Below are 57,671 nucleotides of genomic sequence, written 5' to 3'. Positions count from 1 at the left end.
ATTCAACAATTACACTACTCAAAAAATCTGGTTTAGCCAGATTGATAATGAAACTAAGTGCTGATCCATATGCTGCACTACCCGTTGATGAGGAAACGAAAGAACAAATGAGAATTCTTTCTTTCAAAAACTTTAGAAATCCCACCATTGTGAATGAAATAGAAAATAGGGCTCCTAATTTTAAAGCGGCTGAAAATTTAACATTCCCAAAAAACCTTCCTGTTATTTTCTTTTTACAACCGGATAGTGCAGCACTTAAAGGTTGGTCAACTCTACATGAAGAGCAAGTAAAAGATTCTGTGCATGGAAAAGTGATGACATTTGAAGGAACACATTATTTACACCATACCCAATCAAAAGAAATCGCTGAAAACTTCAGGGCATTTATGGAAGGAATTAAATAAGAATATAATTCCGATTGTCTAAACGTTATTTTAGAATTCTTCATGATGAGGACAGGAGAAGATGAAAGTGACACAACAAGAGGATAAGAAAACGAGGAGTGGAACGAGAACAAGTAAAGTGCTAAAAATTTTGCTTAAAATCATAGGAGCAATCCTTGCGGCAATCGTCCTTTTTCTAGCTATTGTTTATTCAACGGATAAAATCAGCAGCCATTCGGAGCAAAAAAGATTAGAGCCCTATGGTCAGACTGTAGCCGTCGACGGCAAAAGTATGAATGTGTTTATTCAAGGAAAAGGTGAAGAAACCGTCGTGCTCCTGCCCGGTTTTGGAACGGCAGCACCGGCTCTTGATTTTAAGCCGCTGATAGAAGAGCTGTCACCCTTTTATAAAGTCGTCGCGGTCGAGCCATTTGGTTACGGTTTAAGTGATGGAACCGGGAAGGAACGAACTACAGAAAATATAGTGAGTGAAATTCATGAAGCGCTTCAGAGTCTTCAGATTGACAAATATATTCTAATGGCCCACTCCATTTCAGGCATTTACGGACTTCATTATGTAAACAAGTACCCAAACGAGGTGAGTGCATTTGTCGGGCTCGACAGTAGTGTTCCAGCGCTAAGCGAGAAGAGGTTTTCATCTTCGGAAATAGAAACGGTTAAACTACTTAAAAAATCAGGCTTCACCAGATTGCTAACCAAACCTGATATGGGCGTATATGTTGATCTGCCCTATGATAATCAAACCATAGAACAAATCAAAATTCTTATGTACAAAAACATGTATAACCCCAATCAATTGAACGAAATTGAAAATATGCATGCTAATTTTACGAGGGCTGAGAATTCAACGTTTCCCACAAACCTTCCGGTTATTTTCTTTATCCAAGCGAATCATCCGGCAGCGGACCGATGGATACCGGAGCATGAAAAGCAAATAAAAGATTCTGTACATGGGAAAGTGGTACTGCTGGAAGCAGAACATTATTTATATCGTTCCCATTCCAAAGAAATTACGGAGAACTTTAGAAAATTTATGAAAGAAATAAAAGAAGTCAAATTACCATAAGCTTGTTCATACTCCGTTCATATTGTCGTCATAGGGAGTACATCTTTGTCGTGTAAGCTATCCATAGCGGCCCGTTTAAGACAGCCCCACAAACAGAGGCGGACAGGAGAAGATGAGTATGGAACTACAAGAAGAGGCAACAAAAAAGAGAATGAGTAAGCCGCTTCGAATTATACTTCAATCATTAGGAGCTATCGCGATATTAATCGTCCTTTTTCTAGCCATAGTTTTTATCATTAATCTGGTTAGCAATAAATCGGAGCAAGGAAAAATCGAACACTATGGTCAGAGTGTAGCCGTCGACGGCAAAAATATGAATGTGTTTATTCAAGGAAAAGGCAAGGACACCGTCGTACTCTTACCCGGTTATGGCACGGCGGCGCCAGCACTTGATTTTAAGCCGCTCATAGACGAGCTGTCCCCTTATTATAAAGTCGTTGCGGTCGAGCCTTTCGGCTATGGATTAAGCGATGAAACCGAAAAAGAGCGAAGCACGGACAATATTGTCAGTGAAATTCATGAAGCCTTGCAGGGTCTGAATATTGACCGGTACGTTCTAATGGGCCATTCCATCGCAGGTATTTACGGACTGGATTATGTGCACAAGTATCCAAACGAAGTGACGGCATTTGTTGGGATCGACAGCAGTGTTCCGACACAGCCTGGTATGGATGTTAATTTTCCATTAAAAACGTTTAAATTTCTCAAACAATCGGGTTTGGCCAGACTGTTCATGAATTTGGGTACGGACCCTTATGCTGCACTGCCGTTCGATGATAAAACAAAAGAACAAATGAGAATGATTACTCTCAAAAACGTGTATAACTCCAGCACTTTGAACGAAATGGAAGCCATATCTCCCAATTTCGCGGCAGCTCAGCAATTAACATTCCCTTCCAATCTCCCTCTACTTTTATTTGTACAAGCGAATAATGCGGAACGGAAAGATTGGGTATCTTTACATGAAGAGCAGGTTAAAGAGTCAGCCAACGGAAAAATGATGACGTTTGAAGGAGGGCATTATTTACATCATACCCGTTCTAAAGAAATCGCTGAAAACTTTAGAGAATTTATGAAAGAAGTAAAATGAGGCCCTCAAAAGAGGCACTTAAACCCTAACAAACCGCCCTAAGGGACGGGAAATTAGGGTTTATTTACTTAGCACAGCAACAGCTTCTCCGTGAGGAAAATAGCTGGTGCGACAAGATTCCTTTATTGATAATCATTATCAATAAAGGTATAATGAATAAAATTCCATGTACGTATAAGGGTAGAATGAGGGGTGAGCAACGACGATGAACGAAGCCATGCTGGAGAAGCTTGAAAGTACGTTTAAATTGACGGCTAATAAACAGGAAAATCCCGTGTATAGCTGCCCGGCTGCCGACTTGACCGACGAGAATAAAATAAAGCGGCTGCTGGATTTTTACACGCCTCTAATAAAAGGACTCGATCCGTCAGTTGGTGAAGTCTATATGGCGGCTTGGTTCCAAGGTCCGCTTCTTGGCCTCCTATATATGTTGTCCGCCTGGAACAAAACGCCTGATCTCACGTTGGATAATCTGACCGTTCAAATGTATACCGCTTTATATAATGGCCGCGAATATTATGCGGTTAACTTTTTGGTGAACAATCTTGAGCTCCATGACGGTCCCGACGAACACAGCAAGCGCGCAAGCTGGTCGGAAGAGAAGCTGAGCCGCTTTCTATCAAAGACCGTGCGGCCGGTTTTGGAGACGATTGCAAAAGCAGGCACCTTAAAGACGGGCATGCTGTGGAGCCAGCTGCCGACGATGCTTGAGTATGGATACGAAAGACTGATGGAATCGGAAGAAAGCGAGACTGTCAAGCACCGGATGATGAGTAACTACGGAATTGTGAAATCATTGGACGGGACAGTTTTTGGAAGAAGCAAAAACCCGCTCCTTGTCAAATTCCATAGGACCGAATCCTTGGCCTCTCCCGATAAGGAAGTGCGGTTGAAAGCGGCTTGCTGCCTGTATTATCTGGTTGATGGCGGATATTATTGTTTTACTTGCCCTCGGCTGAAAGAAGCCGAGCGTGTCAAACGGCGTGAAGAATACAGAGCGGAGCAGAAAGCTAAATAAGCAGCTAATAAGAACTGTCTTCTTTCGATTTGGCGAGAGACAGCCGGATCATTTAATGATCCGGCTGTTCACCTTGTCTATATACGAATCTCCACACGTTACCGCCGAATGCTGCGGGTATTTCCGCCGCATTCAAATCCATGTGCGTAATGCCGCCGCCGGTCTAGTTTTTCTTCAGATCGATTTTGAATACATCGCCCGCATGACCACCGAAAACAATCAGCCCGCCCTCAGGCAGTACGGCCGAATAACGTTTGCTGATCCTGGAGAAGTTCACAAGCTTTCCTTTCGCGTCATAAACCGCGAATTCTCCGCCTACCGGTGCCTTAACGGTTAATGTCCGTCCCGCTGATTGTTTATCAATCTTGTACCATGCGGCCTGACCATTGTATGGAATGCTGCGAATTTCGGAGTTTCCATGGGAGAAGGGCTGAATATCGTCTCCTTTGATATACGTTTGTCCGGCGATCGTTAAATACTCTTTATGATTCTTGTTATAAAAATTCAAGTCAAAAGAGTCTCGGCCGTTCATGACCGGAATAGCGACTGCGTTGACGGCTTTATTTTTGTTAAAAATTTTAGTGCCGGAGGCGTATCCGTAATCGGAATCAACCGTAATTTCCTTGGTCAAAAGCGCTTGTTTCCCGTACCCGATGGAAGTGATTTTTTCATCCAAAGCGTAATAAAGCTTCCCGTTTCTTTGTTCCCAGACGTTTTTGGTTGCAGGGTCCAGAGGATTGCGGTCCAGCTTTTGATATTCATACGCAACCATAACCGTTTGTCCTAATCCCGGAAAGCTCAGAAGCGCGTTTAATTTCAAATAGGTTTTTCCATTCTTTAGCCGGTCGAAGCTTACGGTAAGGTTTCCCTCTTTATTTTTAAATTTCCCGTTGCCTGTGTAGACGAATTTTTGAGCAGGCGTTCCTAAAGCGGGCATATCAATCTCTCCGTCTTTGATTTCCAGATTGATCATCTTACCCGTAGCACCGTATAATCCCGAATAAGCACGCAGTTCCGAAGGCATATCCGCTTTGACGGCAGGCAATGGCGTTTTTTCAGGCAAAATCTCTTGAATAATGCCTTTCTTCTTCACGTATTCGAGTAGAACATTGGATGCCATGATGCTGTTGTGGAGGGAAGATCCTCCGGACGAAAGCACAGCTATGGAGATATCATGCTCCGGCAGGGCCGTCAAAGTGGCGTGATACATTTGTGTGTCCCCGCCCTTGGATACCGCGGTGATTCCGTATTCATCGAACGGGGTTAACTTGACGGCATCCCAGCCAAGTCCGTAATTAATAATGTTGGTCTCTTCCGGTACCCACAATCCTTTGCGGTACTCATGACTTTGCATAGCTGTGGTGGACTTCACGGATAAAATATCCGTCCGGTTGCCGATTAGAACATCGCCGAATTTGCTTAATTCTTCAGCCGTGGAGTATACGCCTCCGGTCCCGATGAGATTGACATTTTCAACCGGCAAAACCTGATCGCTCCCGGGAGCATACGTTTTTGCAAGCCTGTTTCTGTCAAACGTATCGAGCGGTGTTTTGGTAGAGCTTAAATCGAGTGGTTTGCTAAAATGAGTCTGAAGGAACTCGCTGTAGCTTAAGCCGCTTATGCGTTCAACCAGGATTTCAAGCAGTTGAAAACCATCGTTGCAGTAGACCGAAAATTCACCCGGATTTGCCTTTAAATGTTCGGATCGCAGTTTGGTCAATAGTTCATCATGAGTCTTCGTGTCATTGTCATCGAACAAAAATCCGTTTTCATAATGACTGCCGTAAAGTCCCGAAGAATGATTCATCAGCATGCGCGGTGTAATCTTTTTGTATCGTTCATCGGCCATTTTAAAGTCCTTCAAATACGTGGTCAGCGGTTTATCGAGTTCAATTTGCTTGCTATCCGCGAGCTTCATCGCTGCGGCCGTTGCGTACACTTTGCTTACAGAGCCTATTCCGAACATCGTGTCTTTCGTTACCGGAGTGCCGGCAGCTTTGTCTTTCAAACCTGCGCCGCCGGATAAAACAACGGATCCGTGATCCCTGATCGCATACTGGATCCCGCTTGCCCCATAGTCGGACACGATCTTCGAGGCCAGCACCTTCGCCTTCTCATTAACGGGATCATCCATCGATTGAGCCAAAGCGGGGGTGAGCGGTACGGCTAAAAACACGGCAGTCATGAGTACGGAAACTATCTTTTTCATGAATCATTCCTCCTCGTATTATGGATTCTGCTTACTGAACTAATCATATATGGAAAAACCAACCTGTCTAAAAAATGACCCTGAAACGAAAAAAACAATCCCCAAACAACATGCCGGGCTTTATCCGGAGTCTACTTGCGGATGATAGGGATGATAAGGATCGTAAGGAGCAAGAAAGAAAAGCCCGGTCATTTGACCGGGCCTTCCGATTGTTCCGCCAGACAACGGCTATGCGTGCAATTACTTCTACAATTGCGCCGAATCCACGCGCCGCCAGCTCATGAATACCAAAGATAATGCAATGACGGTGAGGATAATTCCAAGCAAGCGAAAGCCCCCGAAGCTGAACTCGCCTCCCATTACGATACCTATTAGCAAGGAAGAGAGAATCGTTCCCAAGTATCTGGATGTGTTAAACAATCCGGATGCTACGCCGATTATTTCCTTTGGTGAACTTTTGAACAAGGCCGTCTGCATACCGACACTGTTCAATCCGTTGCTAATCCCGAATGCCGCTAACGCCAGACACACGCCGATAACGGGAGACGCCCGACTTAAGGTCACGAGCCACACCGATCCGAATGTCATCAGGAGTGCGGATACGATCAAGGCCGGTCTTGGTCCCGATTTATCGATCCACCGTCCTGCCAGCGGGGAAGCGGCCAGTGAGCATAAGCCTAAGCTGAGCATGAGGATTCCCGTATGAAACTCGCTGATACCCCGAACCAGCTGCAAGTAAGACGGAAGCCCGAAGAAGAGCGAGTAAAAAAGTACGTTGACAAGCATGAATTGGACATTGACCCAAGTCATCTCACGATGGCTGGCGAATGTGCGCAAAGGAATGAAGGGTGACGCCGTTTTTAATTCATGCCGTACGAATACCCCGAGCGCAGCGAGCCCTGCCAGGCCGAGAAGAACATGCCGATACGAGATATGCCCGGTAGATTTTGCAGAGAGCACTCCGACGAGCAGAGCAACCAGACCCGCTGTGAAGAGCAGGATTCCTGGCGCATCGATCAAATGGAACCATTGACGAAAAGATACGCCCCGTGCAGCGGATGCTGGCGATTCATCCCGGGGGATAGTTTTCCAAGACAATAGAAAGCTCGCAGCCGCAAACGGGATATTCACGATAAAGATAGCACGCCAATCCCACCAATGAATCAGGACTCCGCCGATAAAGGGGCCGATTGCCGCCGCTCCTGACAGGAAAATGGACAAAACAGAAAGCGCAGTCGCCTGTTTCTCGGTAATATGAACTCGCACTAGGGCCATTCCAACCGCAACCATCATGCTAGTTCCGATGGATTGGACAATGCGGAACACGATAAGCCACCCGAAGCCAGGCGACAGCGGAGCCAACAATGACGCGGCAAAGGCTATAACCAGTCCGGCAAGAAATATCTTTCTCCGGCCGAATAAATCGCTGACCTTTCCCATAACAGGCTGAGCGACGGCACTCGCAATGTAGAAAGAAAAAATAATCCAGGAAACACCTGTAAAATCCAGGTGGAACACTTTTTGCAGACTCGGAATAGCCACAGAAACCATGGATGAATTTAACGGGTTGAGCAGAATCCCAAGACCGACTGAAGTCATCAGCCACCAGCTGCGAACGTTCATTTTTCGTTCCTCCCAACGTGTATTGATGACATCGTACAAGAGATTCGTTATTTATTCCAACGCATTTCATGTTATGATTTAATAGATTTGAAGGAATAAAGGGAGGCACGCATGGAACTTCTTCAACTGCAATATTTTCTCACGGTCGCCCGTTTGGAACATATGACCGAAGCCGCCCGGAGTCTGCACGTTACCCAGTCGTCCCTAAGCAAAACGATTCAGCGCTTGGAAGAGGATCTGGGAGTTCCTCTGTTCGACCGGATAGGGAGGAAGCTGAGATTGAATGAATTCGGCAGCAGATTCCTACGCCGTGCGGAGAGGGCTCTATTCGAGCTGGAGCAGGGGAAGCAGGAGCTTGGCGATTTGTCCAGCCCGGAACAGGGCACACTCGAATTGGCGGTGACTACCGCAAGCACCTTACCCCATATTCTTCGGGAGTTCCGCAAAAAGCGGCCCTCTATCCATTTTCATGTACAAATGCTGACTACACGGGAAATGGTTACGCTTCTTCATCGGGGTGAGGTCGATTTCTGCTTGTCATCTCCTCCCATACAAGGGGATGAGATCGAATGTCAGATCGTATTCATCGATCCGATTCTTGTTGCTGTTCCCGAGGGGCACCGGCTGGCGGACCGGAGCAGCGTATCTCTGGCAGAACTAAGGAATGAGTGGTTTGTAGGGGTAAAAAGAGGTTACGGCACTCGCGATCAGGTGGACACGCTGTGCGAAACGGCCGGATTTGCTCCTAAATATGTGTATGAGGGAGATGAGCCCGCAAGGCTGAGCGCTCTGGTGGAAGCGGGAATCGGCATCGCCTTCATACCGGGTACGGCAAGGAATTCACGAGAACATATCCGCTATCTTCATGTAGAGGACCGTGAATTGATTCGGGAAATCGCTCTAATTTGGCACAAAAGCCGGTATATTTCACGGGCTGCTATGGAATTCCGCGAGGTCGTTGCCGAATATTTCAGTGAATTGTCCAAACAGCCCGAACATACTATGTAGCCGGAGAGGTAAGATTGGACAAGGTATCCATCGAAGAGATTAAAGCGGAAACCGACTATAGATATAAAAGAAAAGGGCACTCCTTTAGGGAGTGCCCTTCGCTTTAATAACGTCTCTAGTAATGATTCACCGCTTTAACCGGCAGAGAATAATAGGCGTTTCCTTTTTGTTTGCCGTAGCTGTGCACCGCGACGCCGCCAAAGCCGGCATGTCCGTCGTAGTGAGCTTTTAATGCGGCCAGTGCGCGATCCAGATCGTCCAAACCTTCTTCGTAAAAGGTCACGCTGTCTCCGCCCGCCGTTACGGGATCAATCGTTTCAAGTCCTACGGTAACTTTTTTGCCAACCTGTGCCGCATAGTCGATTTCGTTCTGGGCGTCCCGGACGGCTTGCCATTGACCGTCGGAATACCGGTCCGTATAGTCCATCAATCCAACCCAATCCAGCCGGTCGATCAAATGCTTATAAAACCCTTTATCGACGCCGTTGTACGTAACCGTGTATTCCGCACCGTCATACCATCTCGGGATATCTTGAGCGTATGTCATACCGGTCCCGTTCATAAGTGCCTTGGCTTTATCGATATAGGCAAGAGCTTGCTGCATGACAAGGGCTTTATTAGCTTCCCATAGTGTTGTATTCCGGTAAACTTCGATATCTTGATGCACACCGTCGAATTTTTCGTTCGCTGTCGCACTTCCGTTGAAGGTAATGACATCGGTTATTCTTTCCAGCCCTATCGAATGTTTATCTGTCAATCCCCAATCTATCTCTCCGCTTACCGCTTCCACCCGTATTCCTTGTGCATGTGCTTGAGAGATAAATTGCTTAAGCTGCGAGTTATTGGTGGTCAAATGGGTCTTGTTTATGTAAAGAAGAAGAACGTTAACCCCTTTGTCCTGAGCGAATTGAAACAATGTCGAACGTTCCGCTGAATCCTGCAGCACAGAAGTCGTTTCCTGCCAAACCCACATGGCTTTGACGTCCTTGTTTATCGCTTGGACACCGCTTCTGGCTTTAAGACTAAGATCGTCCAAATAAGCGTTTGCCCCGCTATCGGCATTTTTATATATGTATACCTGGAGTTTGGCGGTGCCTGGAACGGTCGTAAAAGCAGTCGATTTAAATTCATACAGCGTTTGATTAAATCTTAAAGTGTTCTTGGCCAGTACATTGTTATTTACGTCTAAACAATCTACACCGACAATGGCCGTATCCGAAGAGGCGCTTACGCTGCCGTGACCGGACAAAACATAGGTCGTTCCCGGTGAAATGCCCGAAATGATTTGCCCCGCGCCTCCTTCACCGGAAGAGACACGAGCCGCTTTTACTCCCGCAAAGGACGGAGAGGTGACGACCGCGGTATTTCCCCAATTGGTCCAGCTTGCCAAGTTGTCTTCAAATCCCGGATTCGCAATCAGATTATCACCGGAATTCAAAACAGATGCGGTCCGATCGGTCTCTTCAGCCAATCCGCTAGTGGACCCAGGACCCTGAAGTAACTTGTTGTCCGCCGCATGTCCAATGGATGCCATTCCCGATAAGCTTATTAGGAGCGAAGAAGCCATAACAACCGACAAGCCTGCTTTCATAACCTTTTTCATCAACACAACTCCTTTTCACATTGAATGGTGTAAATACATATTTATGGTACCATGTCTGCATTTATTAGTATATATAAGTCGGTTTATAGACTGTTAATAGACATGAAACCTGTAAAATGAACACTTAAAACGATATGTATCCTTTTTATGGTAATTAAATTACTTTACATGGTAATCTGATGACGATCGATTATACAGTTATTGTTAATATCATACATAAATGTTAATTTGAATTCGAGAGCAGAGTACTCATTCTCAATCCAGAAGCAGAGGAGGATGCCAAAAAAATTTTAACATGGCGGGCACTGCTGTAAAAGCAATAAAACAATTCGGTTGTGAAAGGATGTTAAATGATGATGAAGAAAATTTTAATCAACTCGGCACTTTCGTTATCTCTGTTATTCTCGGCGGCACCGGTTTTTGCCGCAGCAGACACTTCGACTCCCGCTGCTTGCAATGATACGATTCAGAACAGATATCTAAAAAATCGGACGGGAATTTTTTCGGATCATTTTACCGAGAACGGGACTACATGGTACCTCAAGGGAATCACTTCCCAGCATGTTTCAAATGATGGCGGATACGTTGAGTATACGGCCCATTATCAGGCACATGTTTGCGGTTAAGAGGTTAAAGTAGGGGTCATTTCGTAACGCTGGAAGCCGGCTGGGACAAACGTTAATGAAATAGGGAGCACCAGACAGCCCGGTCAGTGATGACCGGGTTGTTTTGAATTTTGAGGCTGTACCAGGTGGTAAAACTGCGGTCCGGTGTTATAATGATAGCCAAGCCGTAAAGTAATTTACGGTGCGTGTTTTACCTTTTTAACGAAAAATTGCTTGTCCATCTAAAAACGAACGGAAATGATGTGGATGATGAAAATTGAACTCGGCCAACGGCAAATAGACATTCATGTGGAGTACGGTCCGCGCAAAAAACTCTCCATCCACATCGACCCTTCGGGACTCGTCACGGTGAAGGCGCCAAATCATACGGCTGACGATGTGGTGACGAACGCGGTAAGGCAGCATGAGAATATAATTTTAAAGCAATTGCAGGCGATTGAGACCGCTCGCCAACCTCAGAAGCTTCGGGAGTATGAAGAAGAAGGCAAGTTTCTTCATCTTGGCCGGTATTATCCGCTTCATGAGTTAATCGAAACAAACGGGCGTACAGAGCAAGAGCTTCAAGATGATCTGAAGAAGTTTTACTTCGCGAGCTGCAAGAAGGTGATCGGGGAGCGCATCAAAATTTATCAGAAGCAGCTGAAGGTCACGCCCAAATCCTTTATCATCGAGGAGTCCCGAACGAAGTGGGGCAGCTGCAGCTCAGCTAAGCATCTTACTTTCAATTACCGTTTGGCAATGGCACCCCTGGACGTTATTGATTACGTCGTCATACACGAGCTTTGCCATCTCTTGCATATGAATCACGATCGGTCCTTCTGGCGGCGCGTCGGCAGCGTGATGAAGGATTACAAATCGAAGGAAGCGTTCCTTGCGAGATATGGGCACGCCATGACCTTGTAATGGAAAGAACAGGCACTCTTTAACAGAGTGCCTGTATCAATTGAATGAGCTATAGCTGTAGCTGCTGCGCGCCTTTGAACCACACGGCTTCGATCGACAAGGTATCCGAAATATCGGTTGTCGGATCGCCGTTTACCAGTATGAGGTCAGCACGTGCGCCTTCGGAAATTCGGCCGCGATCGTTAAGACCAAAGCGGCGGGCCGGTTTTGAGGTAGCGGACTGAAGCGCTTCTATGGGAGTGAACCCGGCCTTGACCAGCAGCTGCATTTCATGATGTACGCTGGCGCCGTGGGCGAGACCGCCGAGATTCGGAACGGGAACAGGGGAGACATCCGTTCCTACCAGAATATCGACTCCGGCATGGTGAAGATCCATCACGTTTTTATAGCTATTCTCCATACTGCCTTGAGGAAAAGTATTGAAGCTGGAGTTCAAAATATCGATCCATTCGGGACTTAATTTGGAAGACACACGGTGATCATTCGCCAATTCCGATGCCGGATTCCCAAGAATGGACGAGTTCAATACCAGGCACGGTGTCACAAACGCGCCCGATTCGGCTATGGATTTTACTAATTCGGCAGTGTTTTCGGGTCTGTCGATGAACAAGTGGCCCAATCCGTCCACTCCAATATCGATGGCGGTCTGCGAAGAATGAGCGGTCAAAACGTGGGCAATGACGATTTTATCGAGCTTATGGGCTTCTTCCACGGCTGTTTTCAAAATCTCGTCGCTTAAAACAGGCAGGCCGGGCGCGCCCATAACCGTTCCTTCTTCGATCATGATTTTAATATAGTCGGCCCCGTTTTCCGCTTGGGTATGCACATGTTTGACCGCTTCTTCCACAGTCGTCACTTGGGGGATTTCTTCGTGATCGTGAGCGTAAGCGGCCAGCATAGCTTCCCGGTCTTCTTTCGATAACTTTTCCAGTTCTTTTAATACGAACTCAGGAATTTCATCCCCGTCGGGCAGCAGTTCATCCGGATGACCGCCTGGCGCGGTAATCGCTGTGCCGGCAGAACGGACATCGGCAGCGTCGGCCACATTTTTCAATTGAATCGCACGTCCTCTTTCCGTAAAATCACCGTTCATTTCGAGCTCTGTCGTAACGCCGAATTTCAAAGCATCCCGCAGTCCGCCGATGGAAGTGTGAACATGCGCATCGATCAGGCCCGGCATTAATGTCGCATTTTTTGCATCAATGACGGTTGCATGTGCCGGAACATCTCCACCAACCGCAACAATAGTTTCCCCTTTGATAACTACATGGCTCGAATCGATAAGTTTTTCCCCATCGAAAATACGTGCGTTTGTAATCACCGTAATTTTTTCTGACGAAGAGTTTTGAGCGTTATTTTTCATAATGTTATTCCTCCTTGTGTAGTTGATGAGACAATTCGGAGTATAACAGTTAGAATTCTAACAGTCAACAATTTAAGTTTTATTTGACAACAAGAAATAATTTTCGTATAGTTTAACTGTTAAAAGTTAGCCTTCTAACATTTAGGGGAGGTACAAGCATGAAATCTCACAAGGATACGCCTTATCTGGAATTATTTCAGGTTATTGGCCTCAAGTTAAAGAAAAAAGCGGATGAAAGCATAAAAGAATTGGGATTAAGCGCGCAGCAAGGAAAAATAATCGACTATATTTACCGGAACCAGGAAAACAATTTAATCCAAAAGGATCTAGCCGACCGATTTCATCTGCGCGGAGCGAGCATTACAAGCCTGCTTCAAGGTCTTGAGAAGAAAGGATACATCGAACGAAAAATCCCCGCCAATAATGAACGGCAAAAAAATATATATGCTCTGCCAAAAGCCGTTGAGTTGATTGAAGCCTTTAATGACTCCTTTCAGAAAGTGGAGGACGAGATCGTGCAAGCCCTTAGCGAAGAGGAGAAGCGGATTTTAAAGGAATTGTTGGTCAAAATTAATGACCGCTTTTAAGGGCGCTGTTCATGGAGTCAAAGCGGGTTAAACGGATGGGGTCATGATCGAATCGTGCTAAGTTAAGAAGCATTTCTCTGCCAAGAGAGATGCTTTTTATTTTGCGTGAAATAAACAGGTATGAATAAAACAATCAAAACATATCCTAAAGCAATTAAAATATATTGTTTTACGATAAATTTTGTGTTAAATTCAATACGAACAATAACTAAGCGAGGTGCGTTATGAAACGAGGAACAACTCTCTTTTTAAAGGTGGCTCTTATTCTTATCGGAGTTCCGGTTCTTGCCATGTGTATTTTTTTGGTGCCCCGAATCGGGAATTTTGCAGCGGAATTGTATCCGGAACATACTTACTTGAAATATCTCCTATGGATTGATTTGTACGCAACGGCGCTGCCCTTTTACTTTGCCCTGTATCAGGCTTTCAAACTTTTAAGCTACATTGACAAGAATAAAGCTTTCTCGGAGCTATCCGTACAGACATTGAAGACCATAAAAATCTGTGCCGTCATTTTCGGCGGTTTGTATGTCGCAGGCATGCCGCTTTTCTATCTTTTGGCGGAGAAAGACGACGCTCCCGGGATCATAGTGATCGGTTTGGTCCTTATTTTTGCCTCCATGGTCATTGCCGTTTTTGCGGCTGTTCTCCAAAAGCTGTTAAAAGAAGCGATAGATATAAAATCTGAAAATGATTTGACGGTCTGAGGTGAATAACATGGCGATTATCATTAATATTGACGTGATGCTGGCTAAAAGAAAAATGAGTGTTACCGAACTTTCGGAGAGAATCGGAATTACGATGGCCAATCTTTCCATATTGAAAAACGGGAAGGCAAAAGCGGTTAGGTTATCGACTTTAGAGGCGATCTGCAAGGCTCTCGATTGTCAGCCTGGAGATCTTTTAGAATATAAAGAGGACGATAACACCCAAGGATAGAAGAACCAACGGAACGCATGAAGGATTAAAACCTGTCGAAAACGGCAGGTTTTTTTGTGCGCTATTATCCGGTGCCTGCTCTGCTCATAACCGGAAGAACGGCTTAGGAGAGCTGCTTGTAATCGGGGTACGCTCCAATTCTTCTGCGATAATACGGATACCTTCTTCAATATCCCGCTCATCGGTCCTGATAATGCTAATACGCAGCAAGTGAGGCTTGGGAAAAGTACTAAGGAAATGCCTGTCGGCCGACAGGACATCCACGCCGCGATTCTCCAAACGGCTGACCAGATCTTCCGCATAAACGGAATCCGGAAGCCGGATGGAAGCGAAGAGTCCTCCGGATGATGGAACGGTATATAAGCAATCTTTGGGCAAGAATCGGTTTGACACTTCCTTGAGATGTTGGATGCGCTTGTTGTACAAGGATTTCATTTCCTGTGCATGATGAGCATACATGCCGGATTTCATATAAATCTCAAGCACACCTTGAGAAAGCACCGAGGTGCTCAGATCCGCCGAATGTTTATGCCACTGGAGGACAGGAACAAACGAATCGGGTACTGCGGCAGCGGCAAGTCTTAATCCGGGCAGCATCACTTTGGAAAAACTTCTGAGATAGATGACATGACCTGCCCCATTATAAGCGTGAATCGGATCTGCTTTACGATCTGTTTCCAAATCGCCAAGATAATCATCCTCCACAATGTAAACGTCATGGGCTTTGGCGAGTTCTGCCAGCTTCCTTTTGTCTTCCGCCGTGTAAGAAGTGCCTAACGGATTTTGGAAACGCGGGATCGTATAAAAAAACTTGATCTGGTTGCTTTGAAAATGGCGTTCCAAAGCGGCCCAGTCAATTCCGTCGGGAGTTCTTTCGACCCCGATTACGGTTTGTCTTTGTGACTTAAGTGCGGCAAGCATCCCCCAATACGTCGGCTGCTCGACCAGAATGTTCGTTTTTCCGTTGGGAAACGGCATTCCGGCCAGAAGATGAAGAGCCTGCTGGGCGCCGGAAAATATAAAAACTTGCCGTGCCGAAGGAAAAACCTGCTGCTGCTGAAAAAGCTTCGCGATCTCCTCTCGAAGAGAAAGCAGCCCCTGGGGATCGGGATAAGTGAATATCGACGTCTCGAATAATTCCATCGCTTTGTTCAAGCATTGGCGAAAATCCGTTTGCGGGATTGACGCGGGGTCGGGAGCCGCAGACGCGAAATCGATTCGTTTTGTTTGCAGCAGGGGAAGGAGCGCTTCTTTGGCTACGACGAAATAACCGCTCTTCGGACGCGAATAAATAAGATATTGTTTTTCGAGTTCCTGATAAACACTAATAACGGTATTAAGACTACAGCCGAATCTTCGGCTCTGCATACGAATAGAGGGCAGCTTCTGGCCCGGTTTAACGAGACCGTTCACGATATCCGCTCGGATAATTTGCAGAATATTTTCTTTTTTATTTGTCATTAAAATCCCCCCAGATCCAGAGATTAGTTCGATATCTGTACCCATACAGATAGATAAATAATCAATATACAGGTTATTTTGTGACTATTATAATACAACTATTCATACAAAAGTGTAATATACGATTATTTATTTCTTTATTTACTCAAAGTATCGGGCATTTTTGTATAGGACAATTATTTGAGGTGATTGTAATGAACAAAACGACAAGCGGCTGGATCAACGGATTCGCTGGCGTGCTTATCTTCAGCGGATCGCTGCCCGCAACCCGGCTGGCCGTGGCGGATTTCGATCCGTTATTCCTCACCGTAATCCGGGCGGCGATTGCAGGGGTGTTGGCGGGAGCCCTTCTTCTCATCTTCCGGCAGCAGCGTCCTCACCGCAGCGACATCGTTCCGCTCGTGTTAGTGGCACTTTGCGTAGTGGTAGGCTTCCCGCTGCTGACGGCCTTGGCCCTTCAGTACGTCACATCCGCGCATGCCATTATCTACATAGGGCTCCTGCCGCTTTCGACGGCGATCTTCGGCGTACTCCGGGGAGGTGAACGTCCTCAACCGGCCTTCTGGATCTTATCGGCTCTGGGCAGCTTCCTCGTGGCGGGATTCGCCTTATCGCAAGGGGCTGATTCTTCACCGGCCGGAGATTCGTTAATGCTGGCTTCTATCCTCGTATGCGGGTACGGTTATGCGGAAGGGGGACGGCTTTCACGGAGGCTGGGGGGCTGGCAGGTGATCTCCTGGGCGCTCGTTCTTTCACTTCCCGTTATGTCGCTGCTCTCGTTTTATTCCATGCCGGATTCATGGACGGGTATAAGTACTTCTGCCATTTTAAGTCTAGCTTACGTGTCCCTGTTCAGCATGCTCATCGGTTTCGTATTCTGGTATCGCGGCCTTGCCCAGGGAGGCATAGCCGCAGTCGGACAGCTGCAGCTTCTTCAGCCTTTCTTCGGCCTGCTGCTGACGGCCGTCGTTCTGCACGAATATATCGGCTGGCCGATTTTTATCGTGAATATCGGTGTCGTACTATGTGTGGCGTTCGCCCGGCGTTTCGCCTCCAATTAGGTTTATGGAAATCTTATTTGTAGAAAAACATAACCCTAACCATACCTATTACGCTAACGGAAAACACTAGTTGAATAAACGACCAGGACGAAGCTGCCGGCGCTGATCGGCAGCTTCATTAAGCTAACGAACAGGATGGTTTTATAAACATGTAAATTAATTTCGATTCAAGAGTCTTGACTATGACGTTAGGTCATAGTGCATAATTCTCTCTAAGAATACTAACCTAACTAGGAGTTGAGAGAGATGAACATAAAATCACTGCGTTCAGATCATATTTATAAAAAAGTTATCCAAGCTTCACCCGAGGAAAAGCTTGAATTATTCAGAAACGAAATGATGGCTCCCTTTACGAAACAATGGCAAATTCAACAAATCCCTTTTAAAGCGGAAGAAGCGAATGGTTTTGACGTTATTACGTTTAATAGTATGATGCATCGATCTCCTGATCAGATTACCCAGCAGATTTCATCTGAGGTAGAGTTGATTTCCTCAGATTCTTTTTGGTTAGAGTGTGAGCACGCTGTAAGGAAAGGCCTCCGTCTATTTATAGAACACGAAATAAGTCTCCCCGTATCTGAATATTTGTTTACCGTTCAACTAGGGAATCCGGAAAACCGTGCCTTAACAATAAACGAAGGATATAGCGGCTTTGGGGGGATCCCCGGGTTTATCTGGGGTACACTCTTGCCAAATGAGTACACGATTCCTCGAATGAAGGCTGCGCTGGCGCACGAATGCAACCATAATGTGCGATATCAATTTATTCAGTGGGATCACACCGTAAATTTGGGCGAGCTAATTGTAAGTGAAGGATTAGCTGAAAACTTTGCTGCGTTTATGTTTGGAGAAGAATTGCTCGGCCCTTGGGTAACGAAAACAAATGCAGAAACACTTAACAGGCGCATTAAGCCCATACTCCGAGAGCAATTGCAATTAACGGGGTTTGATCAATTTGCCCCGTATCTTTACGGTGATGAGATCGCAGAACTTCAGAACTTTAAACCGGTCAATATGCCTTACAGCGCCGGCTACGCTTGCGGATATTATTTAATCCAGTATTATTTAAGAAAAACAGGGAAAACGATCTTTGAGGCCACGATAACGCCTGCTGCTCAAATACTAGACGAAGTAAAAGGATTTTGGGATGAAGAAACCATTATTGGCGGTTAAAGATATTGTTCAGATAACAGGCATTACAGCTCGTACCTTGCATTATTACGATAGAATCGATTTATTTAAACCGACACATCTGACGGAAAAAGGGTATCGCCTATATCATCTAAGCTGTTTGGAAAAACTTCAAACCATTTTATTCTTAAAAGAATTGGATTTTTCCTTGAAAGAAATTGCGGACATTTTAAAGCTGACCAGGCAAGAACAGAGACAAATAGTAAAGAAGCAGGGACAAACTTTATGAAAACAAAGACTGGAAAACATCATAACTGCTCTCGATGAATACGTTTCGGGGAATGATATTAGTAATTTGCACATTTTTAACCATTCTTCCGTTTTGCCATTGAAAGAACAGTATGCCAATGAAGCAAGACTCATTTATGGCGAAACAGATGCGTACAAAGTGTATAATGAAACGATGGAAAATTTATCAGCAGATGAAAAAGAGAAACGTTTTTCCGATATTGAAGAAATATATAAACAAATTGCGTCCTGTATCGATCAGGATCCTTCCTCCGATGAAGTGCAGCGATTAATCGAAGAGTGGAAAGAAAATCTAATGCATTTCATGACATGCGATGAAGAGTTACTGGCTTGCATAGCCCATACCTACAAATTCGATGCACGATTCAAAAGCTACTTTAATCAATATGGCAATGAGGGTTTAGCAGATTTTCTTTACAGTGCAATTATGCAAAATATAAATCGGTAATCATCTCAATGAATGGTAAATGCTCTACAATCACTCCCAAAGGTAGCTTGGACCATGACAATCGTATGTGGCCTACAAATGCATGACGCCGATAGTTATTGTAAGCTCGTAGATCAGTGGGGGCGTGCTGCATTGAAAGAAATGAGCCCAGGGACAGGAACAAGGTCCCATTGAAAGTCGCTATTTGTCGGAGGACAAGAACATCGTTTTCCGATTAAAGACATGAATATATATCGTTTCGCGTTTGAAAGGCGTGGATAAATCCCCGGATGGCTCCTGATTGAGTTCAGACCTATAACGATGCAATAGGGAGGAAGAGTATGATTTCAATCGTTCGGATGAAGCTCGAAGATTCGTATAAAATACGCGATATAGACCGTTCCGAAACCATAGAGCGGATCTACACATGTAAGGATGAAGTTCTGGAGGAAACTAAAACCGCTCATGAATGCCCCAACTGGAAAGAAGACGATTATACTTCGATCATTTCACGGTATGAGCGTGAACTCGAAAACGGCGGTACGGCAGTGGGAGCGTACGACGGGGATACCTTGGTCGGGTTCGGTGTCCTGGCTAATACGTTTAGAGGCCGGGAGAAGGACCGGCTTCAGATAGACCTGATGTATGTTACCCGGGATTACCGCAGACAAGGAATCGGGAGCCGGATCATGAAAGAGTTAAGCGAAGCGGCAGTCGAAAAAGGCGCGAAATACTTGTACATCTCCTCTACGGAAACGGAATCCGCTGTAAATTTTTATAGGAGCTGCGGTTCGGCCATTACGCCGGAGGTCGATGAGGAGCTATTTGAAAAAGAGCCCTGCGACATTCATATGGTCAAACGATTGTAAGGCCAGCAACAGGATGAATGATTAAGACGAACGAACCAAGGAATATGAACGGAGAAGCTTTATATGATTACTCTCAGAAAAATCACGCTGGAAAACCGACGTGCCATATTTAACTTAGAAGTTTCAGAAGAACAACGCCGCTTCGTAGCTTCTAATCTGTCAAGCATGGCCTCTTGTTATGTGCTTGCTACCAATGGAGGTCATCCATTTCCATTTGCCATTTATGCAGATGAGCAACCCGTCGGTTTTGTTATGTTGACTTATGGAATCACCGGGTACGAGCTCCCATCAATTGCAGACGAAAGCTATTGTATCTTACGACTAATGATTGACAAGCAATACCAGAACCGGGGCTACGGCCGGGGAGCCATGAACAAAATCTTGGAATTTATCCGCACCTTTCCGGCAGGGCCGGCACGGTACTGCTGGATTCCATATGGAGCTGCTAACTTCGCTGCCAAAAAGCTTTATGAAAGCTTTGGTTTTCGTGACAACGGTGAAATCTGTGATAACGAACCAATTACCGTACTGCAACTTTGATTTGGTACCCTCTACATGAATGAGGTGCCCTTTGTCACCCCCTTGTCAATGCAAGGTGGTCGTGTCCAATAAAAGGGGCTGAAGTCGAACAACTGCCGATGAATGAGATTTTTATGAGCGCTAAATGTACCAATTGCAACCTGTTCGTTAAACTATCGTCTTCGTTAGCTGAACTTTCTCCGCAATTCTTTCGGTCTTGATTACCTTTTGACGGAATCAGCTCTCCTTGTGAGTGCAGGGTGTTGCCATTCAAGGAGTCATGGTAACATTTGACGTGCATTGGACATGCTCCATATAATAAAGAGACGAACAGTGACCGGAGGACATCGAATGGGAGCATGGGGAATCAAAGCATTGGAAAGTGATGAAGGGCTGGATCTAGTGGCAGCGATAGAGGTCTTGCTTCCTCGTGACACGTTGGATTTGGGTGAATTGATGGCGAAGTTTGGTGAGGATGATTTCCTTTATGACGGAACAGTGCTCGCCCTCGCGGAGCTGTATATCGAGTTTCTGGAGAGTGGCAGTTTGGATTACGATCATGAGGAGGAAGAACGCGCCTTGACGCAAGTACGGGCGTTCACGGCCGATCGTGCCGCGCTTGGGGCTTTGCTGGAGCATCTGAACGTGATTTGGACTGACATTGAGGGGGACTGCGAGGGGGATTTGGCGGAGCTGTGGCGGGAATCGTCGAGCTGGGACGAATGGCGGGCACATGTGCAGCAGTTGATTGCCAAGTTGGAAGCACGGCTTGCTAAAGAACGGTAGAAGGATGATTGAACGAAAACAAAAGCGTCGCAATCCGAATGATAGGGTTGCGGCGTTTTGTTTAGCGGATTTTCCAATATTTTCTACTTTCGCAGCTATACCGCTCAATCGTAGGTGAGCGTCATGCTAATCTTTCAATTTCATCTTGTAGTTCCTGATCCCAAATGAATTCCATATCAAATGCTCCGTCAGGTTGTACAGAAAAAACAGCTCTGTTCCATTTATTATTCCCGCCTTCAGTCGTTATTTTATGAAGTTCAAGAACATCAAATGTTAGTTGAAAATCAAATTCATCTACATCTATTTGTTTTGTTTCATTTTTATTGCTCAAATAATTTCCTGTGAAACTAACCATTTCACCAATCACTTCAATATCTAATTTTGCTTTCACCCACTCTCCATTAATTACAGTACTAATATTGGTTACAATAGATTCATAAATTTTGTCGACTGTTTTCATATTTACCACCTTTCTCTATTTTGTGCCTTTGTTGATATGTGTAAAGCATTGCGCCACAGCTTCATCAGTAGCTAAATTGCTCGCCTTTTATTTTAAGATACTGACATAATGCCTTGTTCCACTTGTTATTACCTCCTTCTGTAGTTATTTCATGTAATTCCATGATAGCAAAGAAGATATCGTGGCCGGGATAAAACATGTCTACATTCAAGAGCTGAAAAAATAAGCGAGGTTCTTTCGAAAAACAGCAAGAAGGGAAAGGAACTGCTCTGCGGGGTTTAAGTGAATCCTTCAACCTATAAAGAAAAGACCATCCGGCGGAGGATGGCCCCGAAAAGAATACGGCTCATTTTCTTGAAGGAACTTAGACGGGTAAATCGGTGATTTTTGTAGCTATTAAGGAGGACCTGGAGAAATTGGGCGGCAGGAGTCCCCGAATGGGCGTTATCGTCCGCTGGCGGAAGAAATGCGGGAAGCCGAGCGGACAATCGCGTCCCGGTCAAAATATTCGATCAGGTAGAACCAGCACGAATCTCCACCCATGATTTTATATTTTTTCATGAGGTAAGCGGAAGCCGACAGGGAATAGGAGGCGAATGCTTCCATGCCGCTTCTATGTTCGATTCCTGTCTCCGTGATTTCCCGGCGGGTCGGATATTCAGCCAGCAGTTTGCCGAGCGGAAACTGCCGGTTATCAAGCTGCCTGGCCAAATCCGCGGGGAGTGTCAGCAGGTTCGCGTACACAATATTGTAAGATAGCACACGGCCGGGCAATGTCAGGCTCGACAGGCGTCTGATGAACTGCCCGTTGGCCGGAAAAGCTTGCCGGATGTCTTCCGGAACGGATTCCGGAGCTGCCCGTTCATGTTCATACACATGAATATTTACTTGATTACCGACGATAATCTCAATCGTGCGTGTTGTCGTTCCGTCCGTTTGCAGCAGAAGATCGGATATGAGGCGCTTATCCTGGTCATGGTCCGTGTAAATGGTCATACTACCTCCCTTAATCTCTGTTTCTTACTCTTGATTATATATAAAATGGTTAAATTTTCAATTTATTAGTTTAAATCTAACAGTATTAGGAATAAAGTGTCTGTTTTTATAGGGATAAATTTTCACTGTAAAAGCGGTGAGACATAATTTGTGATTTAACGGAATCTTTTCGACAGCATAGAGCATTATACTCCATTTTTACAAATTTATTGACCCCTGTAAGGTTATGAAAGATGAATTATATACTTAAAAAATATCATATTTGCTTGAAAATAACATTTTTTTCACTATACTTGTAGGTAATAAGGAAGGAGGAGGTATAAAGACTCAGTCATCCGTTGTACTGTGTAAACTCAAAGATTTCATTTATTGCTGTGATGGGAGATGAAAATGACATATAAAGTTTCGTTTGTGATTCCGACGTACAACTCAGGCGAATTTATGGCTGAGGGATTGCGGTATCTCGCGGCCCAGCATAATGAAAGCCGGACAGAGTTCGAGGTCATCGTCGTGGACGACGGATCTGCGGACGACACGGCGGAGCTGGTTGAAGCGGCGCGGGAAAGTCTGGATCATCTGATTTACCTGTATATCCCGCGCGATGAACATTCCGGCCGCTCCCGTACGCGCAATCGGGGAATTCAAGCGGCGACAGGCGATATCCTATGCTTTCTGGATGCCGGAATCTTAGTTCCGCCTGACTATCTCGATACGGTTGTCGCCCGGTTCCGGGAACGGCCGGATCTCGTGCTTTTGCACATGGTACTCGGGCTAAATGCGGACCCTGACCGGGATGATACAACCGTAGTTCATAAGCTGTCCCCGCTCAATCTGCGGGAAGAAGCGGCGAAACTATCCGTATCGCCGGTATGGCAGGACAGCCGGTATCAGGCTCTCAGGATGCTCCGGGACAATCTGGATCTGCTTGCCGCTCCTTGGGAAATGGGACTGGGAGGCGCCATGAGCGTGTCCGCTTCACGTGTCCGTGAGGTGGGAGGTTACGATGACACTTTTAGAGGCTGGGGCTCGGAGGATATTGATTTCGCTTACCGGCTCTACAGAGCGGGATGTTCTTTCCGTTCGGAGAGGCATGCCTTTGTGCTGCATCTTCCGCATCCCGTCGCCAGAACAGAAGACAGAATGGAAAACGATTTTCGCAACAAACGTAGTATTCACCGTAAGCTGTGGCAGCTGGAAACGGAAGCTTACCCCCACTATCAAGGGATGTTCTATTCCGCTTTTCTGGAGAAGCTGATGTACATCGACTTATCCATGCTAATGAATAAGTTTAAGGCCCCCTTTATTCAACACCTGTATAACGAGCACTTTCGCAGCGCGTCAACTTCCTTATTGCTTGGAGTAAGCGAGCAGAACATAGCCAGGCAGTTGAATCCCACTCATATCTATCTATGGAACCGCCGGTTGGAAAGTCTGTTCCCATCTTCTCTCTCGCAAGAAATCCGCTGCCGGCTCGGCTGTGATACTCCTTATGAAAACAGTTATTTCGAAGCAGCGCTAATAACCGATTTTGTGCTTTTGTTTCAGCCTTATATGATGGGACAGATTATAACGGAGCTGCTAAGAACCGCCCGTAAAATCGTATATGTGTACGATCCCGGTTTTGAGAACGAATATCCCGTGCAGCAGGCCGGCCAGACGTCAATAAGCATGCCGGTCGTTTCGCCGCATCTTACTCCGCGTTTTCGAACGGAGCTTGCATTGAGCCCGCGTAAGTTAATGATGGAGCGCACCCGGGTGAGTGCCAGGAATGAACTGATCACGATGCTGAACAGAGGCGATAGGAAGATCGTATTGGAGCCGCTGCGTGAATCCGGATATCCGATTACAACCATTTAGGGAGGAAAATTTATGAAAGCGATTACCGAACTGAAAGCTCTCATTACCCGCATTTGCGAGGAGAAAATGAACATCGAAGTTAAGCCGGATGTAGATCCGCAGGAGCCGATTGGCGAGGAATTCAGCCTTGATTCCATTTCCCTGTTCGAACTTATTGTAAATCTGGAAGAAGAATTCCGGTTTAAAGTGGCCGATGACGATATCGACAAAGTCGGGAAGATGAACATCGCGGAGCTTCATGAGTTTATCCAAAGGCAGCAGCTCATTCATGGATAAACGTGTCGTGATAACCGGATACGGGGTTGTAACCCCTTTCGGGTTAGGGGAGGCCCCCATTTTCGACAACGTATTTGAGGGCAAGCATTGTTTCCGGCCTTTACACAGTATCGATACTTCCAGAAGTTATACGAAAGTAGGCGGAGAGGCGCCTGTCGAAGAACGTTCCTACAAGTTTTTTACAGAGTACTGCGCAGGTGAGGCTTTAGCGATGGCGGGGCTTGACCCGGAGAATCACGGGAGCAGTCTGGAGAAAGCCGCAGTGGCTGTCGGAAATCTGGGAGACGGCACCTATCTTCTCAACTATTACGAGCAGTTCTCACCCGGCTGGGAAGAAGAAGCAGTCGCAAGCAAAAAAACCGAATTTGCGCGATCGGAGGGCGGACGGCCGGTATCCATTCATGATTCCAATCCTTACGAACAGGCGGCGGCGGTTGCCGGCATAATCGGCTCCACCGGCGAATGCCTGGCGTTTACCAATGCATGCGTGGCCTCGGCCAACGCGATCGGTTACGGCTTCGATCAGGTACGCAAAGGGAGAACACCGGTTGCGGCAGCAGGCGGGATCAATGTTCTCTATCCGATCGTTTTTTACAATTTCGATTCAAGCCGGGCCATGGCGGAAGAAGTGGTGCGTCCGTTCAGCAAGCATCGAAGCGGTCTTCTTATCGGCGACGGGGCGGCTATCCTGATTTTAGAAGAGCTACAGCATGCGCTCTCTAGAGGCGCCGAACCTCTGGCGGAAATGATCGGCTGGGGCCTGAGTTCGGACGGTTTCCATATTACGCAGCCCGATCCCGAAGGAGACGGATTGGCGAGATCGATGAAGACCGCTCTGCGCCAAGCGAACTGCAGACCAGAAGAAGTGGACTATATCAACGCGCACGGAACCGGGACGCCATTGAATGACAGCAGCGAGACGAATGCGCTCAAGCAAGTTTTCGGAGAGCACGCCCGCCATATTCCCGTCAGCTCCACGAAATCGACAACGGGTCATATGCTGGAAGCTACCGGGGCTGTTGAAGCGATTATCTCTGTTCTTGCTCTGATTCAAGGAAAGATTCCTCCGACCGCGAATTTTGTTGAGCCCGATGAAGGGCTTGACTTGGACTATGTGACGGAAGGCTCCCGTCAGAAGAGGCTGGACGTGGTAATGTCCAACTCAAGAGCATTCGGCGGAAACAACTGCACACTTCTTTTCCGCAGATGGAATGGAGGGGAATGAGATGAAGGAACTCTCAGAACAGGCGCATAGACCGGCTGCACGGAACATGCAGCTTGCGGTTACGGGTTTCCACGAACAGAGCGACCACGATCCCATTCCGCCTCTTCGGGGGTTTGTCCGTTCCCCGTACAATCCGCTGATTTATCATGCGGCGGTAAAAGCGGCAGAACAAGCAAGATCCGGGGATATCCAGCCGGAACGCAAGGCGATCCTGCTCGGAAGCTTGTTTACCGATATGATGACGCTCCAGGAAACGAGCAAGGATCTCCTGCAGGGAAGGAAAGTCAGCCCGATCATGTTTCCTCCCTCTGTGCCGAGTTCTGTGATGGGATATATCGCCAAAGAACTTGGCGTGCACGGACCGTTAAGCTGTATCAGCGTTACGGCTGCAGGTGTGCATGCACTGATCCGGCAGGCGGAGGACTATATCGAGGACGGTGAAGCGGATCTCGTGCTGCTCACCCTGTGCGACAGCCGGTCCATCCGGTCTTCCCACTGGATTTCGGATCATCCGGGAGAAGGAGGAGATCCCCGCGCATCGGGAGGCGTCATTTCGCTTGCCTTAGAGGCGGCGGAACATGCAAAGCACCGAGGTCTGAAACCCGTCATCGCTCTGGAAGCATGGCTGGAAACTTATGAGCGGAATGCGGCCCGGGGTTACGGTCTTTATGTGCCTTCCGGAGGGGAGGGGCGATTATGATCACTTTCAAGCCTCATCCTAAAACGGCCCTCTTGTCGTCGGAGCTGAGCTTGTCCTACGCCGAGCTAAACGGCAGAATCGGAGACAAAAAGAAATGGCTGGAAGACCGGGGGTGGAAGAGCTGCCGGGTGGCTATCGACCTGCCGGACTCATACACGCTGCTCGAATGGACAGCGGCAAACTGGCAGCAGCGCAATCACGTTCTTCTGTTGGATCAGCGGATGAAAGAAGACGAAAAGCAGGCCCGCCTTCGTCTGTTTTCACCGGATCTGACCCTAAGTGCCGAACTCCCCAATCCCAAGCAGGTCGTCTCGTTCTTCCAGCCGGAAGTGGCCGTCTCCCTGTCAGCGGAAGACGGGAAAAATGCGGACCGCTCCGCACCCGCCGGCAACAATTCGGACGGGGTGCCGCAGCCTTCGAACGAGTGGCAAGCGCTTACTTTGTTCAGTTCCGGTTCGACGGGAACACCGAAGTCCATTACACGCACCTATCAGTCGCTGCTGGACGAATGGTCCGGCTATGCCCGCGAAGAGGGAAGCCCCGGTTTAAACAGTCTGGTGTTGTGCCTGGTTCCCCTGAGTCACGCGCTGGGTCTGATGTCGGCTGCCATGCATACGCTGCTGCAGGGAGGAACCGTAGCGTTCCCCGACTTCATAAACGGTGAAGAAATCGTTTCCGCTATCGAGCGTTATGAAGTATCGCATGTGTATGGCGTAGCTTTTCATTACAAGCTGATGGAAGCCCGGATGGAGGAGTTTGTCCGTCAATCAGGCAATGTACGGAGCGGTAAGCCGCTGTATCTGATCTCTTCCGGAGGGCCGCTCCCGTCGGATTTGGCCGGCAGGTATCGTGAACGTATCGGCCTGCCGATCGGACAGCAGTACGGAATGAGCGAAATCGGCTATATCTCGGTTGACTTTACGGACAGCCACTCGCCTTCCCTCGGTAAAATCTCGCAGCATATCCGCTACGAATGGAGCGAGGAGCAGCCTCAACTGGCGATCCGTTTGGATAAGAGTCCTTATGCGGACAAGCAGGACAATTGGATAACCGATCCACATGGGGACGGGACCAGCGGAACGCTATATACGCAGGATCTTGTTCATATCGATGAGCATGGCTTTCTTACGGTGATCGGCCGGAGCAACGATCAAATCAGTATCGGAGGGCTCAAAGTTACGCTTCAAGAAATCGAAGCAGCTCTTAGAGAACATCCCTTGATCAGAGAGGCCGCAGCCGTGCACTACGAGCATCCGGTGCTCGAACGCGTCATCGAAGCCTTCATCGTATGGGACAAGCCGGCCGTGACTCAACCGCTGGACGACATCATCCGCTGGCTCCGGAACGTTCTTTCGGATTATAAAATCCCCAAAAAGCTTCATGTAATCGAACAGCTTCCCTTGTCGGCTGCCGGTAAATTACTGCGGGGAGAATTGTTAAAGGAGCATTCTCATGGTACACATCGCTGAAATCAAAACCATTGTCATTGAATCGGGTCTTTTTCAGACTCTGGACGAGCAGGTGGAATCGGACATGCCCTTGCAGCTCGATTCCTTCTCGCTGATCTGGCTCATCGAACAGTTGGAACGCCGCTACCGGATCAGTATAGATTACCGCACGCTCGATTTAGAGCACTTCAGTACGATCCGTAAGATTCATCGGCTTGTCCTGGATAAACTGGGGGCAGGACAGCCATGATTGCCGCTGAAAATCTACGACCCCGATCCCTTTTTTACGTGGCTGCAGCCAATTATCCAACCGCCAGTCAGGAGGTCATCTGATGGAAACTCCGGTTACATCCGTACTGCCGCACCGCTATCCGTTTCTGCTCATTGACAGAGTAACGGAAGTGGAGCCAGGGGTATGGGCAAGGGGCTACAAAAACGTATCGATCAACGAATGGTTTTTCCAAGGCCATTTCCCGGATGAACCGATCATGCCCGGCGTCCTGATCACGGAAGCGATGGCGCAGCTTGGCGCATTTGCGATTCACAAGCCCGGCCAAGCGCCTTTTGCTGGAATGATCGCTTCCATCAAAGAAATCAAATTCCATAAGCCTGTACTGCCCGGTGACAGGCTCGATCTTTTCTATGAGGTTCTGAGCCATAAAGGTCCGTATGTAAAAGGAAACGCCCAGGCTTCCGTAAAGGGGGAAACGGTTGCTAAAGCAGCCGAAATGATCGTTTACTTGAAGGGGGCGAAGGGACAATGAAGGTTTTGCTTGTAACAAGCAACTGGGCGGAAACTTACGGGCACGCCGTGAGAAGCATGGCGGCGGCCGAGCAGTTAATGGCGGCGGGACATCAGGTCGCCGTGCTCGCTCCGGCATCCTTTCGTCATTTGTTTCCGGACGGAGTCCGCTTCTACGAGTCTGTGCCCAAGCCCCCCTACATTGAGAACAAGCTCCCGTTTTTCGGCTATCACACTTATGAAGATTTAATTTTCGTCTCCGGTCATGCGGATGACTTTCATCTGCTCGACACGGTTGAGCGGGAACGGGCAACGATCCGGGACTTTCAGGCGGATCTGGTTTTTGCGGATATGCAGTTCACGATTGCCATCTCGGCCCATATCGAAGGCGTCCGGCTTGCGTCTATCGTCAATTGGCCCATTCATCCGGCTCATAACATCGAACTGGAAGATTCTCATCCCGGGCGCAAGCTCATTCTGAGAAGAGTCCGCAATATATGGAACCGCGTGCTTCATAAATATGGCATGCCGCCCGTCGACCATATCTGCCACACGTTATTCGACCACTGTCAGCTGCTGCTTGTGCCCAGCTGCGAGGAACTGGAGCCTGAACTGCTCCGGTACGAACCGGATGCGGAATTTGTCGGGCAGCTGGTTCCGGACGCATTTAAAGAGGAACCGGGCTGGCTTAAACAATGGGAGCAAACCTGCAAGGAGCCGCTCCTATTTGTTTATCTCTCGTCGCTCCCGTTCGGTATCAATTCCCGCAGCACGTTTGAAATGATGTATGACGTGTTTGAGAAAAATCCCGTACGCGCCGTATTCGCTATCGGCAAGTACAACTCAGCCTTCCTGGACCATCCTCTGAAGTCTCGGGAAGAGCGGATCCGTTTCGAGCCTTTCGTTCCGTCCGAAACCATTATGGCGCATTCAAGCCTCTGCATTACGCCCGGTTCCAATTCCATGATGGTATCCGCTATGAGGCATCATGTTCCCGGGCTGCTTTTTCCCGATACGTATGAACGCAGTTTCAACGCGTACTGTATGAAGCGCGCCGGTCTTGGAATCGTATGCGGAGAAAACGACCTTGACCGCGAACGCTTCGAATTCCTGCTGCATGAAGGCTTAACGATGAAGAGCACGGAAGCCTCCTTGCAGATTCAGAATCAATTGGCCGCCCTGGAAAAGACGCCGAGACTCGTTCCGCTCCTTGAATCGGCAAGCAGAGGCGGGGTGACGTCTTGACGCTGCAACCCGCCTACAACTGTCTGCTGGGCTGTTTTTACAACGAGCTGACGATCCGGCACGGGCTTCGGTTTCCGCTGGAAAAATGGCTGCTTCAGGCGGACTATTTTCAGGTGATCCACTGCGTCGTTCATGGGTATTCGAAGCTTTCGGGCCCTCACCCCGGAGACTTGATACAACAATTTCAGCAAGAGTTCCCGGCAGTCCGTACAGTCGTTCCCGAATTTCGGGATGTAAGGCAGTCCGTGAATTTTGCCAGGGAATTCACCCGGAAACATGGATTTATCTCGGCTGCCCACAATCTGAAGCATGCCCCTTTCGAGACGACAACCTATGACAGCGATTCCTGGAACTATCTGCTGCTTACGGGATTTACGGGGAAGGGCGAATGCCGCGTCTATAGTCCTTACAATAACGAATATGCACCGGTATCGGAGGAACAGCTTGAATTCATGCTGGATACGGCTTTTAATTACCGGCAAGCCGGGAAATTCACGCCTTTCATGTACTGGGAATGCGAGGATACGCAAAGCATACAGGGCGCTCTGGACCGCCTGGATGAAATGGAGCTGTACCGGTCTGCGGTGCAAAATTATCCGTTGGAGTTTAACTTGCATGAAGGCCGCATCTATACGGATTCCTTGAAAGTGATGCGTCAGCATATTCCTCCGGAGCAAATAAGGATGCAAATCAATGAAATTCATGCCTTTCATCGTATTCTTCTCAGAAGCCGTCAGGATTTGTCCGTTTTCCTGGGTGGAACAGGAATAGAAGCCGGCAAGGATATGGATGTCCTCGTAAATAAGTGGACGAAGTTTAATCAGCTTGTCGCTCTGGCCATTCTCAGAAACAGCACCGAGGAGTACGGGCGTCTCTATCCTCAGTTTGAAGAGCTGATTCGTGAAGAAGAACGCATTCTGAAAAGGCTGCCGGATAAATTCGCAGCTGCATCGCCGCAGAGCAATTCCGGCAAAAGCGGGGGAGATAACGATGTCTATCATAGAAGTTGAGCATGTGACCAAGGTATATGACAAGGGAAACGTCAAAGCGGTCAGCGATGTCACATTCGATGTTAACGAAGGCGAAGTTTTCGGACTTCTCGGTCCTAACGGGGCGGGCAAGAGCACGACGTTCAAAATGCTCACCACTCTGATCCGGCCCACGGACGGGGTTATCCGGATGTTCGGTGAATCCATTGCAAAGCAGCCGCGCGAAATAAGGAGCAGGATCGGCTACGTTTCCCAGCAGGGCGGCCTGGATGAAAGCTTAACCGCGTATGAAAACTTGAGATGGGTCGGCAAGCTTTATCATATAGGTTCTACCGGGATGGATCGCGCAATCTCGGATGCGCTGGAAACGGTGGACTTGCTTGCGGTCAAGGACCGGCTGCTTTATACCTATTCGGGAGGCATGAAACGCAGGCTGTTTATCGCTTCGGCACTGCTGCACCGGCCTAAGATTCTGTTCCTCGACGAGCCGACAGTCGGGCTTGATCTGGAGCACCGGCAGCAGTTGTGGGAAGCGCTAAACACACTTCATGACCGCGGGACAACCGTGTTCATCACTACGCACTATCTGGAAGAAGCGGATAAGCTGTGCGACCGCATTATGATTATGGATTCCGGTCACAGCGTCTGCATCGGGGAGCCGCAGGTTCTCAAAGACAGAGTCGGAGGGGACCAGATTTTCCTGGCCTTCTCCTCTTCGATATCTGCGGTCGACGAAGCGCTGCTGCAGCGGCAAATTCAAGAAGCGCTCCCGCTTGTGAGCCTGCGGCAAATCTCCGTCGGTCAGAACGGGGAGGAGCTTCGACTCTGGGTCGATTACGCTCATAAGCATATCAGCCAGTTGATCGACTGGTTCGCATCGAGAAATTTGCACGTGACTTCCGTACGCATCTCGCAGCCTACCCTGGACGATGTCATGATTCAGTATACGAAAAGGAGCTTGGCTGATGATAAAAATGCAGCAGTTCTGGTATGACTTCAGCTCCATGTTTTACCGCAATTATATTTACGCGGTCAAAAAACCGCTGTATATCTTGTTTAATCTGTCCACTCCGCTGATCTGGCTGCTGCTGTTCGGGCAAATTCTGGCGCCGATATCGAGCATCCCGGACTTCGGCCAGAACGGCGCCGCCTATTTGCAGTTTTTTGCGCCGGGCGTAGTTGTCATGACAACGTTGTATGCGTCGGGATGGTCCGGCATGGCCCTGCTTGAAGATATCCAGTCCGGCGTTATCGAAAAAATCATTTCGACTCCGTCCAGCCGTTCGGCTGTTATTCTGGGAAATCTGTCCTACTCGGCCGCAATGAGCGTCGTACAGGCGCTTGTAATCGTGCTGATCTCCGTTGTGATCGGAGCAAGCGGCAATTTGTCCGCCGTATCCGTTCTTGCGATTATCCTTTTCGGTTATCTGATTTCGGTCGCGATTTCTTCGTTCTCTTACATCCTCGCGCTGCTGACCCGCAAAACGGTTTCTTTCGTCACCGTGCTGAATTTGACTCTGCTGCCGCTCATTATGCTGTCGAGCGCCATGATGCCGATCCAGCTGCTGCCGAAATGGATTCAGTTTATCGCCGCGATCAATCCGATGGAATGGTACGTCCAGGTCGTGCGCCAGGTGTGGCTGACGGGCTCGGGGGTAACGGAGCTTTACGTGCCGATGGGGCTGATTGCGCTGCTGGCTGTCGGCGGCGTCTGGGGCTGCGCGTTTATGTTCAACCGGACACTGGACAACGATTGGCGGTAGGAGGTGAGGAAGGTTGAAACTCTCGATCGTAATACCGGCATATAACTGTGGTCCTCTTCTGTATAAAGGCTTGCAGTTCCTGGCCCGGCAGGATGCGCAGTGGTTTCAGTCGGAACAAGCGGAGATTATCGTTGTGGACGACGGCTCCTCCGACGGAACCTCTCGTTATATCGAACGGATTCGTCCCGCCTTACCTAAGCTGCGGTATATGTACCGGCCGCGTGACGAGCATTCCGGAAGGTCCTGCGCCAGAAACACGGGACTCCGGGAAGCTGCCGGAGAATACGTTTGTTTTCTGGATGCGGGGATGCTGGTGCCTCCAAATTTCGTGAGCCGGATTTTCACGCTTTACGAGAAATCGCCGGACACCGTAACCCTTCACAACATGTACGGGATTGATCTGGACCCGGCTGAAACGGACATTTCTGTCGTGGAGGGGATTACACCGGACAATATCGGAGAAATCGCCGCAAAGCTCAGCAAGCTTCCCGCTTGGAAAGACCGCAGAGAGCCGTTCTTCTTGTATATGCGGGACGATATACAGCAGCTTGCGCTTCCGTGGGAATTGGGTTATTCGGGAGCGATTACCGTTCCGGCCCGAACGGCACTGGCTATAGGAGGATTCGATGAATCCTACAAGGGCTGGGGGGTGGAGGATATTGACTTCGCGTACCGGCTGCACCGGGAAGGCATGAATTTTCGCTCGGACCGCCAAGCATACGCGATCCACTATCCGCACGGGACCGTTTCTTCCGGCGACCGGCAGGCGTTTTCGGACTACCAGAACCGTCTACAGATGCACACCAAGTTCAAGGAGCTGGAAACGGAGTTGTTTCCCGAGTATCAAGGACATTTTTATGGTGCATTTATTGAAAAAATGAATACGCTCCAGCTGCCCAAGCTTACGGCCTATTCAGCCGAAAAGCTGGATAAGGTCTCTGCCCGCACCGCCTTATCATCCCGTACGCTGCTGATCGGAGCCGATGATCCTGAGCTGGTGAAACGCCTGGATGTCTCGCATATCTATGTTCATAACCGGCCTACGCTTAAACGGTTCCGCGCAGAGTTTCCTTCCCGGGTAGTCGAATACTCGCTGGGGCTGCGGAGTTACCTGCCGGATAAGACGTTCGAGCTTTGTATCGTGACAGATATGATCCGGGTGCTCCATCCTGTGGTGCGAGTCAAGCTGCTTAGAGAACTAACCCGGATATCCGGGGAAGTCATTCTTCTTTTGACAGCGGGAACCTATATACCGGAAAAAACTCTGCTTGCCCCGAATAAGACAAGTCAGCCCATACAGATGGAAGAAGCCCTTCACGAGCAGACTGCGGCTGCCCCGGCGTTTCTTCCGTTCGATTTAGTCAGAAGCCCAAGGATCCGGCATGTGATGGAGCCGCTTTTCTGGTGCGGGGAGGAAGAGCTACGCGATTTGCTGGAACGGATCAGACGGGAAAAAGGGAGCGGTCCCATATCGTAAGGGTTTGCCGAGACTTAACCGGTCCTTCCCTCAATATTAATAGAGCCTGCATATAGATTGCGGGCTTTTTACCTTGGAAAAAATACCATCCCGTGCTATTGTAATTTGAAAGAGCGATAGGAAGAGAAAACGGAACACCGTACCTGATAGAAAGCACAGCGAAAGGATGAATGTTATGACTCCCCAGATCATGCGTGTACTCAAAAAGCTATATCGCTACGACAACTCCGAATATGACCGCGAACGTTCGGTTTCCGTTTATTCTGAACATACACTCCTTGAAAAAGAACGTGAATTGTTGGAACAACACGGATGGAGAGCCAATGAAATCGTACATTTCGCCGATCATCGTGATAGTTTGCAAAAGCTTCTCTCCTTGAAAGACAATCCTGCTCTCAGCAAAAAAAGATGTATAGATAATTTCGTCGCCGGGGTGGGCGGAAGTTATTCCCGAGGGCGTTCCGTTTTATCCGCTTGGCACAAATTAAATACGCTGGCCATGCATACTTATGAGGAGCGGGCACAATTTGTATGCTGCTGGGTTTGTCAGGGAATGGACAAGCCGTGGTTTGAAAATGACGCTTACTTTCAATACTGTCTCTATATTGGGAATGCTTATTCATCCCAGCCCCATTACGCGTACCTCAATCTGAAACATCTATTGGACGCGCCTGTTGTACAACCGACAGAGCAAGATATCCAAACCTTTTCTGAATTATTGGGTTTGCTCCGGACCGCCCCTGAGGATGAAACACCGGGCCAATTTGAAAAACGTTTGATAGCCTCCAAAATTTTAAGCGGCGACAAGTATACCAAGCGGGGGATATTGGATTCCCTGGCCCGAGTTGGGGTAATTCCGAATTCATTTTTAACATTGGGTCCTAGTTCATGGACGGATTTTGGAGATATCGCCTCTTGTGAAAGTCAATTGAAAAACACGAGAGGACGCTCGGATATGGAAATGCCTTGGGCAGGCTGGCAGGGTTCGTTAAAGCTAAATGAGGAAATCGTATCGGAGCTGTTCGGTGATTATTTATAAAATGGGCGGCAGAGCCGTGTTGATATGAGATGTATGCTTCGGCTGTTATATATTCATTATCGATCCTCTAGGCTTGTTAAAATCGGCCACAACTAAATGTGTGCAGAAATTTGTGTTCTAGAATCCTACTATCACAACCCAATATTCTAAAAATAGTTTATAGTCTAGCCAATACCAAGCTATTAGTCCATGACTAAAACAAACGACTCACGTACACTGTACCATCTTTATAGGGAGGTGTCGTTGTTGAGTTGTCCGGAAAGAAAAAAGCGCTGCAAAAAGAAAACCGTCATTGTTTGCCCTCCGAAAAGAAAAAGAAAGAAATGTCATATTCGAATCATTAAAAAAATTATAATTAGAAATCGTCGACTTACAGGACAGCAATTACTTCAAGGACTCGCGGGAGCAATTGCAGAAGCCGGACCCCAAGGAGTTGCAGGAGCACTCGGACCTCAGGGACTTGCAGGTATTGTAGGAGCGATTGGCGCACTCGGACCCCAAGGAATTGCAGGAGCACTCGGACCTCAGGGACTTGCAGGTCTGGTAGGAGCGATTGGCGCACTTGGACCCCAAGGAATTGCAGGAGCACTAGGGCCCCAAGGAATTGCAGGTATTGTAGGAGCGATTGGCGCACTTGGTCCCCAAGGACTTGCGGGAGCACTTGGACCCCAGGGACTCGCAGGACTAGCGGGAGCAATTGGTGCAATAGGCCCCCAAGGACTTGTAGGAGCATTAGGCCCTCAAGGAATTGCGGGAATTGCAGGAGCAATTGGCGCAGCGGGCTTGGCAGGACCACCGGGACCAGCAGGGGCGACGGGTCCAGCGGGACCAGCAGGCCCGGCCGGACCGGCAAGTGGAGTAATAGGCTTTGCAGACTTTTTTGCCTTGATGCCTCCCGATAATGCAGCAACTGTTGCTCCCGACACGGATGTAAGTTTTCCGCAAGACGGACCAATCAGCGGGACTCAAATTACCCGTGTAAATGCGAGCTCATTTAACTTGGCCAATATCGGTACTTATCAGGTTTTGTTTCAGGTAGGTGTGAACGAACCGGGTCAACTCATATTGACGCTCAATGGCGCTGATCTGGCTTATACGGTGGTCGGGCGTGCAACAGGTACTTCTCAAATACTAGGAATAGCTCTTGTTCAAACAACGGTCATCAATTCAGTCGTCACCGTTCGAAATCCTGCCGGCAATGCCGCGGCACTCACAATCACTCCATTAGCTGGGGGAACAAGGCCTGTTTCCGCGCACCTGGTTATTACGCAGATTGCCTAGTGAGAAAGGGATATCATATTTTCGATAAAATTCCAAAATCAAATTCAGTCCACCCTCGATAATTTTGCGGTAAAATTACTTGGGGAAAATTTTCTCCTTATAGAGAAATCGCATTGAAGAAGCCACTCCATAATCAGGAGTGGTTTTTTTATCTACTTGTGTATGACTTTAACAGAACGGATTTCCTGCCTGATTTAATAAAATCAGATTCTAGTAAAGCACAATATTGTAAAATAATTGGTTATGCGATATGATTGTCAACGAATTAATCCATCTTTTCCTATGTGATTAATAAATAATGACGACTTGAGGTGAAGCTGTGCGTATTATTTATCTGGATATCGATTCGCTCCGGCCCGATCATATGGGATGTTACGGGTACAATCGCAATACGACGCCGAATATCGATGCGATCGCCGCACAAGGCGCGCGGTTCAATCACTGCTACTGCGCCTCGTCCCCCTGCGTGCCTTCAAGGGCAAGCTTTATAAGCGGACGATTCGGGATCAACCATGGTGCGCTTACACATTGGGGACCCGGATATGATTTTTACTATCCGGAAGGTGAGAGCCACAGCGAGCCGTATGCCTTTTTTACGCGCAGATTGCGGGATGCCGGCTATAAAACGGTTACTTTCTCCTCGTTCGGCGACCGCCATCATGCCTGGTGGTACTTTGCAGGCTGGAATGAGGTACATACCCACACGCTGAAGGAAGGCAACGAAGATGCCGACGAAGTTAATGCGGCCGTCATTCCTTGGCTGAAACTCCATGGGAAGGAAGAGAACTACTTTCTTCATGTGCAGTATTGGGACCCGCATACACTGTACACGTATCCCGAGTCCTATGCCGCTCAGTGGGAGGGAAGCAAGGCGAAAGCGTACCCGTCGGAAGAGCGGATTGCCGCGCATCAAGCAGACAGGTTCCCTCATTCGGCCGTCTATTTACATACGGACGCTTCGTTTCCCGGTACGATGCCAGGGAAAATTGCGAACAGGGAAGACTTCGTCCATTTGCTGAACGGTTATGACGGCGGCATCAGCTATATGGATCATCATGTAGGCGAGATTATGGAAACGATGCGGGAACTGGGTATTGAAGATGACGTTTGTTTTATCGTCAGCGCCGATCACGGGGAGTCGATGGGCGAACACGGCATTTACGCCGAACATGCCAGTGCGACGGAATCCGTGCACCACCTTCCCTTGATTATAAAAGCGCCGGGCATCACAAAACCCGGAACGGTTCTGGACGGGCTTGTTTACAATGTTGACGTCATAGCTACCTTGACAGAACTGACAGGACTTACGGTTCCTTCCGGCTGGGACGGTGAATCATTTTTACGGGCACTGCGTGACGAACCTTGGCAGGGGCGCGAATACCTGATCATGGACCATGCCCTCTACACATGCCAGCGGGCTGTCCGCGACTCTGTCTGGTATTTTATCCGGACCTATCATTCCGGGTTATACAACTTCGAACCGGTCAGCCTGTACAATATGGAGAATGATCCCTATCAAACAAACAATGTGGCCGGACAATACCCCGAAATTGTTCAGGAAATGGACCGGCGGCTTCAAGAATGGAAGCGGCGGCAGGCAAACAGGCACGGACATTTCACCGATCCTCTGCAAAAAGTGATTGAAACCGGGCCTTGGAAATATGTCACGCTGGACGGATGGATAAGCACATTGCGCGGACATGGCGATCATAAGTCGGCCGATGCATTCGAAAGATTATACGCCGGCCGCTAACCGGAAAACAGGAGAGACGCTGCTTTTTGGCGCCCTTCTGTTTTATTGTTTAGGGCGCCAGATAAGAGAACGACAAATGCTTGTCCAGGATGAAGTTTGCCGCGCCGAGCGCGCCGCCGATTTCCTTGAATTGTCCGACTTTCACTTCGGTATCCCATGAGAGCGTGCTCATCGCCCGCTGCCGCATGACCTTTTCCGCCGTCTTCACGTACAGAGAACTGTCTTTAGGGATAGGACCGCCCAGAATGATGGACTCGGGGTTAAGCAAATTAACCAGATTGGCCATGGCCGTACCCAAATAAGACGCGGCTTTCTCGATGATTTGCGCGGCCAGCTCATCGCCATGCTCAGCGGCGGCGCAAACATGCTCGGCCCGCAGTAGCTGCAGGTCCGAGACGGATTGCGGCTGCATGGAGGAAGCGGCGCCAGAACGAAGCAGTCTGCGTGCTTCCAATTCGATCGCCTGTGCGGCTGATAAGGTTTGCAAGCAACCCGTGTTGCCGCAAGGGCAGAGGGGCCCGCCGTCGGTCACCGTTGTATGGCCGATCTCACCGGCTCCGCCAATGGCGCCGTGAATCAATTCGCGATCGACATAGATGCCCGCGCCGATCCCGGCGTCGATCCCGATGTAGATCATATGCCGGTGCTCTTTTCCCGAGCCGTAGCGGCACTCCGTTAATCCTCGGGCCCTGCTGCGGTTAATGAGCGTTGTCGGCCATCCGAGCTCCCGTTCGAAAAGGGAGCCCCACCCGACCTCCTGCCATCCGAGCACAGCCGAACTCCGCAGAACACCTTGATTGGAATCAACGATGCCAGGCAGGGAAATACCGAGGAGAGGCATCGGACTTTTGTCAAGTTTTGAAATAAATGACGGCAATTCATCAACCAATGCGCGAAAAGCGGCTTCCGGAGTCAGCCGGCTTAGAGGGATGTGCCTGCTGTCCGCGGTGCTGCCAAGCAAATCGAAAGCGCCCAGCATCCATCCATGCTGATTGAGGTCGGCGCCCAGCACCAGATGCGTATTCGGCATCAGCTCGACATCGGTCGGGCGTCTGCCTCCCGTCGATTGCCGGGTTTCGGTTTCGTGGGCAATGCCCAGCTCGATAAGTTCCTGGATCGACATCGAAATCGTGGCCCGGCTTAATTCCGTCCGCTGCGCCAATTCGATCCGGGACATTGAACCGTAGAGGCGAAGGGATTGAATAATCGCCGATTTGCTCCCTTTTTGATCCACAACTTTGCGAATAGTATCCATAAGCCATTCCTTTCGTGTTCGAACATGCAAAGAAAATAAGTTTAATTCCATAATAGCAGATTCCAAAGTTAGTTTAAATGTTGACAAAAGAATGGGAGGAGCTTATGATGGGTCTAATTCGTAATACCATAGTAAAACAATAGGAATTATGGTTTATAAATTATTGCGATTGTCGAAGAGAGGTGTGGAGGATTGAGCGGTAAACCCAGTAAACCCGGTAAACCACACGTTGTACTCATAATGGCTGATCAATTGAGATGGGATGCCATTGGAGGGCACACGCCAAATCTGAACCGGCTGCGTGCGGAAAGCGTGGATTTCACGAGAGCCTACTGCGCCTCGCCGTTATGCGTTCCCGCCAGAGGCGCATTTTTAACCGGCAAATATCCGAATGTGACTGGCTCGCTCATTAATGCGTGGACGGAACAAGAGAGACGACACGGCAGCGTTCGTTCAGATCATACGCACTGGTATGATTTGCTGGAGAGCGAATGGGATAGTTGGCATACCGGCAAACAGCATTTGTTTGCGGAGGTGAAGCCGGAGCATGAGGCCGGCAGCAAGACGCGCTGGCTTCCTTTGGAAGAGCGGTACGAAGCGTTTCTGAAAGAGCGGGGGAAGCCGAAGCCCGGCGGCAAAGCTTATCAAGGCCCTGTCCCCGAGCAAGTGTATGGCGCCGTCACACGCAAGCGGAATTATTCGATACCGGCAACCGGACGTTACGAGGAAGAGTTGGATTATTTTTATGACGGCTTTATTCTGAAAGATTGCCTGCACGCGATTCGGGAACGCGACAGGAGCAAGCCGTTTGCGCTTACGGCGATGTTTGTCTCCCCCCATCCGCCTTTTCACATTCCCGAACCGTGGTATTCCATGATTCAAGATGCGGAAGTGCCCGACAATGTCGGAGAATGGGGCGACAATCAATCTCCCCTGCAGCTGTACAATTTGCCTGGTATGCTCGGAAGCACGTATTCCCGCATGGAATGGAAGCGTATTTGGAACGTCTACCTGGGTCTGACGGCGCTGCTGGATCATTGTGTGGGTGAGGTGATCGCGCAGCTGAAGCGGGAGGGGATTTATGACGAGACGCTTATCGTCTTTGCCAGCGACCACGGCGAGATGCTCGGCTCCCACAGGCTTTGGCAGAAAATGTGCATGTATGAGGAAGCGGTCCGCACTCCTCTTTTCTTCAAATTTCCGCGCAGCTTTTCTCCGGCGATCTCCGGCAGCAGCGCGCTCGTCAGCGCAGTCGATGTCCTCCCGACGATATGCGATTATCTTCAAATCGCGGCGCCGGAAAACATATCCGGCATTTCATTAATGCCGCTGATAGGCGGAAAAGTCGACCGGCTTCAACGCGAGCGGATCTTTATCCAGTTTGACGGCAACGGCGCCCGGGGCAATTTTCAGCGGTGTGTCCTTGAAGGTTCTTACAAACTGATTGTCGATATGTTTAAAGACGAACTGTTTATCGAGCTTTACGACCAGGAATCCGATCCGCTTGAGATGCGCAATCTTGCCTTTCTTCCCGAACAACACGGCCGGATCGGTTCGATGCTGGACGCGCTTAGAGTCCATATGGGGGAAACGGCAGATATGCTGACGGTGCCGGAGGATGCTTACCAACGGTTTTTGTCCCATTACGGCCCCTTTCAAACGCACGGAAGACGATAAGGAGGCGGGGGAAAGTGTCTGCGGCAGATGCGGATGAAATGGGTGGAAGAAGAGCGGGCGCATAAGGCAGGAGGAAGTAATCTGACTGCATGGAACCGGCAAATTCCCGGGAAACGATAATATCGGCACCGGCTGGATCTATGGCGATTACTTTTTCGCTGAAGCTCTGACGAAACTGCGCGGACAGAAAGAAACGTTCTGGTGAACAAAAGGGTACCGGTCATCAATCTTGACGGAACGACAGGAGATGGGCAGAGAATGAATTTATATTGGGGAGATTTACATAATCACTGCGGAATCAGTTACGGCTTTGGCGGGTTGGAAAACGCGCTGAAGGCTGCCAGGAGCCAATTGGATTTTTGCGCCATTATCGGGCATGCATCTTGGCACGATATGCCGGATCGTACGCAGGGGCTTGAATATTTGGTCGATTTCCATACGGAGGGTTTCGCCAAACTGCGCGGAAGCTGGGAACATGTACGCGAAACGGTTAAATCGTTCCACGTCCCGCACGAGTTTGTTACGTTTCAAGGCTACGAAGCACATTCGAGCCGATACGGCGACCATCACTTCTTATCGCCGGATGACGATCTTCCGTTAGTCGGGGGGAGCTCGACCGCAGCGATCCTGGAGCAGCTAAGGAAGTACAGGGTTATTGCGGTCCCGCATCATGTCGGTTACACGCCCGGCTATCGCGGCGGCAATTGGGAAAGCTTCGATCCGGAAGCCAGCCCGATTGTGGAAGTGTACTCCAAGCACGGCAGCGGATTATCGGATCAAAGTCCCTATCCGTACTACCACGATATGGGTCCCCGGGACTCCAGATCAAGCGTGTATGCGGCGCTGAAACGCAAGCTTCGTTTCGGCTTCGTGGGCTCCACGGATCATCATGCCGGCTATCCGGGATCGTACGGCGACGGCCGTTTAGCCGTTCTGGCCGAATCGAAAACACGCGAAGCGATTTGGGACGCGATTCTGGCGAGGCGGACGTATGCCGTGACGGGCGATAAAATTCGCTGCGGCTTTACGCTCAACGGAGCTCCCATGGGCAGCGAAGTACAGGGGGCGAAGCGGAATTTCGCTTTGGAGATAACGGCAAGCGATCAAATCGACAAAGTCGTCGTTTTCAAAAACGTGAAGCCGTTCAAAGTTTTCAACGGCGAAGATCTGACCGCTCCGCAGCCGAATTCCGGCACCGGAAGCCGCAAATATAAAGTAAAAGTCGAATGCGGCTGGGGCAACGCCAGGAACGGATATGCCTGGCAGGGGAAAGCCGAGATCCATGCGGGGAACCTCCTGTCGGTGGAAACGTGCTTCCGCGGCCGAAGCATTCTGGCCCCGACGCCGGATTTGAAGGACAACCCCGCTATGAACGCGCTCAGCAACGAAATCTCCCGGCAGACGGATACAACCGTGGAATGGACATGTACGACATTCCGCAATCCCACCACGCTGCATCCTCATACGGCAGGACTCATTCTGGAAGTGGAGGGTGACCTCGGCACGGTGGTGAGCGTGGAACTGAATGGCGGCATCATATCGGCCGCAATCGGAGAACTGCTTGAAGGGAACCGTACTACCCATCTAAGGGCGTATAATTCCGAAGCCTTCATGATTCACCGTGCCGTGGAAGAACGGCTGTATACGCTGCGGGAAACCTGGATCGACGATGCCGTAGAGTCCGAGTGCGACGTGTATCACGTCGAAATCCGGCAGATGAACGGCCAGTGTGCCTGGTTATCCCCGATCTATGCGCTTGCCTGAGGGAAGCAGCCGACAGCCAGCAGCAAGACGTTTCAAAACGATTCCTAACGATTTTGCATGACGAATACCGGACGACCGGAGACGTCTGCCCTTGAACACTTTCATGGGGGAGGTCTTTTTATTATGCAATCGGGAGATCCGCGACGGGTTTTAAGAGAAAGGGGCACATGATGGAAACTGCCGTGCAGACACATTCCCGTAAAAGCGCTGAGCGCAAGCGTTTCAGGCTTCATTACCGCAGCCGGAAGGCGTTGTGGTGCTGGCTGTTTATCGCGCCGCAGCTGATTCTGTTTTTATCGTTCACGGTATATCCCATAGCGATGAGCTATGTGTATGCTTTTTTCGACTGGTCGGGTTACGGACCGCTGCATATGTTCATCGGATGGGACAACTTCCGGGAAACGCTGGCCGACCCGCTGTTCTGGAACGCGTTTCGCAACAGTCTTGTTTTTATGGTTTGGCTTGTCAGTATCCAGGTGCCTCTCGCGCTTTTGATGGCACTTCTGCTGAATGCGGACTGGATACGCGGCAAGGTCCTGTACCGTACGATTTATTTTTTGCCGGTGGTGACGACGACCGCAGTGGTCGGACTCGTGATGCGCTTTATTTTCGGAGCTTACAAAGGACTGGTCAATGAGATCCTGCTCCAAATCGGAATCATACATAAACCGGTCGATTGGCTGGGCTCCGCGGACACCGCTCTGCTTATTGTCATTCTCGTAGGCATCTGGAAAAGCTTCGGCATGAAGCTGATTTATTGGCTGGCCGGCATCCAATCGCTGCCGAAAGAGCTGTTTGAGGCGGCCCGCATCGACGGCGCTTCTCACTTGCAACTGTTTCGCTATATCACCCTGCCTCTACTCATTCCGGTAGGAACCGTGATTTTGCTGGTGTCGGCAGTCAATGCCCTGCATGTTTTCGATCTGGTGAAATCAATGACCGAAGGTGGCCCCGCTTTTAAAACGGATATGGTGGATATCTATATCTACCGGTATGCGTTCGCCGGCAAAGGAGAGGCAAGGATCGGCTTCGCTTCGGCCGCGGGTGTTGTATACGGCATAGCCGTGATGTTTATCTCGCTGCTTCTGGGGCTGCTTGTCAGGCTGAGCGGCGGGCGGAGATCCGCGGGCGCGGGTAGATGACGGGAAGGGGAAGAGGCAACATGAAAAGAAAACGGGGAGGCTCTTCGCCGTTTCTCGTGGCGGCCCATCTGGGGCTCATCGGCGTGGGCATTGTGTGGATCTATCCGTTCGTCTGGATGCTGTTGTCCTCGTTCAAAACGAACAATGAATACATCACATCGGGCATCTCGCTTTTGCCTGAGAAGTTCCAATTCGCTAATTACCGGCGGGCCTGGGAGACGGCGCATTTCTCGGTCTATTTCTGGAATACGGTTGTGGTTACCGTCTCTGTCGTGCTCATCGTCATTGCGGTTTGCTCGCTCACAGGCTATGCGATCGGCCGCTACCGCTTTCGCGGAAGGCTGCTGTTCATCTCGGCTATCACAGCCACGATGTTCATGCCCAAAGGTTATACGATCATTCCGACCTACATGCTGGTGAATGAAATAGGTCTGAACAACTCCATCTGGGGCGTTATTCTGGCCGAAGTCGGAGGGGGGCATGTGCTGTTTATTCTGCTTTTCGTCGCTTACTTCAGAGGCTTGCCGAAGGAGCTGGAGGAATCGGCCGAAATGGACGGCAGCGGATTTTTCCGCACTTTTGCGCAAATTATGCTGCCGCTGGCCAAACCGGTCATCGCGACGTCCGCCATCATGCAGTTCATGTGGACTTGGAACGCGTTTTTGATGCCGCTTGTGTTCACGTTATCCAAACCCGAGCTTCGCACGCTCGGCGTGGGGATGTATCAGTTTGTGGGCGAACAGACGATGGACTGGACGGGGATGGCGGCGGCCGCAAGCATCTCGCTGCTGCCGATTCTCGCCGTATTCATAGCGCTCCAGCGTTACTTTATCGAAGGAGTTGCCGGAGCCGTTAAAGGATAGTTACATTTCAAAAAAATAATGTCCGATCGGACTAAGGATGGAGAACTCATGTCGAACAAACAAGGGAAAGCGGGAGGGGCGCTTGCGTTATGCGCCGTACTGCTTCTGAGCGGATGCTCGGGAATTTCCGACAAAGCGGCAGAAGCAAACGGCAAATCGGCGCCGGAGGATGGCAAAGAGGTTGTTCTCACCTTATGGGGGGGCGACGATTTTCTGAAAGGCGACGACAGTCCCGGCCAGCGTATGGTCAAAGCCTACAACGAAAAGCATAAAGGCAAAGTACGCGTCGAGGCCAAATACATGCCCTGGGCCGAATATCATACGGCCATCCAGGCTGCCGCAACCTCGAACGAGCTGCCGGACGTATTCGTGACTCCGCAAAATACGGATGTCCGGACGGTTGTCGCAAGCGGCTGGGCGCTGCCGTTTGACGGGATTGTGTCGGACCAATGGAAGAAGCAGTTCGCCGAAGGCTCTTTCCAGGAAGGCGTCAATATGATCGACGGCAAAACTTATTCCTGGCCGATCACCGGCCCTGTCCTCACTTCCATTCTCTACTACAACAAGGATGTGCTTAAAAACGCGGGCCTTGATCCAGAAAAGCCGCCGAAGACGTGGGACGAGCTGCGCAGCATGGCCAGAACCGTCACGGAAAAAGGCAAAGGAGACGTTTACGGCCTCGTCTTCAGCGGAGGGGAAAGCGCCACGGCTTCGGGAATCACCAAAATTGTCGACGGGCTGGCGGCCGGTCTGAACAAGGAAGAGGTGGGTGACGGCTCCTATCGTTTTAACTACAAAACAGGAACGTATGCGTTCGATTCCAAAGCGACGATTGATTCCTTCGCTTTCCTGAACGAATTGAAGAACGACGGCAGTATCCTTCCGTCATCTTATACGATGAAGCTGGCGGAGGCCACCGTCCTGTTCGGACAGGCGAAAGCCGCGTTTTTCATAGAAGGCCGCGCGCGGATGTGGATCATCAAACGCGACACGCCGGGCGCGAATTTCGGGCTGGCCGCAGTGCCTACGCAGGACGGCAGCAAACCGGGTTATTATTACAACCGGGCTACCGGGACCGGGTATTTGATTTCCGCCCATACGAAGCATCCGAAGGAAACCGGTGAGTTTATCGAGAACGGCTTCGCATCGCCGTTGTTTTACGAGAACTACTTGAACAAGGGTGTTGCGTTGACCCCGATCGAAAGCATCAATAACGACAAAAAGCTGTATCCGTATCCCGAGTTCGAGCAGTTTGTCCGGCTTCACAAGGATTTGCTGCACGAGCGTCCGAACTACGCGGTAAGAAACCCGCAAACGGCGAAAGTGATCGTCGAGCTGGGCGCCTTATCGCAGCCGAAGATCAGGCCGGCTTTCGGAGAGATTTTGCAGGCGGGGCTGACGGGTGCGCAGAAGGATTGGGCCGGAGCGCTCAGGGCATATAACGACAAGGCCAACAAAGGCTTGGACGATGCGATCGGCAAAATAAAATCAGGCGGTGTGAACGTCAGCCGAAACGATTTTTCGTTCCCGAATTGGGATACGGACAAAGACTTTACCGTAGACGATTATAAGCGATTAAAATAACTTCACCGCGGGTGAACCCAATGCCGACTGGATGACTGGAGGCTCGTTTTGTAAGAGGACGTATTGACAATGTCCTTGGACAAAGCGGGCTTCTTTCATATACATTCGTTCCTGGACAAGGAACCTATTCAAGGGAGGATAAGTGATGAACCAAAGATGGGCAAGCGTATGGAAAAAGGGGATCAGCTTCCTGACGGCAGCGGCGATACTGGCGACCGTCTGGACTTCAGTTCCTGCTAAGACGTTAGCCGCAGACGATTATTCCCAGACCGAATCGTTTGAAGCGGCGGCGGTTCCGTCGACATGGACCGTAGAAAACGGCGGCTCCGCAGCCATTTCCGGCAAGCATTACAAGCACGGCCTGAGCAGTCTGCGATGGACCTGGTCCAACGGATCTAAGCTCCGCGATACCCAGCCGGCCAATCTGGCGGCGGCCAACGTCAAGAACGGCGGCATGAAGCTGTGGATCTACAACGAATCGCCGGTGAATGACAAAGTCACGTTTAATTTCGGCAAAATCAATGAAATCAACAGCGGCATTTATCATTACTCTTTCGGTGTGAATCTTAACTTCAAAGGATGGCGGGCCGTCTGGGTTAAATTCAGGGAGGAGGGGAATAATCCCGCCTACACGAAAAGCCAAAGCAATGCGCTCGAAACGATGCAGATTGTCCCTCCCGCTTCGGTTCCTTCCGGCAGTCTTTACTTCGATAATCTGGAGTTCTCTTCATCCATGATTAAAGCCCGGTCCGCGGATTACCAGATGCCTAAACCCGGTATCGATGTAGGCGCCAGTACTTGGGATAATGTTTATTTGTACAGTCAGCAGCAGCCTACGATTCCGTTGGAACCGGCGATCACTCCGCAGCAGATCCAGGCGTTTGACGCGATTGCGGATAAATATGAAAAGTGGATTTATGGCGATGCGCTTCAATATGCGGGCTTGACGGGCCCACTGAAAACAAGATACGACTCGCTTCAGGCTTTTATTACGGCGGGGCTTGCAGCTTACAATACGCTGGATATCACGAGACATCCCGATGGTTCGATAACCGGCGACGCTCTGTATGCGAGCCGCGACCCGCACTTGCGCAAATTCGGTGAGGATGTCAGCAAAAGAGTGCTCCTTCCGCTCGTTTTTGATTACAAAATCAATGGAAATGCGGCCAGCAAGCAGAAAGTGATCGATGTGTTCGATTATATGAACGATCAAGGCTGGGCGGAAGGCAGCGCGCTCGGTACGCAGGATCATGAAATGAACAAAAACAACGGATATTTTCATGCGGTTTATTTGATGCGCAGCGAACTGAAGGAAGCGGGAATATTTGAACGCGAGTCCAGAACCAGCTTCTGGTATTCCAATTTCGGCAAAACGTTCGATAATTCCGTATACGTGGAAACGACGCCGGACGAATTCCGGACGAAGTTCCTGTACGATCTGCTCTATGTGCTCGGTATGGATAATACGCCTAAAAAAGTCCAGTACATGAAAGGTCTGATCGGCATGTACGAGCAAGCGCTGCAAACCGCTCCCGGCTATGCCGGAACGATCAAGCCGGACGGCTCCCTGTTCCATCACAGGGGCGTGTACCTGAACGCTTACGGACCGGATGCGCTTCATGCCGCGTCATTAATCACTTATTTCCTGAATGGTACGCCGTTTGCGCTGTCCGACTCCGCATTCGGCAATATCAAAAAAGGCCTGCTCACCATTGAACAGATTTCCAACAAATACGATATGCCGATCGGTGCGACAGGCCGTTTCCCCAGTCAAACAAGACCCATCACAGGCATTCTTCCGGCATACGCTTACTTGGCGCTTGCGAAGAGCCCGACCGATAGTGAATTAGCCTCCACTTTCATGAGACTGTGGGACCCGCAGTCGATATTGCTGCAAAACGAGCTGTTCCCGTCGGCGGATACGTATGGCGTTTCTTATTTGGATACGCTTGGCGGCCTGCAGCTGGCGGATTCGCTCTCGAAAGCGGGATTCAGTCCAAAAGCTAATCCGCAGGGCTTTTGGGTGAAGCCTTACGGCGCGCTTGCGGTCAACAGAATCAACGACAAGTTGGTCGGCCTCAAAGGCTGGAGCCAATACGCCTGGGATTTCGAAGCGTCCAATAAATTCGACCCGCAAACGACGGAGAATCTTTCGGAAAATATATACGGCCGGTATCAGAGTTACGGCAATTTGCAGATAATCAATAACGGTCCGACTTCCGGAATTATTGAAAGCGGAATTAACGTCGGCGCGGGGTGGGATTTCAGCCGCTGGCCGGGCACGACGGTCAAGCATTTGTCCCTGAACGAGCTTGCGCTTCCCGAAGGCGGACCGACAAGGTCTTTTACAAACAGTACGTTTGCGGGAGGCGTATCTCTTAAGAACCAATATGGTCTTTTCGCCATGAAGCTTCAGGATACCGTCTACGATACGAGCTTTAAAGCGAACAAATCCGTCTTTTTCTTCGGGGATAAGATTGTTAGCCTAGGCTCGGACATCGGAAATACGGATGTGGTACATCCGACGGAAACTGTCTTGTTTCAATCGTATATGCCAAGCGGCTCGACGCCTTTCTGGTATAATTCCACTACGCCGGTCGTAAGCCCGACTTATACGAATACCGTTACCGGAACAACCAAAGCATGGATCGTGGATCCATACGGCAACGGATACGTGCTGCCGAATCCGGCAGGCACGGTTATAGCTCGGGGAATACAGCATTCCAAGGACAGCTCGGGAACCGCGGATACGTCCGGCCATTATACGACTGCGTACATTAATCATGGCACGGCTCCGGCGTCTTCCGGCTATGAGTATGCGATTAAAGTCGGAGCCGGCGCTCAAGGGACAGCCGATTTCGCGAACAATACCCAATATACCGTGCTGCAGAAGGACAGCAGCGCTCATATCGTTCAAAATACCGAGCCGGGCAAGCTGCTGACGGGATATGCGATCTTTAACAGCGGCACGCCGGTTAACAAAGGTTTGCTGTACGGCAGCAGCGATCCGATTACGGCGATCGTCCGGCAGACGGACACGAATGAAGTTGTACTGAGCGTCGCCGATCCCGATCTTCGTTTGCCTAAATATCCGAACCAGTCCATACCGAATGCCGACGTGCTAAAACAAAGCGTACTGAAAAAGGTCACGGTCACATTGAACGGCTTATGGCTTTTGAAAAAGCCAAGCAGCGAAGCGCGCATCCTCAGCACAGGCGCCGCGACAACCACCGTTGAATTCGATGCGGTAGACGGCAAGTCAATCGAAATCGAATTAGTGAAGTGAAAAAAGTCTGCCGGAAGCCGGGTAATTACGGCTCACGGCAGACTTTTTTTTCTGTATGATTAAGCTTGGCGTGTCCGTAACAACTTAGCCATTTTTGACGAAATTGTCGGCAGTTTGCAAAAAAAGGAAGGCTTTGATACTATGATTTAAATAATTAAACGCGATGACGAGAAGAGTAAGGGAACATGTTCTTGTACAGAGAGCTCCGGCAGGTGAAAAGGAGTCAAGAATATTTCCCTGAAACAAGCCTCTGAGCAGAATGCCGGAACCTTACACGGGGATGGCATTACGGGAGCTCCCGTTACAGAGCTAGAGTATAAGCATGCATGGCCATGCCGTACTTGAAGAGATTAATATGGCGACATATTAATGAACCTGGGGTGGTACCACGAAAATTTCGTCCCCAAGACTTAAGGTCTTGGAGGTGAGATTTTTTTTTGTTGATTTACCCATAACCAGATCATTAGGAGGAGTCGGCATGGTTAACGAGAAGGGGCATCTGACTGAAAATTTTATGTTCAGGTTGATTGAAGAAGAGCTTGAACATAACCCTTTTGACAGGGAAATGTGCACGCGCTTTCCACCGGAGCCTAACGGCTATCTTCACATCGGGAGCGCCTATGCCATTCATACGAATTATTCGGTGGCCCATAACTTTAACGGGACATTTCATTTACGCTTTGACGATACGAATCCGCTTAAAGAGGACATCGAGTACGTTAATGCGATCATCGAGGATCTCAAGTGGCTTGGATACGATCCAGGCAGCCACATCTACTTTGGCTCCGATTACTTCAACGAAATTTACAGAGCCGCAGTTAAACTGATCAAGCAGGGAAAAGCCTACGTTTGTGATTTAACGCCAGACGAAGTGACGAAGTATCGGGGGACTTTAAAGGAGCCTGGCGTAGACAGCCCTTATAGAAACCGCTCAGTCGAAGAAAATCTCGAACTTTTTGAGCGAATGAAAAAAGGCGATTTCCCCGCTGCTTCTAAGATTGTTCGCGCCAAAATTGATATGGCATCGCCCAATTTAAATATGCGTGATCCTGTTATTTATCGAATTGTTTACGCCGAGCATTACAGGACTGGACGCGACTGGTGCATCTATCCGATGTACGATTTTGCTCATCCTATTCAAGACGCGATCGAAGGAATCACCTATTCTTTGTGCTCCATTGAATTTAAAGACCATCGTCCCTTGTACGAATGGGTTTTAAAAGAACTTGGTTACCACGAGCCGCCGCGGCAAAGGGAGTTTGGCAGGCTGAATTTAACAGGTGTTGTGACGAGCAAACGTTTTCTAAGACGGATGGTAGAAGGAGGATGCGTTGACGGTTGGGATGATCCAAGGCTTCCAACCATTCAAGGGCTTAGAAGAAGAGGCTTCACACCGGAAAGCATCCGCCGGTTTATTGAAACCATCGGCAATATTCGAACGGAAAGCACGGTGGATATCTCTTTACTAGATCACAGCCTCAGACAGGATTTAAAAGAAAAAACGGTTAGTGTCATGGCGGTATTAAATCCTCTGAAAGTCGTCATTACCAACTATCCTAAAAATGCGATGGAATTGTTATCCATAGAAAACAACAGTGAAAACGAATCTTTGGGGAAAAGAGAAGTTCCTTTTTCAGGCACAATTTACATGGAGCGTGACGATTTTATGGAGCTGCCGGACAAAGGTTTTCACAGACTGAGTCCGAATGCCGAAGTAAGGCTGAAAGGTGCGTATTTCATCCGATGCGAAGAAGTGGTAAAGGACCGGGAATCAGGTGAAATTACGGAACTTCGCTGTACCTACGACCCGCTTACGAAGAGCGGTACGGGGTTTACCGGGCGCAAGGTGAAGGGGACCATTCATTGGGTATCCGCGGACCACGCCATTCAGGTTGATGTTAATCTTTATGATAAACTGCTGCTCGATCCAGACCCTTCGAAAGACGATAATAAGGAATGGACGGAAAGGATAAATCCTGACTCGCTGGTCACCTTAAAGGATGTTTGTATAGAACCTTTTGTCCACGATGCCTCTCCGGAACAGAAACTCCAATTTTTCCGGCATGGCTATTTTTGTACAGACACAAAGTCCAGTACTAAGGATCGGCTTGTATTTAACCGGATCGTTCCGTTAAAGGATTCCTGGAGCAAAAAATGAGGATTTGAGACATGGCTGAGCAGGAGCGTAGGTAAAACCACAGCTTATCGCACGCTGGTAAGCCTCTGACGTGTATACGATGATGTATTCGTCTCGATTTGCTTTCTCAATATTGCACCTGACAAAACAATCGTATATTGTTGTCTTCAGTGATATGGTTCATCAGCTTAAACCATTAAACTGATTGTCGGGGGTATTACTGAATGAATAAACAGGACCAGCTTAAAATAATCAAAGAGGATTTTATTAATTGTCAAAAAGTACTGCTGGCAATTGGTGATGAAACACGTCAATCGATCTTGTTGGTTCTCATGGGGACGGATTGTCAAACAGGATTGCGCGTGGGTGAAATCACTGAACAAACACATCTTTCCCGACCCGCTGTGTCCCATCAACTTAAGGTTTTACGAGAGGCTGGCGTTATTTTAATGCGTAAAGAAGGGACGAAAAATTTTTATTATATTGATGTACGTACAGAATTAGGTTTATTAAGAACGCTTGTTTCGGATATAGATAAGTTTATGCAGAACTTTTATTGATAAGAAAGAAATTTAAACAGACATGATTTGATGATTTGGAGGTATAGGTGATGAGAGCAATGGTTGTGGATAGGTATGGGAAAGTTCCGATGCGTTTGGCAGAAATCCCTACACCTGAAATTGGAGAATATGAGGTGCTTGCAGAAATTCATGCAGCTAGTATTAATCCTATTGATTTTAAAATACGTGATGGGAAAGTGAAATTGTTAGTTAAATATAAAATGCCTCTTATCTTAGGGAATGACTTTTCTGGTGTCGTTGCTAAAGTTGGCGCGAAAGTGACTCGTTTTAAAGTTGGTGATGAAATATATGCACGTCCACGTAAGAGTAAAATCGGTACTTTTGCTGAATATATCGCTATTCATGAAGATGACATCGCCCTAAAGCCTAAAAATTTGAGTTTTGAAGAAGCGGCATCGGTTCCACTGGTTGGGTTAACCTCCTATCAAGCCCTAACAGACATTTTGCATTTACAAAAGGGACAAAAGATTTTAATTCAAGCCGGGGCTGGCGGTGTCGGTACCTTTGCTATTCAACTGGCCAAATTAATGGGTGCCACTGTTGCAACGACTGCCAGTGAAGCTGGTGCAAATTTAGTGAAATCTCTTGGTGCAGATACAATTATAAATTACAAGACGGAAAAATTTGAAGAATTACTGAAAAACTATGATGCCGTATTTGACACACTTGGGGGCGAGATACTCGAAAAATCATTCGAAGTGATAAAAAGCGGAGGAAAAGTTGTTTCCGTTTCGGGATTGCCGAATGCTCGTTTTGGCAAAGAATATGGTTCCGGATTTTTTAAAACGCTGTTGTTTTCAGCAGCAAGTCATAAGCTTACTGCGCTTGAAAAAAAGCATCATGTTCAATATACGTTTTTGTTTATGAAGCCAAGCGGAGAGCAGTTACGTGTCATCGCAAACTATATTGAGACTGGAAAAATCAAACCTGTAATTGATAAAGTTTTTCCTTTTGAAGATGCTCAAAAAGCGATGGAATATGCGGAGTCGGGAAGGGCGAAAGGGAAAATAATAGTAAAAATCAGATAGCTGCCAAACGAAGTGAAATTTTAACGGGACATCATTTACGCTTTGATGATAAGAACCCGCACAAAGAAGACAGCGAGTACGTCAACGTGATCATCGAGGACCTAAAGTGGCTTGGATACGATCGGGGTAACCGCATCTACTTTGGCTCCGATTACTCAACTAAGGATAAGCGTAAACTGCCGGTACGACCGGCATATATGAAGGACACTCATCACAGAGTGTCCTTCTTTCCATCTGCTATGATTCCTCCTAAAGTCGAATACAGTCTTACAGAAAAAGCGGAAACTCTGCTGCCCGTTTTGGAAGGTTTATGCGAGTGGGGAGCACAGAACCGGCATGATTAAATTTTTAAAAATAGGGTGATTTTACAAAGTAAGTTGACACGACACCAAACGGTGTCATACAATCAAAATGTCACCAAATGGTGTCCAATTAAGAATCGTTGAATTATTAGGAGAGGGTGTTGTGAGCGAGGACCATCAGCGGGATGTGTTTGACGCGATTGCAGATCCAACCAGACGCCGGTTAATTCATCTGCTGGCTCAGGCTGAAGAGATACCTCTTCATGAATTAACGGCACAGTTTGAAATGGGACGTACAGCGGTATCCAAGCATTTGACTATCCTGAAAGAGGCCGGTCTGGTCATTGACCGAAAAGTCGGCAGAGAAACACGTTTTAGGCTGAATGCCTCTCCGCTCAGAGAAATTCAAAATTGGGTAGCTTTCTACAGCAAGTTTTGGAGTACGAATTTATTACGCTTAAACCAGCTATTAGAGGAGGAAGAAGAGTGAGTTTAACATTAACCCTTGATTTTCAGTACAAAACATCGATCGAGAAGCTGTGGTCCGCTTTAACCGACTCCAGCAAGCTTGCCAAGTGGGTGGCCGACATCCATACCGGTCAGGCAATGGAGAATGATTTTAAGCCTGTCGTAGGACACCGGTTTCAGTTCCGTGCGCAGCCGACTCAATGGTGGAACGGAATTATCGAAGGTGAAGTGCTCCTTGTGGATGAACCCAACCGCTTGTCGTATACATGGGCCAGTGGAGAGAAACACACGGTCACCTGGACGCTGGAAGATTTGGGGGAGGGGAAAGTTAACCTCCATCTCGAACAAACCGGCATCTCGAATGAACCGGCACTCAATGGAGCCAAGTATGGCTGGACTAAATGGTGCGGCGGACTTGAAAAGGTATTGGAACAATAATCGAGTTCCGAAATAACTTTTTGTTTCTGAAGGCTATAACTGCGGGATACCTAAACCCTGCTATATGCGGATCCACATAAACCGGCTGCAAACTGCCAAGCAGCCGGTTTATGTCTACTTCGGCTGACCTGACAAGTTCCTTTCGCTCGAGTTCCGGTTTGCGTCAAATGCGTATGGGTAAAGCTATATGTGACCAATATAGTTGTGGAACACCTTACAAATTCGATATGTGAACAACATTAAAACCACCGTGTACAAGCTCCGAGTTCGTCCCCTTATTATTTCATTCATAGAAAAAATGAATCAGTCCCAATTTAACTGCCGGAAGGATGTTAATCATGAGTGAAGCCAATCAGGAATACATCGTCATCTCGGCTGCGAGGGAAAACAATCTCAAAAACGTATCCCTGCGCATTCCCAAGCGGAAGATCACGATATTCACCGGGGTATCCGGATCCGGCAAGTCATCGATCGTTTTCGATACGATTGCCGCGGAATCTACGCGTTTGCTGAACGAGAACTTCAGCATGTTCGTGCGCACTTTCCTGCCCCGCTATCCGCAGCCGGATGCGGACGCGATCGAAAACTTGAGCATGGCCGTTATCGTCGATCAGAAGCGGCTGGGCGGCGGTTCTCATTCCACGATGGGCACGATTACGGATATTTCTCCCATTCTCCGTCTTCTTTTCTCACGAGCGGGTCAGCCATATGTAGGGCAAGCGCACATGTTTTCGTTCAACGATCCCCAAGGCATGTGTCCCGAATGCAGCGGAATCGGCCGCAAATTAGGCGTTGACTTGAGTAAAGCGCTGGATATGAACAAGTCTCTCCATGAAGGAGCAATCAGGCTGCCGGACTATTCGGTGAACGGATGGGATTGGAACATGATCGTGCAGGCAGGGCCCTTCGATCCGGATAAGAAACTGAACGATTATTCGGACGAGGAGCTGGAGCAGCTCCTGTACGGCAAAGCCAGGAAAGTGAAGATGGATTTCGCCGGGAAGGCAACGAATATTACGGTCGAAGGCGTTATCGAAAAGTTCACCAACAAATACATCAAACAGGACGTGAAGACGAAGTCCGAGCGCACACAAAAAGCGGTTGCTCCGTACATCTCCGAGGGGCCATGCTCCAGCTGCCGCGGCGCAAGGCTCAATCAGGCCGCGCTTAGCTGCAAAGTCAATGGCCTCAACATTGCCGAGATGTCCTCCATGGAGGTCGGCCGGCTTATTCGCGTCATTCGGGAGATTGACGATTCCGTTGCCGCGCCGATTGTTAAATCGTTGACAGAGAGGCTCCAGCATCTGGCGGACATCGGACTGGACTACTTGACTCTGGACCGCGAAACGGATACGCTGTCCGGCGGCGAATCGCAGCGGGTCAAGATGGTGAAGCACTTAAGCGGGAGTCTGGTAGATGTCACGTATATCTTCGATGAACCCAGCATCGGTTTGCACCCGCGTGACGTACACCGGTTGAATGAGTTGCTTCAGAAGCTGCGGGACAAAGGCAATACCGTGATCGTCGTCGAGCATGATCCCGATGTAATCAAGGTGGCGGATCATGTCGTCGACGTCGGGCCACATGCCGGCAGCCGCGGCGGTACAATCGTATATGAAGGAAGCTACCAGGGTTTGCTTGAGGCGGATACGCTGACAGGCACCCATATGAAGCGTCCGCTCTTGCTCAAGCAAGAGTGCAGGCAGCCGTCCGGCAAGCTGTCCATCAGGGATGCCAGCCTGCATAACCTGCAAAACGTAAGCGTAGACATTCCGGCCGGAGTGCTGACCGTAGTTACGGGTGTCGCCGGCTCGGGCAAAAGTACGCTGATCAACGAAGTGTTCCTCAGCGGTCACCCCGATGCGATCGTCATTGACCAGTCGGCGGTAGGAGTATCAACCCGCTCGAATCCGGCAACCTACACGGGCATTATGGATGATGTGCGCAAAGCTTTTGCTGCCGCGAACAAAGTGAGCCAGGGCTTGTTCAGCTTTAACTCCAAGGGAGCTTGCGAGAACTGCCAAGGGCTGGGGGTCGTCTATACGGACCTTGCATTTCTTGACAGCGTGAAGCTGCCATGCGAAGTATGCGGAGGCAGACGCTTCAAGGAAGAAGTGCTCTCGTACAAATTGAACGGAAAGTCAATTGCCGAAGTGCTGGAGATGACAGTAGAGCAGGCATTGGATTTTTTCCAGTTAAAAGAAGTGGTGCGCAAGCTCCAGGCGATGAGTGATGTGGGGCTCAACTATATCACACTCGGCCAGCCGCTCAGTACGCTATCGGGCGGGGAGTGCCAGCGCATCAAGCTGGCGAGCGAGCTTCACAAGAAGGGCAGCATCTATGTGATGGACGAGCCTACGACCGGCTTACATATGTCGGATATCGGTCACCTTGTGGAGATCATGAACCGTCTTGTGGATGCCGGAAATACGGTGATCGTCATCGAGCATAACCTCGATGTGATCAGCCAGGCGGACTGGATCATCGATATGGGGCCGGACGGTGGCAGCAAGGGCGGACAGGTGGTATTCGAAGGCACACCTGAGCAGATCATCCATGCGGAGCAGTCGATAACGGGAAAATATTTGATGTAAGGGATGTAATGCATGTAATGCATCAATTCGCTTTATAAGTACATTCGGTTAAGCTTAAGGGCTAACTAGCAGAACCGGCAGCCTTTTCAATGCGCGGCTGTACCATGCATTTCCCGAAACAAAATCGTTTCAAATAATCGAGGCCAGTCAAGTTCAAGGTGTTCAAACGAGCATCATCCTGCAGGAAAAAGGAGGAACCGGCAAAAAGATTACCCTCCATACCAATGCCGCTACGGGTGCTATCGAGCACGTGATTCAAGAGAATTGGGAGCCTAAAGGGAAGCCGGTCACTGCTTTGA

General features: G+C 49.0%; 50 protein-coding genes, 4 pseudogenes and 1 other annotated feature (1 of these 55 running past the window's edge). Of the genes and pseudogenes, 46 read left to right on the top strand and 8 right to left on the bottom strand.

Annotated elements, in window-relative coordinates:
• The 4 genes from C4S74_RS22280 to C4S74_RS22265 form a co-directional block, all read left to right on the top strand.
• Positions 1-404 carry the end of an alpha/beta fold hydrolase gene (locus C4S74_RS22280; RefSeq protein WP_103997540.1) on the top strand. 610 nt of this gene lie to the left of the window's left edge, so 404 of the gene's 1,014 nt are visible here — the last part of the coding sequence; its start codon lies off the left edge, out of view; it ends in the stop codon at positions 402-404.
• Positions 405-465: 61 nt separating this feature from the next.
• A complete protein-coding gene (locus C4S74_RS22275) occupies positions 466-1,470 on the top strand; it encodes an alpha/beta fold hydrolase (protein WP_103997539.1) in 1,005 nt (334 codons plus the stop codon).
• Positions 1,471-1,588: 118 nt separating this feature from the next.
• Complete coding sequence (locus C4S74_RS22270) at positions 1,589-2,560, top strand: alpha/beta fold hydrolase (protein WP_103997538.1); 972 nt, start codon at positions 1,589-1,591, stop codon at positions 2,558-2,560.
• 205 nt (positions 2,561-2,765) lie between these two features.
• Positions 2,766-3,578, top strand: a complete 813-nt coding sequence (locus C4S74_RS22265; protein WP_103997537.1) for a (2Fe-2S)-binding protein — start codon at positions 2,766-2,768, stop codon at positions 3,576-3,578.
• Positions 3,579-3,741: 163 nt separating this feature from the next.
• Here the strand turns inward: C4S74_RS22265 and C4S74_RS22260 are convergent, their stop codons facing one another.
• The gene (locus C4S74_RS22260) at positions 3,742-5,787 is read right to left on the bottom strand and encodes a serine hydrolase (protein ID WP_103997536.1); all 2,046 of its coding nucleotides are present in this window, start codon (positions 5,785-5,787) and stop codon (positions 3,742-3,744) included.
• Positions 5,788-6,033: 246 nt separating this feature from the next.
• Positions 6,034-7,410, bottom strand: coding sequence for an MFS transporter (locus tag C4S74_RS22255; protein WP_103997535.1), 1,377 nt, complete (start codon positions 7,408-7,410; stop codon positions 6,034-6,036).
• A gap of 111 nt (positions 7,411-7,521) precedes the next feature.
• On the opposite strand from C4S74_RS22255, the gene C4S74_RS22250 reads away from it, so the two are divergent.
• Positions 7,522-8,418: a LysR family transcriptional regulator gene (locus C4S74_RS22250; RefSeq protein ID WP_103997534.1), complete on the top strand. Its 897-nt coding sequence runs from the start codon at positions 7,522-7,524 to the stop codon at positions 8,416-8,418.
• Between the two features lie 115 nt (positions 8,419-8,533).
• Here the strand turns inward: C4S74_RS22250 and C4S74_RS22245 are convergent, their stop codons facing one another.
• The gene (locus tag C4S74_RS22245; protein WP_103997533.1) at positions 8,534-10,021 is read right to left on the bottom strand and encodes a carbohydrate binding domain-containing protein; all 1,488 of its coding nucleotides are present in this window, start codon (positions 10,019-10,021) and stop codon (positions 8,534-8,536) included.
• A 353-nt stretch (positions 10,022-10,374) separates the two neighbouring features.
• On the opposite strand from C4S74_RS22245, the gene C4S74_RS22240 reads away from it, so the two are divergent.
• Both C4S74_RS22240 and C4S74_RS22235 read left to right on the top strand, forming a co-directional pair.
• Positions 10,375-10,647 (top strand): LCI fold-containing protein, encoded by a 273-nt coding sequence (locus C4S74_RS22240; protein ID WP_181024509.1) that lies wholly within the window; start codon positions 10,375-10,377, stop codon positions 10,645-10,647.
• Between the two features lie 249 nt (positions 10,648-10,896).
• Entirely contained in the window at positions 10,897-11,550 is a 654-nt protein-coding gene (locus C4S74_RS22235) for a M48 family metallopeptidase (protein ID WP_103997589.1), read from the top strand.
• A 49-nt stretch (positions 11,551-11,599) separates the two neighbouring features.
• Here C4S74_RS22235 and C4S74_RS22230 read toward each other — a convergent pair whose 3' ends face one another.
• Positions 11,600-12,913 (bottom strand): amidohydrolase family protein, encoded by a 1,314-nt coding sequence (locus tag C4S74_RS22230; RefSeq protein ID WP_103997531.1) that lies wholly within the window; start codon positions 12,911-12,913, stop codon positions 11,600-11,602.
• Positions 12,914-13,071: 158 nt separating this feature from the next.
• Between C4S74_RS22230 and C4S74_RS22225 the strand changes: the two genes are divergently transcribed.
• The 3 genes from C4S74_RS22225 (at position 13,072) to C4S74_RS22215 (ending at position 14,439) form a co-directional block, all read left to right on the top strand.
• Positions 13,072-13,500, top strand: coding sequence for a MarR family winged helix-turn-helix transcriptional regulator (locus tag C4S74_RS22225; protein ID WP_103997530.1), 429 nt, complete (start codon positions 13,072-13,074; stop codon positions 13,498-13,500).
• A gap of 224 nt (positions 13,501-13,724) precedes the next feature.
• A complete protein-coding gene (locus tag C4S74_RS22220) occupies positions 13,725-14,207 on the top strand; it encodes a DUF2975 domain-containing protein (protein ID WP_103997529.1) in 483 nt (160 codons plus the stop codon).
• Positions 14,208-14,217: 10 nt separating this feature from the next.
• Positions 14,218-14,439: a helix-turn-helix transcriptional regulator gene (locus C4S74_RS22215; RefSeq protein ID WP_103997528.1), complete on the top strand. Its 222-nt coding sequence runs from the start codon at positions 14,218-14,220 to the stop codon at positions 14,437-14,439.
• 84 nt (positions 14,440-14,523) lie between these two features.
• Here C4S74_RS22215 and C4S74_RS22210 read toward each other — a convergent pair whose 3' ends face one another.
• Positions 14,524-15,900: a PLP-dependent aminotransferase family protein gene (locus C4S74_RS22210; protein ID WP_181024508.1), complete on the bottom strand. Its 1,377-nt coding sequence runs from the start codon at positions 15,898-15,900 to the stop codon at positions 14,524-14,526.
• A gap of 194 nt (positions 15,901-16,094) precedes the next feature.
• On the opposite strand from C4S74_RS22210, the gene C4S74_RS22205 reads away from it, so the two are divergent.
• From C4S74_RS22205 to C4S74_RS22180, 6 genes and pseudogenes are all read left to right on the top strand, one after another.
• Positions 16,095-16,961, top strand: a complete 867-nt coding sequence (locus C4S74_RS22205) for a DMT family transporter (RefSeq protein WP_103997526.1) — start codon at positions 16,095-16,097, stop codon at positions 16,959-16,961.
• Between the two features lie 246 nt (positions 16,962-17,207).
• Complete coding sequence (locus tag C4S74_RS22200) at positions 17,208-18,134, top strand: DUF2268 domain-containing protein (protein WP_103997525.1); 927 nt, start codon at positions 17,208-17,210, stop codon at positions 18,132-18,134.
• Positions 18,109-18,849 (top strand): annotated as a pseudogene (locus C4S74_RS22195) (MerR family transcriptional regulator). Before C4S74_RS22200 ends, C4S74_RS22195 begins: the two are co-directional and overlap by 26 nt.
• Positions 18,850-19,169: 320 nt before the next feature.
• Positions 19,170-19,697 carry a GNAT family N-acetyltransferase gene (locus C4S74_RS22190; RefSeq protein ID WP_103997524.1) on the top strand — a complete coding sequence of 176 codons (528 nt, stop codon included), beginning with the start codon at positions 19,170-19,172 and terminating at the stop codon, positions 19,695-19,697.
• A gap of 63 nt (positions 19,698-19,760) precedes the next feature.
• On the top strand, positions 19,761-20,237 hold the full coding sequence (locus C4S74_RS22185) for a GNAT family N-acetyltransferase (RefSeq protein WP_103997523.1): 477 nt from the start codon (positions 19,761-19,763) through the stop codon (positions 20,235-20,237).
• A 330-nt stretch (positions 20,238-20,567) separates the two neighbouring features.
• Positions 20,568-21,002: a DUF4259 domain-containing protein gene (locus tag C4S74_RS22180; RefSeq protein WP_181024507.1), complete on the top strand. Its 435-nt coding sequence runs from the start codon at positions 20,568-20,570 to the stop codon at positions 21,000-21,002.
• Between the two features lie 121 nt (positions 21,003-21,123).
• On the opposite strand, the gene C4S74_RS22175 is transcribed toward C4S74_RS22180, so the two are convergent.
• The gene (locus tag C4S74_RS22175) at positions 21,124-21,462 is read right to left on the bottom strand and encodes an immunity protein YezG family protein (protein ID WP_103997521.1); all 339 of its coding nucleotides are present in this window, start codon (positions 21,460-21,462) and stop codon (positions 21,124-21,126) included.
• A 444-nt stretch (positions 21,463-21,906) separates the two neighbouring features.
• Complete coding sequence (locus C4S74_RS22170; protein WP_103997520.1) at positions 21,907-22,458, bottom strand: chorismate pyruvate-lyase family protein; 552 nt, start codon at positions 22,456-22,458, stop codon at positions 21,907-21,909.
• Positions 22,459-22,848: 390 nt separating this feature from the next.
• Here C4S74_RS22170 and C4S74_RS22165 point away from each other — a divergent pair, with 390 nt between their 5' ends.
• From C4S74_RS22165 to C4S74_RS22095, 15 genes are all read left to right on the top strand, one after another.
• Positions 22,849-24,315 carry a glycosyltransferase family 2 protein gene (locus tag C4S74_RS22165; protein ID WP_181024506.1) on the top strand — a complete coding sequence of 489 codons (1,467 nt, stop codon included), beginning with the start codon at positions 22,849-22,851 and terminating at the stop codon, positions 24,313-24,315.
• 12 nt (positions 24,316-24,327) lie between these two features.
• Entirely contained in the window at positions 24,328-24,591 is a 264-nt protein-coding gene (locus C4S74_RS22160; protein ID WP_103997518.1) for an acyl carrier protein, read from the top strand.
• Positions 24,584-25,816 carry a beta-ketoacyl synthase gene (locus C4S74_RS22155; RefSeq protein ID WP_103997517.1) on the top strand — a complete coding sequence of 411 codons (1,233 nt, stop codon included), beginning with the start codon at positions 24,584-24,586 and terminating at the stop codon, positions 25,814-25,816. The genes C4S74_RS22160 and C4S74_RS22155 overlap by 8 nt, the downstream gene beginning before the upstream one ends.
• A gap of 1 nt (position 25,817) precedes the next feature.
• The gene (locus tag C4S74_RS22150; RefSeq protein WP_103997516.1) at positions 25,818-26,516 is read left to right on the top strand and encodes a hypothetical protein; all 699 of its coding nucleotides are present in this window, start codon (positions 25,818-25,820) and stop codon (positions 26,514-26,516) included.
• Positions 26,513-27,985 carry a class I adenylate-forming enzyme family protein gene (locus tag C4S74_RS22145; RefSeq protein ID WP_103997515.1) on the top strand — a complete coding sequence of 491 codons (1,473 nt, stop codon included), beginning with the start codon at positions 26,513-26,515 and terminating at the stop codon, positions 27,983-27,985. Before C4S74_RS22150 ends, C4S74_RS22145 begins: the two co-directional genes overlap by 4 nt.
• The gene (locus C4S74_RS22140; RefSeq protein ID WP_103997514.1) at positions 27,969-28,214 is read left to right on the top strand and encodes a hypothetical protein; all 246 of its coding nucleotides are present in this window, start codon (positions 27,969-27,971) and stop codon (positions 28,212-28,214) included. The genes C4S74_RS22145 and C4S74_RS22140 overlap by 17 nt, the downstream gene beginning before the upstream one ends.
• 82 nt (positions 28,215-28,296) lie before the next feature.
• Positions 28,297-28,728 (top strand): 3-hydroxyacyl-ACP dehydratase FabZ, encoded by a 432-nt coding sequence (gene fabZ / locus C4S74_RS22135; protein ID WP_103997513.1) that lies wholly within the window; start codon positions 28,297-28,299, stop codon positions 28,726-28,728.
• Positions 28,725-29,951: a glycosyltransferase gene (locus C4S74_RS22130; RefSeq protein ID WP_103997512.1), complete on the top strand. Its 1,227-nt coding sequence runs from the start codon at positions 28,725-28,727 to the stop codon at positions 29,949-29,951. The genes fabZ and C4S74_RS22130 overlap by 4 nt, the downstream gene beginning before the upstream one ends.
• On the top strand, positions 29,948-30,961 hold the full coding sequence (locus C4S74_RS22125; protein WP_103997511.1) for a hypothetical protein: 1,014 nt from the start codon (positions 29,948-29,950) through the stop codon (positions 30,959-30,961). The genes C4S74_RS22130 and C4S74_RS22125 overlap by 4 nt, the downstream gene beginning before the upstream one ends.
• A complete protein-coding gene (locus C4S74_RS22120) occupies positions 30,942-31,934 on the top strand; it encodes an ABC transporter ATP-binding protein (RefSeq protein ID WP_103997510.1) in 993 nt (330 codons plus the stop codon). The genes C4S74_RS22125 and C4S74_RS22120 overlap by 20 nt, the downstream gene beginning before the upstream one ends.
• Complete coding sequence (locus C4S74_RS22115; protein WP_103997509.1) at positions 31,906-32,703, top strand: ABC transporter permease; 798 nt, start codon at positions 31,906-31,908, stop codon at positions 32,701-32,703. Before C4S74_RS22120 ends, C4S74_RS22115 begins: the two co-directional genes overlap by 29 nt.
• Positions 32,704-32,716: 13 nt before the next feature.
• On the top strand, positions 32,717-34,180 hold the full coding sequence (locus tag C4S74_RS22110) for a glycosyltransferase family 2 protein (RefSeq protein ID WP_103997508.1): 1,464 nt from the start codon (positions 32,717-32,719) through the stop codon (positions 34,178-34,180).
• Positions 34,181-34,355: 175 nt separating this feature from the next.
• Positions 34,356-35,219, top strand: a complete 864-nt coding sequence (locus tag C4S74_RS22105) for a hypothetical protein (RefSeq protein WP_103997507.1) — start codon at positions 34,356-34,358, stop codon at positions 35,217-35,219.
• A gap of 189 nt (positions 35,220-35,408) precedes the next feature.
• Positions 35,409-36,500: a collagen-like protein gene (locus C4S74_RS22100; RefSeq protein WP_103997506.1), complete on the top strand. Its 1,092-nt coding sequence runs from the start codon at positions 35,409-35,411 to the stop codon at positions 36,498-36,500.
• 319 nt (positions 36,501-36,819) lie between these two features.
• Complete coding sequence (locus C4S74_RS22095) at positions 36,820-38,253, top strand: sulfatase (protein WP_103997505.1); 1,434 nt, start codon at positions 36,820-36,822, stop codon at positions 38,251-38,253.
• A gap of 49 nt (positions 38,254-38,302) precedes the next feature.
• Here the strand turns inward: C4S74_RS22095 and C4S74_RS22090 are convergent, their stop codons facing one another.
• The gene (locus C4S74_RS22090) at positions 38,303-39,508 is read right to left on the bottom strand and encodes an ROK family protein (RefSeq protein ID WP_103997504.1); all 1,206 of its coding nucleotides are present in this window, start codon (positions 39,506-39,508) and stop codon (positions 38,303-38,305) included.
• A gap of 192 nt (positions 39,509-39,700) precedes the next feature.
• On the opposite strand from C4S74_RS22090, the gene C4S74_RS22085 reads away from it, so the two are divergent.
• The 15 genes and pseudogenes from C4S74_RS22085 to C4S74_RS27110 form a co-directional block, all read left to right on the top strand.
• Positions 39,701-41,185, top strand: a complete 1,485-nt coding sequence (locus tag C4S74_RS22085; RefSeq protein ID WP_103997503.1) for a sulfatase — start codon at positions 39,701-39,703, stop codon at positions 41,183-41,185.
• Between the two features lie 258 nt (positions 41,186-41,443).
• Complete coding sequence (locus C4S74_RS22075) at positions 41,444-42,949, top strand: hypothetical protein (protein ID WP_103997502.1); 1,506 nt, start codon at positions 41,444-41,446, stop codon at positions 42,947-42,949.
• Between the two features lie 167 nt (positions 42,950-43,116).
• Positions 43,117-44,091, top strand: coding sequence for a carbohydrate ABC transporter permease (locus tag C4S74_RS22070; protein ID WP_103997501.1), 975 nt, complete (start codon positions 43,117-43,119; stop codon positions 44,089-44,091).
• Between the two features lie 20 nt (positions 44,092-44,111).
• Positions 44,112-44,954 (top strand): carbohydrate ABC transporter permease, encoded by an 843-nt coding sequence (locus C4S74_RS22065; RefSeq protein WP_181024505.1) that lies wholly within the window; start codon positions 44,112-44,114, stop codon positions 44,952-44,954.
• Between the two features lie 48 nt (positions 44,955-45,002).
• Positions 45,003-46,538 (top strand): ABC transporter substrate-binding protein, encoded by a 1,536-nt coding sequence (locus C4S74_RS22060; RefSeq protein ID WP_103997499.1) that lies wholly within the window; start codon positions 45,003-45,005, stop codon positions 46,536-46,538.
• Positions 46,539-46,683: 145 nt separating this feature from the next.
• Entirely contained in the window at positions 46,684-49,824 is a 3,141-nt protein-coding gene (locus C4S74_RS22055; protein WP_103997498.1) for a chondroitinase family polysaccharide lyase, read from the top strand.
• Between the two features lie 154 nt (positions 49,825-49,978).
• Positions 49,979-50,232, top strand: a binding site (T-box leader).
• Between the two features lie 70 nt (positions 50,233-50,302).
• Positions 50,303-51,982 carry a glutamine--tRNA ligase/YqeY domain fusion protein gene (locus C4S74_RS22050; RefSeq protein ID WP_103997497.1) on the top strand — a complete coding sequence of 560 codons (1,680 nt, stop codon included), beginning with the start codon at positions 50,303-50,305 and terminating at the stop codon, positions 51,980-51,982.
• A 203-nt stretch (positions 51,983-52,185) separates the two neighbouring features.
• Positions 52,186-52,521, top strand: coding sequence for a helix-turn-helix transcriptional regulator (locus C4S74_RS22045; RefSeq protein ID WP_103997496.1), 336 nt, complete (start codon positions 52,186-52,188; stop codon positions 52,519-52,521).
• A gap of 50 nt (positions 52,522-52,571) precedes the next feature.
• The gene (locus tag C4S74_RS22040; RefSeq protein ID WP_103997495.1) at positions 52,572-53,570 is read left to right on the top strand and encodes an NADP-dependent oxidoreductase; all 999 of its coding nucleotides are present in this window, start codon (positions 52,572-52,574) and stop codon (positions 53,568-53,570) included.
• Positions 53,519-53,719, top strand: a pseudogene (locus C4S74_RS27115) (glutamate--tRNA ligase family protein); the annotation flags it as partial. The gene C4S74_RS22040 and the pseudogene C4S74_RS27115, both read left to right, overlap by 52 nt.
• 93 nt (positions 53,720-53,812) lie before the next feature.
• A pseudogene (locus C4S74_RS26710) lies at positions 53,813-53,914 on the top strand (winged helix-turn-helix transcriptional regulator); the annotation flags it as partial.
• 121 nt (positions 53,915-54,035) lie between these two features.
• Positions 54,036-54,362 (top strand): helix-turn-helix transcriptional regulator, encoded by a 327-nt coding sequence (locus C4S74_RS22030; protein ID WP_103997494.1) that lies wholly within the window; start codon positions 54,036-54,038, stop codon positions 54,360-54,362.
• The gene (locus C4S74_RS22025; RefSeq protein ID WP_103997493.1) at positions 54,359-54,778 is read left to right on the top strand and encodes an SRPBCC domain-containing protein; all 420 of its coding nucleotides are present in this window, start codon (positions 54,359-54,361) and stop codon (positions 54,776-54,778) included. Before C4S74_RS22030 ends, C4S74_RS22025 begins: the two co-directional genes overlap by 4 nt.
• Positions 54,779-55,116: 338 nt before the next feature.
• On the top strand, positions 55,117-57,372 hold the full coding sequence (locus C4S74_RS22020; protein WP_103997492.1) for an excinuclease ABC subunit UvrA: 2,256 nt from the start codon (positions 55,117-55,119) through the stop codon (positions 57,370-57,372).
• 94 nt (positions 57,373-57,466) lie between these two features.
• A pseudogene (locus tag C4S74_RS27110) lies at positions 57,467-57,671 on the top strand (hypothetical protein); the annotation flags it as partial.

Origin of the sequence: Paenibacillus sp. UNC499MF (genome assembly GCF_900107975.1) — a bacterium.
Taxonomy (GTDB): domain Bacteria; phylum Bacillota; class Bacilli; order Paenibacillales; family NBRC-103111; genus Paenibacillus_F.
This window is presented reverse-complemented; position numbering and strand designations above follow the sequence as displayed.

What these genes read in the sequence shown, in the direction of transcription:
- C4S74_RS22230 (WP_103997531.1), bottom strand. Translation starts at nt 12,913, where the DNA reads ATGAAAAATAACGCTCAAAACTCTTCGTCAGAAAAAATTACGGTGATT.
- C4S74_RS22060 (WP_103997499.1), top strand. Translation starts at nt 45,003, where the DNA reads ATGTCGAACAAACAAGGGAAAGCGGGAGGGGCGCTTGCGTTATGCGCC.
- C4S74_RS22215 (WP_103997528.1), top strand. Translation starts at nt 14,218, where the DNA reads ATGGCGATTATCATTAATATTGACGTGATGCTGGCTAAAAGAAAAATG.
- C4S74_RS22185 (WP_103997523.1), top strand. Translation starts at nt 19,761, where the DNA reads ATGATTACTCTCAGAAAAATCACGCTGGAAAACCGACGTGCCATATTT.
- C4S74_RS22065 (WP_181024505.1), top strand. Translation starts at nt 44,112, where the DNA reads ATGAAAAGAAAACGGGGAGGCTCTTCGCCGTTTCTCGTGGCGGCCCAT.
- C4S74_RS22045 (WP_103997496.1), top strand. Translation starts at nt 52,186, where the DNA reads ATGAATAAACAGGACCAGCTTAAAATAATCAAAGAGGATTTTATTAAT.
- C4S74_RS22145 (WP_103997515.1), top strand. Translation starts at nt 26,513, where the DNA reads ATGATCACTTTCAAGCCTCATCCTAAAACGGCCCTCTTGTCGTCGGAG.
- C4S74_RS22255 (WP_103997535.1), bottom strand. Translation starts at nt 7,410, where the DNA reads ATGAACGTTCGCAGCTGGTGGCTGATGACTTCAGTCGGTCTTGGGATT.
- C4S74_RS22245 (WP_103997533.1), bottom strand. Translation starts at nt 10,021, where the DNA reads ATGAAAAAGGTTATGAAAGCAGGCTTGTCGGTTGTTATGGCTTCTTCG.
- C4S74_RS22220 (WP_103997529.1), top strand. Translation starts at nt 13,725, where the DNA reads ATGAAACGAGGAACAACTCTCTTTTTAAAGGTGGCTCTTATTCTTATC.
- C4S74_RS22150 (WP_103997516.1), top strand. Translation starts at nt 25,818, where the DNA reads ATGAAGGAACTCTCAGAACAGGCGCATAGACCGGCTGCACGGAACATG.
- fabZ (WP_103997513.1), top strand. Translation starts at nt 28,297, where the DNA reads ATGGAAACTCCGGTTACATCCGTACTGCCGCACCGCTATCCGTTTCTG.
- C4S74_RS22275 (WP_103997539.1), top strand. Translation starts at nt 466, where the DNA reads ATGAAAGTGACACAACAAGAGGATAAGAAAACGAGGAGTGGAACGAGA.
- C4S74_RS22115 (WP_103997509.1), top strand. Translation starts at nt 31,906, where the DNA reads ATGATAAAAATGCAGCAGTTCTGGTATGACTTCAGCTCCATGTTTTAC.
- C4S74_RS22240 (WP_181024509.1), top strand. Translation starts at nt 10,375, where the DNA reads ATGATGAAGAAAATTTTAATCAACTCGGCACTTTCGTTATCTCTGTTA.
- C4S74_RS22200 (WP_103997525.1), top strand. Translation starts at nt 17,208, where the DNA reads ATGAACATAAAATCACTGCGTTCAGATCATATTTATAAAAAAGTTATC.
- C4S74_RS22040 (WP_103997495.1), top strand. Translation starts at nt 52,572, where the DNA reads ATGAGAGCAATGGTTGTGGATAGGTATGGGAAAGTTCCGATGCGTTTG.
- C4S74_RS22260 (WP_103997536.1), bottom strand. Translation starts at nt 5,787, where the DNA reads ATGAAAAAGATAGTTTCCGTACTCATGACTGCCGTGTTTTTAGCCGTA.
- C4S74_RS22180 (WP_181024507.1), top strand. Translation starts at nt 20,568, where the DNA reads ATGGGAGCATGGGGAATCAAAGCATTGGAAAGTGATGAAGGGCTGGAT.
- C4S74_RS22105 (WP_103997507.1), top strand. Translation starts at nt 34,356, where the DNA reads ATGACTCCCCAGATCATGCGTGTACTCAAAAAGCTATATCGCTACGAC.
- C4S74_RS22225 (WP_103997530.1), top strand. Translation starts at nt 13,072, where the DNA reads ATGAAATCTCACAAGGATACGCCTTATCTGGAATTATTTCAGGTTATT.
- C4S74_RS22070 (WP_103997501.1), top strand. Translation starts at nt 43,117, where the DNA reads ATGATGGAAACTGCCGTGCAGACACATTCCCGTAAAAGCGCTGAGCGC.
- C4S74_RS22250 (WP_103997534.1), top strand. Translation starts at nt 7,522, where the DNA reads ATGGAACTTCTTCAACTGCAATATTTTCTCACGGTCGCCCGTTTGGAA.
- C4S74_RS22210 (WP_181024508.1), bottom strand. Translation starts at nt 15,900, where the DNA reads ATGACAAATAAAAAAGAAAATATTCTGCAAATTATCCGAGCGGATATC.
- C4S74_RS22205 (WP_103997526.1), top strand. Translation starts at nt 16,095, where the DNA reads ATGAACAAAACGACAAGCGGCTGGATCAACGGATTCGCTGGCGTGCTT.
- C4S74_RS22100 (WP_103997506.1), top strand. Translation starts at nt 35,409, where the DNA reads ATGACTAAAACAAACGACTCACGTACACTGTACCATCTTTATAGGGAG.
- C4S74_RS22165 (WP_181024506.1), top strand. Translation starts at nt 22,849, where the DNA reads ATGACATATAAAGTTTCGTTTGTGATTCCGACGTACAACTCAGGCGAA.
- C4S74_RS22175 (WP_103997521.1), bottom strand. Translation starts at nt 21,462, where the DNA reads ATGAAAACAGTCGACAAAATTTATGAATCTATTGTAACCAATATTAGT.
- C4S74_RS22140 (WP_103997514.1), top strand. Translation starts at nt 27,969, where the DNA reads ATGGTACACATCGCTGAAATCAAAACCATTGTCATTGAATCGGGTCTT.
- C4S74_RS22055 (WP_103997498.1), top strand. Translation starts at nt 46,684, where the DNA reads ATGAACCAAAGATGGGCAAGCGTATGGAAAAAGGGGATCAGCTTCCTG.
- C4S74_RS22090 (WP_103997504.1), bottom strand. Translation starts at nt 39,508, where the DNA reads ATGGATACTATTCGCAAAGTTGTGGATCAAAAAGGGAGCAAATCGGCG.
- C4S74_RS22020 (WP_103997492.1), top strand. Translation starts at nt 55,117, where the DNA reads ATGAGTGAAGCCAATCAGGAATACATCGTCATCTCGGCTGCGAGGGAA.
- C4S74_RS22130 (WP_103997512.1), top strand. Translation starts at nt 28,725, where the DNA reads ATGAAGGTTTTGCTTGTAACAAGCAACTGGGCGGAAACTTACGGGCAC.
- C4S74_RS22075 (WP_103997502.1), top strand. Translation starts at nt 41,444, where the DNA reads ATGAATTTATATTGGGGAGATTTACATAATCACTGCGGAATCAGTTAC.
- C4S74_RS22170 (WP_103997520.1), bottom strand. Translation starts at nt 22,458, where the DNA reads ATGACCATTTACACGGACCATGACCAGGATAAGCGCCTCATATCCGAT.
- C4S74_RS22120 (WP_103997510.1), top strand. Translation starts at nt 30,942, where the DNA reads ATGTCTATCATAGAAGTTGAGCATGTGACCAAGGTATATGACAAGGGA.
- C4S74_RS22270 (WP_103997538.1), top strand. Translation starts at nt 1,589, where the DNA reads ATGGAACTACAAGAAGAGGCAACAAAAAAGAGAATGAGTAAGCCGCTT.
- C4S74_RS22265 (WP_103997537.1), top strand. Translation starts at nt 2,766, where the DNA reads ATGAACGAAGCCATGCTGGAGAAGCTTGAAAGTACGTTTAAATTGACG.
- C4S74_RS22155 (WP_103997517.1), top strand. Translation starts at nt 24,584, where the DNA reads ATGGATAAACGTGTCGTGATAACCGGATACGGGGTTGTAACCCCTTTC.
- C4S74_RS22050 (WP_103997497.1), top strand. Translation starts at nt 50,303, where the DNA reads ATGGTTAACGAGAAGGGGCATCTGACTGAAAATTTTATGTTCAGGTTG.
- C4S74_RS22190 (WP_103997524.1), top strand. Translation starts at nt 19,170, where the DNA reads ATGATTTCAATCGTTCGGATGAAGCTCGAAGATTCGTATAAAATACGC.
- C4S74_RS22235 (WP_103997589.1), top strand. Translation starts at nt 10,897, where the DNA reads ATGAAAATTGAACTCGGCCAACGGCAAATAGACATTCATGTGGAGTAC.
- C4S74_RS22160 (WP_103997518.1), top strand. Translation starts at nt 24,328, where the DNA reads ATGAAAGCGATTACCGAACTGAAAGCTCTCATTACCCGCATTTGCGAG.